This window comes from Citrobacter sp. Cpo109 (genome assembly GCF_030332565.1).
GTDB classification, from domain to species: domain Bacteria; phylum Pseudomonadota; class Gammaproteobacteria; order Enterobacterales; family Enterobacteriaceae; genus Citrobacter; species Citrobacter portucalensis.
Window position 1 is genome coordinate 340995 of record NZ_JAOWHQ010000057.1, and the last position, 57671, is coordinate 398665.

Sequence of the window (57671 nt, forward strand, 5' to 3'; positions counted from 1 at the left end):
GCCCGCTTTCAGGGAAACGTCGTTACCGCCTTCCAGTTTGATGGTACGGATTTCCGGACCTTTGGTGTCGAGCAGGATTGCGGCTTTCTTGCCGGTTTTGCTCATGACGTTGCGCAAGTTCTTGATGCGCTGACCGTGTTCTGCGTAGTCGCCGTGGGAGAAGTTCAGACGCATGACGTTCATGCCCGCGTCCAGCATTTTGGTTAACATCTCTTCGGATTCGGTTTTCGGACCGATGGTGCAAACAATTTTCGTCTTTTTCATGACAGTCTTAGTCTTTAAGTTGAGAAGGATATGGAAATCTGGCTCCCGCCGCGCACGGACGGGAAGCTAAACCTGAGTTACGAAAGTTGTGATGCCTCGCTCTAAGGATAGGTGACATCGAAAGAGCGTGCAGAGGAATGTGTGCTTGTGTTTCAGCCCAACGGGATGGTGAGTTTTGTAGTCGTTGAGTTTTACAGGTCAATGTGCTGAAACCATTCAAGAGACAATTGGCGCGCATTATACGCTGAAAATTATCAAAAAGGAAAATGGAAACAGCGTTTCAAAACACTTCTGTGCAGTTTTACAATAAATATTCATTAATTTGTTCATCGGTATGGATAAAGAGGTTATCGGGCGTTGCGTTCTGTTGCGCAACAAACTGCATTTAACATCCTGATGACTATGTTTTATACGGTTGACGTTGATCTTGTACTATATTTCTAAAAGTTATATCAAATTCGTTTTAATTCATTCTAAAAGCCAATTCCACTGATTACACTCGTTTGGACATCCATACTGCTAAACAGCTAAAAGCGATAGCAGAAGAACAATAAGCAGCGGATACCCAAACGACATGATTGTCCTGAAAAATATTTCGAAAGTGTTTACGCCAGGCAGGCTTGCTATCACCGCAGTCGATAACGTCAATCTGACGGTTGAACAGGGGCAGATTTATGGAATTATTGGTTACAGCGGGGCAGGTAAAAGCACCTTAATTCGTTTGCTCAATGGTCTCGAAAAACCGACCTCCGGCAGCGTGACGATTAACGGCCACGATATCTCTGCCGCCAGTGGGGAATCGTTACGCCAGGCGCGACTGAAAATCAGCATGGTGTTTCAACACTTCAATTTGCTGTGGTCGCGGACCGTTAGCGAAAATATTGCTTTCTCTATGCAAATCGCCGGTGCGTCCAAAGCGTCCATCAAAGCGCGGGTTGCTGAACTGATTACGCTGGTTGGGCTGAACGGTCGTGAAAATGCGTATCCTTCCCAGCTCAGCGGTGGGCAAAAGCAGCGTGTAGGAATTGCCCGCGCGCTGGCGAACAATCCGGATGTCCTGCTGTGTGACGAAGCCACCTCGGCGCTGGATCCGCAAACTACCGATCAGATCCTCGATTTACTCCTCGATATTAACCGTCGATTCAAATTGACCATTGTGCTGATCACTCATGAAATGCACGTAGTACGCAAAATCTGCGACCGCGTCGCGGTAATGGAAAACGGCAAGGTCGTTGAGGAAGGTGATGTGCTCAACGTCTTTACCCATCCTCAGCAGCCTATTACCCGACAGTTTGTTCGTCAGGTGAGCCAGTACACCGAAGAAGACGAGTTTAATCCGCAACTGGCAAGCGAGTTGGGTGGGGTGGTTATCAAATTAACCTTTACCGGGCAACGTACACATCGGCCTGTGGTTGGGGAATTGACCCTGCGCTATGGCCTGCCGTTCAACATCTTGCACGGCAAGATGACGCAAACCGCACACGGCGTGTTTGGTCAACTTTGGGTGCACGTGGTGGCCTCTGAGGAACAATTGAACAATATTTTGGCCGACCTGCGCCAGAGCGACATTGAAGGCGAGGTGATTCAACATGGCTGAAGAACTGTTTCCCCATCTGAAGTGGGATCAACTGTTAGCGGCAACCCAGGAAACGCTGTATATGACAGCTCTTTCGGGGGCGGCGACCTTTATCCTGGGCATCGCGCTTGGCCTGGCGTTGTTCCTGACAGCGCGCGGCGGATTATTCCCTAATCGCGCGGTATATAGCGCTATTTCACTGGTGGTGAATATCTTTCGTTCGATCCCATTCATCATTTTGATCGTGCTGCTTATCCCGTTTACCAAAGCGATGGTAGGCACCATTCTCGGCGCCAATGCCGCGTTGCCTGCGCTGATCGTGGGGGCCGCGCCGTTTTATGCACGTCTGGTCGAAATCGCTCTGCGTGAAGTGGATAAAGGCGTTATTGAAGCGACGCGTTCGATGGGCGCACGTCTGAGCACGCTTATTTTTCGAGTTTTACTGCCGGAATCCTCTCCTGCTCTGGTGTCCGGGATCACCGTGACGCTAATTGCGCTGGTGAGCTACAGCGCGATGGCAGGGGTAATTGGTGCCGGTGGTTTAGGGAATTTGGCCTATCTGGAAGGATTCCAGCGCAACCACAGCGACGTCACGCTGGTGGCGACGGTGACGATTTTGCTCATTGTCTTCATCATCCAGCTTTGCGGCGATGTGATCACCTCTCTGTTAGATAAACGCTAATAAAATACGGAAACCATTATCATGAAAAAATCACTGACGTTACTCGCTGCAGCAACCTTAAGCGCCCTGAGCTTTGCCTCCTGGGCTGATACTCTGACCGTTGGCGCGTCTAACGTGCCGCATGCGGAGATCCTTGAACAGGCCAAACCGATTTTGGCGAAGCAGGGGATCGATCTGGAGATTAAACCGTTCCAGGATTACATTCTGCCGAACACTGCGCTGGCTGGCCGTGAGATTGACGCCAACTACTTCCAGCATATTCCGTACCTGAACAGCGTGATTAAAGACCATGCAGGCGATAAAACGTATGACTTCGTCAGCGCCGGAGCGATTCACATTGAGCCGATTGGTATCTATTCGAAAAAAGTGAAATCACTTAAAGATCTGCCGGAAGGCGGCAAAGTCATCATGCGTGACGCGGTATCTGAGGAAGGCCGTATTCTGTCGATTTTCGAAAAAGAGGGGGTGATCAAGCTGAAGCCGGGCGTGGATAAAGTAACTGCGCGCATTAGCGATATCGTCGAAAACCCGAAAAAGCTGAAGTTCCTGCCAAACGTGGAAGCCGCGCTGTTACCGCAGATGTATAACAACGACGAAGGTGATGCGGTGGTGATTAACGCCAACTACGCAATCGACGCAGGGCTGGATCCAGTGAAAGATCCTATTGCCGTTGAAAGTGGTGAAAACAACCCGTATGCCAACATCATTACCGTGCATCGTGGCGACGAGAAGAAAAAGGATATCGTAGCGCTGGTTGATGTCCTGCATTCAAAAGAGATCCAGGACTGGATCCGTACTAAATATAAAGGTGCGGTGATCCCGGTAAACAACTAATCCGCTTTTTGCCGGGTGGCGGCAGTGCTTTACCCGGCCTACGATGTCCTGTAGGCCGGGTAAAACGCGTTCGCAATGCCATGCGGCACCAGAGCTACACTCGCTCAATTCTCGCGGGCAACCCCTGACGCACCGACGCACCCGACACCCAGTCAAGCCAGGTATTGGCTACCTGTCGGGTTGGGTCCGCAAAACCCAACTCGTTGAGATTAATCCCCGACTTAATCTGCTCATCAAACGCCATCGGCTCACCGTCGAGGGTATGCCGTGCCGCGCCCATTTCTTTATGTCCGTAACCATGTTCAATGGCGATGACACCCGGCATGACGCCATGCAGCAGGCTTATCTGCGCTTGCGCCTGACCGCCTGGGGTAGTGATACGCACGATATCGCCGTGTGCTAAACCATACCGCTGACCATCCTGTGGATTGAGCGCCACCAGATTAACCGGCTTCAGATGATGAAGGCGTGGGATCACCGCTGTGGCGCTGGACATGGTATTGGATTTGAAGGAAATCAGTTTCAACGGCCACTCTTGTTCCGGGAACAACTCCTCGACCGCACGTCCATCTGACAGACGTGATGGATACCAGGCCGGGCAGCCGCTGTAGCGCTCGCCGGTAATCGCATGGCGGTGCGCTGCGACGTTCGCATTCCAGATTTGGAGCGGTTTTTCCCAGGCATTGCCGACGCGGTTATCAACTCGCCCGCTGTTGTCCGGCGCAAAGCGCCCGCCGCGGGAGTAGATAAACGCCACTCGGCTGATTTCATCGGCTTTCAGCGTTTGGGTCATCACAGGCATGATCCGTTGGACTCCGGTCAGCGCAATGTCTTCCGGCTGTGCCTCTGCAACCGGGGCTTTGCCCATAAACGCAATATTGGCGGCGAGGCGCAGGTAGTAATCTTCCGCACGATTCAACGGATAGTGATTACCTTGCGGGTCGGTAATCGCATTGTCGCCGAAACCGGGTAGCCCGATGCGTTTTGCCACTGCGATACAGAAAGACTCCATTGAGGCCGGTTGACCGTCAGCCGTGAGGCTGGTCGCCGATCTGACAACTGGCCAACGCGCGGTGGTGGCTTTGCTGGCCACGCCCGCCCACGGAGCGCTGAATCCCCAGCTTTCGAAGTTGTGGGTATCCGGCACGATGTAATCTGCCAGCGCCGTGGTTTCGTTCATAAAGGCGTCAATGGCAATAAACAGCGGCAAGCGAGCAGGATCCTTGAGCTTTTCTTCCGCCACGCCGCGTAATCCCGCAATGCCGTAAAACGGGTTGGTCATGTTGGAGATCCAGGCTTTCAGCGGATAAGGGTAACCTTCAAGCGCCGAGACGAGGAGTTCGGTAAGCTGACCGGCGACAAACGGATACCAGGGGGCTTTAGCCGGGAAGGGGGATTGTCCGGCTGCGACCTTATTGCGGTACTCTTCGGAAGACTCATAAGCGGTTTTACTGCGCGCGATGCTTAATCCTTTCGGTTTTACCTTCCCGGCGAAGCTGTCCATGTTGTAGCGCGGACCGTCGGTGGCACCATTGAATTTTCCGCCACCAACAAACACGCCGCCTTCAAGGCTGAGGTTGCCAATCAACGCATTGAGCATCATCACCGACCAGGCGTTATAAAATCCATTACCTGCCATCATACCGCCGTGCGTGATCACCGCCGCTTTACGCCCGTGGCGGGTGAATGCGTCGGCCAGAGCGCCAATGTCTGCTTCTGACACCCCACACTGCTGGCTGTACTGCGTTAGCGACAGTTTCTCTGCGGACTCACGCAGACACTGGAAGCTGCTTTTTACCGTTACCGTCTGCCCGTCAGCCAGCTTCACCTTGCGGGTAACAAACAGCTGCGCACGCGGGCAACTGCTGGCGGCGGCAATCTCACCTGCCTCGTTGACGACCACCGGCTCCTGGGCGGCGTTTGCACTCAGATGGGCGAGGGTCAGGTGCTGTCCGGCAAGCGTTGGAATTTCATCGGTAATCACCAGATGTGTGGCGTTAGTCCAGCTTTTTTCTCCCGCCTGCTGCATGGCCTGCACGCCGGGAATAGCGAGATAATCAGCGTTATAGCGTTGTTTATCGATAATCCAGCTTATCATCCCCATAGCCAGCGCGGAATCGCTTCCCGGTCGTACGGGCTGCCAGTGGCCGCGATCGTCAGCCAGCACCGTGGTTAATGGCAGGGCTGGCGCCACCACAACATAGCGGAAGTCGTCACGTAAACGGGCGCTGGCCAGCTGACGGGCCTGGCGCTTAAACGGGTTGCCGGATTGCGCCGGAGAGGTACCCATAAACAGCGCGAATTCGACGTTATCCCAGTCGGGTTTCACGTGGGTATTTTTATCCAGATCGCCCATTAACGCGCCGGAACCGGCCCGATAGGCCAGGCCGCAGTAAGCGCCATGAGCACCGAAATTTTTACTGCCGAAACTGTTCAGCGCGAAGCGACGTAAAAAGGTATCACGTCCTTCATCGCTGGTATTGGTGACCAGCAGTTGATTGGATTTTGGGCCAAAGCCGGGATGTTTCGCATCAAGCGGTGTAGTGGGATCGTGGATGGCTCTCAGACCATCAACGTGGCCTTCACCAAACAAATCGCCACCTTCCACCACCTCTTTGATCAGCTGTTCGAAGCTGATGCGCTGCCATTTTCCTTCACCGCGTTTACCGACGCGCTTCATGGGCTCCAGTATACGTAGCGGGCTGTACAGACCTTCGAGTAAGGTTGCGCCACGGGCGCAGGCGGTAGAACGTGCGTCAAGACCTGACTCCCCGGCCAGCTGTTCCAATGCAGTGGCAAAGGGGACAGAGGCGTCTATATGGTGCTCGTGCGACAACGGATGATAAGGGTTGCCCGCAATGCGCAGCACTTTGCCTTGCTCAGTGTCAACGCGAACCCGTACACCACACTGCGTCCAGCAACCAAAGCACTGCGTCATCGAGATCACCTGCTGCGGGTTTTGCTGCCAGTGAGGCCGGGCGTTGGCTTCGGGGATGAGCGCGTTGGCAAAAATGCGGTCACGGGTAATTTTGCCCGAGGTTCCGTCCAACAAACCGTCTATTGCGCGCTTTGCCACATCCCGATAACTCAGGCCAAAAGTCACCATGCCACCTACGGCAAGGCCCACTTTAAGCCACTGACGACGGGTTAAATTAGCCATGTTGCATTCTCCTTGCGATCGCGTTCAGGGCTTCACGAACAATAATAATCAGTGCTATCCACAGGCCGAAGGTACCCACAATAGCCAGCCAGCCATCGGTGCCGCCGGGCAGGGTATAGGGATTAAACTGCGCGTTAAATTTCGGTACGGTCTGCACCTGGATGAGTAACGTCCAGCGCATTAGCCAGCACAGCGCCATAGCGCTAAAAGCGAGTAATATGCGCAGCGGTAGCGACAAGGGGTAACGTACAACCAACCCGCAAAGAGCAAGCGAAACAAGCCATAGCGCAACCCAACCGATAGCGTAGTGTTGTGCTGAAGAGGCAACATCCAGCCACTGACGGATAGCCGAACCGGAAAGCGTATTACCACTCGCCCAGATCACCACCACGATAGCCAGCGCGATCAACGTGACCATTTGCCCCCACGCTAGCTTACGCGGTAGTGCGTCCTTGCTATTTGTCGTGGCAATAAGCAGGGCAAGAAATGTTTGCAGCGCGCTGAGGAACATCGCAACCGGAAAGGCGTAACTGAACCAAATGGGACGCGCCTGTACCACCGACACTTCACGGCCGGTGTAAACCAGCAATCCGATGGCGGACAGCGCGCTACCAAGTGCTAACCATTTTGTGACGCTGTAACTTTTTAGCGTTAGCCGTTTCACATGCTGCGCCAGAAACCACAGACCTAAAAAACCGGTAAACAGCGGTAAAAACAGCGCGCCCCACGGCATCCAGGACCATGGCGTCGGATACGCATAGAAGTGCCAGACGCGGGCGGTTTGGTGTAGATCAGCGGTCAGCGCCAGCGGCGCGGTAATCGCACAGGTCAGGGCGATTAACAGCGTCAGATTCTCCAGGTTTGCCGTTTCTTTTTTGCGCCAGTGGAGAACGCAGGCGAACAGCGCGGCGCAGGCGGCAATGCCGATGAAAAAGAAATATTGTACGGCCCAGGGTAACCAGCTTACGTCCTGGGGATGGGCCAGAACCTCGTCGATAATCAGTGAATGGCTCATTTAAACCTCCTGCCAGAGAGCGGGTTGAGCTCGTCCCATCAATGGGGTGACAAACGCCTCATCCAGTCCCAGATAGAACACGTGAGGAGACGTACCGCTTTCCGGCTTCAGGACTTTGATGGCGTCATGGTGTTCATGCAGCATTTGTGAAATGCGGCTGTGCGGATCTTTAATATCGCCAATGATGCGCGCGCCGCCGACGCAGGATTCCACACAGGCCGGGAGCAGCCCTGCTTCTAGGCGGTGAACGCAAAAGGTACATTTATCGGCGGTTTGCGTTTCATGATTGATGAATCGCGCATCATAAGGGCAGGCCTGCACGCAATAGGCGCAGCCCACGCAGCGTGTGTTGTCGACCACCACAATGCCGTCTTCGCGTTGGAAAGTGGCCTGCACCGGGCAAACGGGCACGCAAGGGGGATTATCACAATGGTTGCACAGTCGCGGCAGCAGGACGTTGGTGACGCTTTGCTGACCTTCAATCTGTACTTGATACTGGTTGACGAGGGTACGAAATTCGCCCTGTGGCGTTTGGTTTTCAATGGCGCAACTGACGGTACAGGCCTGGCAGCCGATACAGCGTCGCAGGTCAACCAGCATGGCGTAGCGATGCTGTTGTGAGCCTTCCCGGCGTTCAGGCGAATAGGGAAATTGCGCCTGAGCCAGCGGAACCAGTGATGCCCCAGCGGTCAGGACGCCCAGTTGCTGGAGAAACTGCCGTTTACTGCTGTCCATATTTTCTCCCGTCACGATGCAACAACGAAACATTGGTCACGCCGTTGATTTGCGTGTGATGAATAAAGAATCTCAATGATTTACAGTGTAAAAATCGTGACGGGGTATACTCTATTGTGGTTAACCACATACCCGGCTTGTTGTTGATCTAAAACAACATAATTGACAGGGATAATTGAGTGGGACGTAACGTAGTAAGATGTCTGACGGTGCTGGTGTCGCTGTGGGTGCTAAGCGGCGCGGTCAGGGCGCAGACATGGAACATTGGCGTTTTGGCGATGCGCGGGGAGGTTTCAACACGCAATCACTGGCAGCCGCTGGAAACCTTGTTGAATCAGCAAATCCCCGGTGAGCAGTTTCATATTCAACCGCTGGACCTGCACCAGATGCAGGAGGCGGTGAATCGTGGCACGGTACACTTTGTGGTCACCAATCCGGCGCAGTTTGTCCAGCTTAACAGCCGCTCAGCGCTACGCTGGCTGGCGTCGTTACGCTCCACCCGTGGTGGGAAAGCCACCAGTAACGTGATTGGCAGCGCCATTCTCGTCAGGCGCGACAGCGGTATAACCTCCGCACACGATCTGATCGGCAAAACGGTTGGTGCCATTGATGCACAGGCGTTTGGCGGCTATTTGCTGGGATATAAAGCGCTCAGTGATGCCGGTCTGCGCCCTGAACGTGATTTACGTCTGACGTTTACCGGATTTCCCGCCGATGCCTTACTCTATTTATTACGTGAAAAAGCCGTGCACGCGGTGATTGTGCCGGTGTGCCTGCTGGAAAAAATGGATGAAGAAGGCCTCATCCGTAAAACCGATTTTATGACCGTGTTGAACCATCCGACCTCGATTCCCTGCCTGACCAGTACACCGCTCTATCCTGACTGGTCATTTGCCGCATTACCTGCAGTGAGTGACGAGCTGGCCGATCGCGTCACGCGGGTACTGTTCAATGCACCGCAAAACGCGACATTTCGCTGGGGCGCGCCCGCCTCGACCCGCGAAGTAGAAGCGTTGCTGCGCGACGTCCGTCAGCATCCGCAGCAGCGTCAGCTGTGGCTGGATGTCAAAAGCTGGTTTATTCAACACCGACTGGCAATGGGGGGCGTGGTCATCGTATTGCTGTTGCTTACGCTCAATTACATCTGGGTAATGCTGCTGGTTCGCCGACGCGGCAGGCAGCTAGAACGAAACAACGTACTGTTGCACAAACAGGAACAGGCGCTGGAGACTGCCCGCCAAATGAGCGTGCTGGGGGAGATGACCTCCGGTTTTGCCCATGAGCTCAATCAACCGTTGTCGGCTATCCGCCATTATGCCCAAGGCTGTCTGATTCGCCTGCGTGGTCAGGATGAGCAGCATCCGTTGTTGCCCGCGCTTGAGCACATAGACACCCAGGCACAACGGGGAGCCGATACGCTGCGCAATCTCCGGCAGTGGGTCAGCCAGGCACAGGGCAATCCGGTACTCACCGATGACTGGCAAGCCATCAACGTTCACGATGCTATCCATCACGTCTGGCAATTACTGCGCATGCCCCAGCAATTGCCGGCGATAACGCTGCACACGCAGGTTAGTAAGGCGTTAACGTTGATGCTGCCAAGCGTTCTTCTTGAGCAGGTGCTGGCTAATCTGGTACTCAATGCCGCCCAGGCAGGCGCTACGACAGTATGGTATAGCGCCCTGCACAAGGATGGTGGCGTGCGTATTCAGGTGCAGGATAATGCCGGAGGCATTGACGAAGCTCAGTTGTATCAGGCGTTTCAGCCGTTTATGACCACCCGCAAAGAAGGTATGGGACTAGGGCTGGCCATTTGTCAGCGATTGGTGCGCTACGCAAACGGAGATATTGAGATCAAAAATCAGCAGGCTCCGGACGGCAAAGCGGGGGCGAGAGTGACATTGTATTTTAAACCAAATCAGGAAGGAGGCCGTAGTGGCGATAATTCATCTGCTGGATGACGACATTGCCGTCACCCAGGCCTGTGCGTTTTTATTGGAAAGTCTGGGATATGAGGTGTCTTGCTGGGAGCAAGGCGAGAAATTCCTCGCCGAGGCAAATCTGCACCAAGTGGGCGTACTACTGCTGGATATGCGTATGCCGGTACTGGATGGGCACGCTGTGCATGAAATCATGCGTCAGAAAGCAAGCACGCTGGCGGTGGTCTTTCTCACCGGGCACGGCGACGTGCCGATGGCGGTTGAGCAAATGAAACGTGGCGCGGTCGATTTTTTGCAAAAACCCGTGTCAGCCGTGCCGCTGCAGGCGGCATTAGAACATGCATTGCTGGTCTCGGCAGCGGCGTTCTCGCGACAAGAGATCATCTGCTGCTATCAACAACTTACGCCAAAAGAACGGGAACTGGCGCATCTGGTAGCAAAAGGGTTAATGAATCGGGAAATTGCTGATGCCATGAATATTGCCGTGCGTACGGTTGAAGTGCACCGGGCGCGGGTGATGGAAAAAATGCAGGCAGGAAGTCTTGCTGAGCTCGTTAATCGACTTCAGAGAATTCAGTAGAATGATGACATTTATTTGATTTTCATTGAATTTTGTCTAAATCGTCAGAGTGATATATGCTGTTGGTTTGGGTTAATGACGAGCGGGCAAAAATGGGAAATCAGACGAAAGACGACGAGTTGTACCGTGAAATGTGCAGAGTAGTCGGTAAAGTAGTGCTGGAAATGCGCGATCTGGGACAAGAACCTAAGCATATCGTCATTGCGGGAGTACTGAGAACCACCCTTGCTAACCAGCGCGTGAAGCGCAGTGAGTTAGAAAAACAGGCTATTGAGACCGTAATTAAAGCATTGGCCGGTTAATTCATAAAAAGAGGACCGCAGAAATTTTTTGCCGTCCTCTTATTCTCGATACGTTAATCTATCAATCTATATAATTTATCTTCGTTAATAAATTCTTGTAGAGAATTATAAATCGATATATATTTACTTATATACCGATGATCGTGCAGTATTATATTTGTGAGAGGCTTCACAAATATTTGTAATTTAAATGGGCTGCTATTACACTCCATTTCTTAATGATAATAAATCTCACTCCGCATTAATTATATCCCTTCCGTTTTTTAATTGATGACGATCAAGACTATGCATGCTGAATAACCACATTATTTCTGCGCCTAACCCTAAAGGATTAGATTCATTCAGTTTAACCACCGTCATTTACGCGATCAGGTTAGGGCAAAAATTTACGTGTTGTTGGCAACATTAACCGCCCGATATGGCTTGAGCTGCGCTGGTTTAAATTAGCCTGGATGTGTTGCTACCACAGCATTTGCGAAGAGGATGCGAAATAAATGAACCAGGTTGATCGTCCATTTTTAGATTGTGGTTTAACGCGACTAGAATTCCTGCGGATATCAGGGAAAGGACTGGCGGGATTAACGATTGCCCCCGCGCTGTTATCCCTATTTGGTTGTAAGCAGGAAGATGTCGATAGTGGGACCGTGGGGCTTATCAATACGCCGAAAGGGGTTCTGGTGACCCAGCGAGCCCGCTGTACGGGCTGTCACCGCTGTGAAATATCCTGTACCAATTATAACGATGGTGCCGTAGGGACCTTCTTTTCCCGGATAAAAATCCATCGCAATTTCTTCTTTGGCGATGATGGCGTCGGGTCCGGTGGTGGGCTGTATGGCGATTTAAACTATACCGCTGATACCTGCCGGCAATGCAAAGATCCGCAGTGCATGAAGGTCTGCCCAATTGGTGCAATTACCTGGAAACAGGAAGACGGTTGTATTGCGGTGGACCACAAACGCTGTATTGGCTGTAGCGCGTGTACCACAGCCTGCCCGTGGATGATGGCGACCGTAAATACCGAAACGAAAAAGTCCTCAAAATGTGTGTTATGCGGGGAATGCGCCAATGCTTGTCCGACTGGAGCATTAAAAATTATCGAGTGGAAAGATATTACTGTTTGATAGATAACAGGCATGCCTGATTCGCGCCATTAATTGCCAAAAATACCGCAGCTTTGGATAAGAAAGCTGCCTGAAGAATGGCGGGTATATCTATTAAACCTTCTTGCAAAGGAAAACATGATGGCTAATGGTTGGACAGGTAATATTTTACGGGTCAATCTCACTACGGGTAATATCACCCTTGAAGATTCCAGTAAATTTAAAAAATTTGTCGGTGGGATGGGCTTTGGTTATAAAATTATGTACGACGAAGTCCCGCCAGGCACCATGCCTTTTGATGAAGGGAATAAACTGGTTTTTGCCACCGGACCATTGACGGGGTCTGGCGCTCCCTGTAGCTCCCGCGTCAATATCACCTCCTTATCGACGTTTACCAAAGGTAACTTAGTCGTAGATGCCCATATGGGCGGTTTCTTTGCTGCACAAATGAAATTCGCCGGTTACGACGCCATTATTATTGAAGGCAAGTCCGCATCACCGGTCTGGATCAACATCAAAGACGATAAAGTCAGTATCGAAAAAGCCGATTTCTTGTGGGGCAAGGGGACTCGCGCCACAACCGAAGAGATTTGCCGGATTACCAGCCCGGAAACCTGCGTTGCCGCTATTGGGCAGGCGGGTGAGAATCTGGTTCCACTGTCCTGCATGATCAACAGCCGCAACCACAGCGGCGGCGCCGGTACGGGTGCGGTGATGGGTTCGAAAAACCTGAAGGCCATTGCGGTAGAAGGGACTAAAGGCGTCAACATAGCCGATCGTAAAGAGATGAAGCGTCTCAATGACTACATGATGACCGAGCTTATCGGCGCCAACAACAACCACGTTGTGCCAAGCACCCCGCAGGCCTGGGCAGAATACTCTTCGCCAAACTCGCGCTGGACAGCCCGTAAGGGACTTTTCTGGGGTGCGGCAGAAGGGGGGCCAATCGAAACCGGTGAAATCCCGCCGGGCAACCAAAATACGGTGGGTTTCCGTACCTATAAATCGGTATTCGATCTGGGTCCAGCCGCAGAAAAATACACGGTCAAAATGAGCGGCTGCCATTCATGCCCTATTCGTTGTATGTCGCAGCTCAATGTCCCGCGGGTGAAGGATTTTGGCGTGCCGAGTACCGGCGGCAACACCTGCGTGGCGAACTTTGTTCACACCACCATTTTCCCCAATGGCCCGAAAGATTTTGACGATAAAGACGATGGGCGAGTCGTAGGGAACCTGATCGGACTGAACCTGTTTGACGATTACGGTATCTGGTGTAACTACGGCCAGCTGCACCGTGACTTTACCTACTGCTATTCGAAAGGTGTCTTTAAACGCGTGCTGCCAACCGAAGAGTACGCGGAGATCCGTTGGGATCAACTGGAGGCGGGCGATCCTAACTTTATCAAAGATTTTTACTATCGACTGGCGCATCGCGTGGGGGAACTCAGTCATCTTGCAGACGGTTCGTATGCCATTGCTGAACGCTGGGATTTGGGCGAAGAGTACTGGGGTTATGCCAAAAATAAACTGTGGTCGCCGTTTGGTTTTCCGGTCCACCATGCAAACGAAGCCTCGGCGCAGGTGGGGGCGATCACCAACTGTATGTTTAACCGTGACTGTATGGCGCACACCCATATCAACTTCATCGGTTCCGGTTTGCCACTGAAATTACAGCGCGAAGTGGCGGGCGAGTTATTTGGGTCGCAGGACGCCTACGACGAGACCAAAAACTATACCCCAATCAATGCCGCCAAGATCAAATATGCCAAATGGACGCTGCTGAAAGTCTGCCTGCATAACGCGGTTACGCTGTGTAACTGGGTTTGGCCGATGACGGTTTCACCACTTAAGAGCCGCAACTATCGCGGAGATTTGGATCTGGAAGCGAAATTCTTCCAGGCAGTCACCGGTGATGAAACCACGCAGGCGAGTCTGGACCTGGCCGCTGAACGCATCTTTACCCTGCATCGTGCCTATACGGTCAAACTGATGCAAACCAAAGATATGCGTAATGAACACGATCTCATCTGCTCCTGGGTGTTTGATAAAGACCCAAAAATTCCGGTCTTCACCGAAGGCACCGACAAGATGGACAGGGAGGATATGCGTCAGTCACTGACGATGTTCTATCAGGAAATGGGCTGGGATCCCGAGTTGGGTTGCCCAACGCGCGAAACCCTGAACCGACTCGGACTTGAAGATGTGGCAGCCGATTTGGCTGCGCAGGATCTGTTGCCAGCGTAAGGAACGCGAGATGACTAACGTGAGCAACGTTCAGGCACCCGTTGAGGCGATTCCTGACGAGGTTGATAGCCAAAAAAGACACTGGCTACAGGCGTTTCACCCGCCGGTCGAGCAGGTGACTGCGCCGCAGGTTCAGGAAGCCGCCAGCCCGGAGTCGATTGTGGCAGATTTTATCCGCCAGCATTCGGCATCGGGGCACCTGGTAGCGCGCAGCGTGTTTCTGCAGCCACCTTATTCGGTCCCTGAAGCCGATCTCTCCGCGCTGCTGGATGTGCTGTGTCAGGACGCGAATAACGCGGATATCAACCGTGTGCACGGGGCGGAAGATGTCTATTTCTACTCAACGCAAACCATGACGGCAAACTACGCCGACATGTGCGTGCAGGTGGTGGAAAACGACATCTGCCGTGCGATTGCCGAGGCGGTACGCTTCGACTGTCGAACGTATCCTCGCCCCTATAAGGTCGCCATGTTGACGCAACCGCCGTACAGCTTTGAGTCTCAACAGATTACAGCGGCGCTCACGGCCATGGAAACGCATCCCGATTACGCGGATATACGTACTGTGGAATCGTCAAATGCGGAGCCTTATCTGTTTAGCGAACGTTTTATGAGTTATGGCAAAGCGTACGGCCTGTGTGAATGGCTTGAGGTTGAGCAGTATCAGAACCCCTGAATTATTCAGGTTGATGTCATGGAACGTGTGGACGACCACTGTCACAGTATTAGAGGATAACCCGATGTCCTTCACCCGACGAAAATTTGTCATTGGCATGGGGACGGTGATTTTTTTCACCGGTCCAGGTCAAAATCTGTTAGCGAGTACCAGGAGCCCTAAAGCCGTTCGTTACGTCATGATTCACGATGAATCACTGTGTAACGGATGTAATATCTGCGCCCGGGCTTGCAGGAAAACCAACCATGTTCCTGCCCAGGGCAGCCGTTTGTCGATAGCGCATATTCCAGTCTCGGACAACGACAACGAAACGCTGTATCACTACTTCCGTCAGTCCTGCCAGCATTGTGATGATGCGCCTTGCATTGAGGTGTGTCCGACCGGTGCCTCCTGGCGAGATGAGAACGGTATTGTGCGAGTAGATACGTCTTCCTGTATTGGCTGCAGTTACTGTATTGGCGCGTGTCCTTATCAGGTGCGCTATCTCAACCCGCAAACCAAAGTGGCTGATAAATGCGACTTCTGCGCAGAATCTCGGCTGGCGAAAGGTTTCCCTCCGATCTGTGTTAACGCTTGCCCGGAACATGCGCTGATTTTCGGTCGTGAAGATAGCCCGGAAATTCAGACCTGGTTGCGAGAAAACAAGTATTACGAATATCAACTTGCAGGCGCCGGTAAACCCCATCTGTATCGTCGGTTCGGTCAACATTTGATTAAAAAGGAAAATGTATGAACGCGTCGCAGAATGCCGAACAGTTTCACGCCCAGCTTGCACAGTATGTTCCCCTGTTTTCACCGGACTACTGGCCTGTGTGGTTAGTCGTTGCCGGGTTAATGCTGGTGGGAATGTGGCTGGTGCTGGCGCTTCACGCCATGCTGCGCTTTCGGGCGGCACATAAAGCGTCGGCAGGGCACGGTGAGAAGGTCTATTTATATTCGAAGGCTGTTCGTTTGTGGCACTGGTCGAATGCGCTGCTGTTTCTGCTACTTTTGGTCAGTGGCCTGGTCAATCACTTCTCTGCCGTCAGCGCACCGGTAATGAAAAGCCTGCTTACCGTTCATGAGGTTTGTGGCTTTTTGCTACTTGCCTGCTGGATTGGTTTTGTGCTAATTAACCTGATTGGCGGCAACGGACATCACTATATTATTCAACGTCAGGGCTGGATCGCACGCGCGCAAAGACAAACTCGTTTTTACCTGTTTGGCATTATGCAGGGCGAGTCACACCCATTTCCGGCCTCACCTCGCTCTAAGTTTAATCCGTTACAGCAGGCGGCCTATGTTGGCGTGATGTATGGTTTGTTGCCACTGCTACTGATCACTGGATTGTTATCGCTTTACCCGACGGCCGTCGGCGATCTGTTCCCCGGGGTGCGTTACTGGCTACTTCAGGCGCACTTTGCGCTGGCAATAGTCAGTCTGTTTTTCATTTTTGGGCATCTTTATCTCTGCACTACGGGTCGCACACCGGGCGAAACCTTTAAGTGTATGGTGGATGGCTACCACCGGCATTAAGCGATGATGATTACGCGAAGTGACTTACGGGCCTGGCGTGTTGGGCCCGTCATGTACCGCTGGTTTCTACGCGCGTTTCCCGCAGGAGGAAGCTATGCCGATGTTCATCGCGCGCTCCAGCGGGAAGGGTATACCGATTGGGCAAATAGCCTGGTGGAATACGGCTGGTCAAAATGGCGGGAAGAGGCGAGTTTTGCTCAGCAGGATATTGACGCAATGGGGAATATTTCCTGTGAGCAAGCCGCGGGGGAAACCAGCCGTCCGTTGGCGAGTGCGGAAGATTATGCCCGGTTTAGCAGTGCGGGTGACAACGTTAAAATTGCCAGCGCCGGGTATGCTGCGCAGATCGCCTGTGCCGGTTACAGCGCACGGATTGGCAGTGTAGGCTATAACACGCATATCGGCAGTTCAGGCGATCGCGGACGAATAGCGATTGCGGGAAACTCGGCGCGTATCAGCAGCGTGGGCGACGGAACGCGTATTGCCAGTACCGGCATGCGCGTACGTATCAGTTCGCTCGGCGACCGAAACCGGATTGCCAGTAGCGGTGATTTAACCCAGCTGGCCTGTTTTGGCGCAGAGGCGAAAATCGCTAACTGCGCGGACAATATCCACATTATTGCCAGCGGAGAGAACGCCGTTGTTGCCAGTACCGGTGCTGTCGACTCGATAATTCTTGGTCCCGGCGGATGTGCGGCGCTGGCTTATCACGATGGCGAAAGAATGCGTTTTGCGCTTGCCGTTGAAGGGGAAAATAACATTCGGGCGGGCGTGAAATATCGGCTCAACGAAGACCATCAGTTCGTGGAATGTTGAGCCGAGAGGTCATTTTAGTGCGAATCGGCGCTGGGTGATTTTTTCAAGGCTAAAGCACAGCAGGTAATAGACCAGCCCGGTAAAGATAAAAATGGCAGCAGGGTAGATCTGCACCCGGCTGTTAACCTGACCGGCAACCGTCGTGAGTTCCGGCACGTTAACAATAAACGCCAGTGACGTGTCCTTCAGTAGCCCAATAAAAATCCCTGTCAGCGACGGCAGTACGTTACGCAGCACCTGCGGCAGCAAGATAAGCCATAGGGCCTGATCCGGGCGAAAACCCTGAACAACTGCCGCTTCATATTGCCCGCCAGGCAGTGCGCTAATTCCAGCATACACCGAGTGCATCACCGAGGCGGCGGTGAACCATGCCAGCGCCAGTGTCACGGTAACGGCACCGGGCAGATCGCTTCCGGTCAGCATGGGTAGCAAATACCACATCCAGAAAATCACAAAGATGAGCGGAATGCCGCGAATAAATTCCGCCCAGATAAACAATCCGTTGCGAACCGCGCCCGGAAATCGCTAGGCACAACAGGCAAGAACGATCCCGCCAGGCAGCGCCAGCAAAGCCGCACCGATAGCCATCAGCAAAGTGAGCAGGACGCCGCCGGGTTGCCCCTCAGCTACACGTCCCCACAGGAGATAGTCAAGATTGTCGGTAATGACCGAAACATTAGCGATCATGCAGTATGCTCCTGACGCTGAAGATGCGCATTCTTATCTTTGACGATTTACCCGACGCAGACTGAGGGCCAAGACGGGTAAGCAGCATACCCAGAACGATGCCGGTAAACAGATAGAGTGCGGTGCCAACGGCAAAGGCTTCCAGCGCGTGCGCGTTGTAGCTCTCAATTTGCCGTACCTGGTAGGTGAGCTCAGCAAATCCAATACCGCTGGCAAGCGAGGAAAGCTTCAACAGGTTGAGATATTGCCCAACAATCGGTTGCCAGGCGTTTGCCAGCCCCTGAGGCAGCAGAATATGACGAAATATCGCCCAGGATGAAAACCCCTGCGCCACGGCAGCCTCGCGTTGTCCGGCAGAAACAGCTTGTAAACCAGAGGCGATCTCTTCAACCAAAAATGCTGAGGTAAATACGCCAAGCCCCCATGCTGAACAGATAAACTCCGGTGTTAACCACCAGACATCACCCGGCAAAATTGACCATGGATGATCGGCATTGATAAAGCTAATGACGTCACGGGGTAGCCAGTTCCAGGCGGCAAAATACCAGAACATCAGTTGCACCAGTAAAGGTGTATTACGAAACACCGAGACCCACACCCCGACCATCGCTTTAGCGAGACGATTGCCCGTCAGGCGCAGGCCGAGCAGTGAGATGGCAATGAGCGTGGCGAGCACGATACCTGCCAGCGTCACCCAGAGCGTGGTGAGAAAACCGGAAATTATCCATTGCAGGGGTTGCCCGCTCAGCACTCCCTGCCAGTCCATTGCATGCATTATGATGATGACTCCTGGTGTAACGGGTCGAGCACTTTTTTCAGGAAACGCTGGGTTCTTGGGTGCTGTGGTCGGACGAAAAAATCCTCCGGCGGGGCCACTTCAAGAATATCGCCACCATCGATGAAAACCACCCGATCGGCAATCTCGCGGGCAAAATGCATTTCGTGGGTCACGACGATCATGGTGATACCGCTGTGGGCCAAATTTTTCATCACCTGCAGTACCTCGCCGATCATTTCCGGATCCAGCGCGGAAGTGGGCTCATCAAACAGAATAATTTGCGGTGATGAAGCCAGTGCGCGGGCGATGGCCACGCGCTGCTGCTGCCCTCCGGACAACTGCGCGGCATAGGCGTTGGCTTTTTCCGCCAGTCCTACCTTTTCCAGTAACTCGAGTGCCCGACGTTCCGCTTCCGTCTTGTTCCAGCCGTGAACATATTCCAGCGCCAGCGCGATGTTCTGCAGCGCAGTCAGGTGCGAATAAAGATTGAATTGCTGAAATACGAAACCGATACGGCTACGTAGCTGGCGTAACGCCGCCCCACGCAACTGGCTAATCGGTTTACCATCAATGAAGATTTCGCCACCGCTGAGCGACTCAAGCTGGTTGATAAGACGTATAAGAGTGGACTTTCCTGAGCCGGAAGGCCCCAGAATGGTCACCACTTCACCGGGTTCAACCGCCAAACTAACGCCGTTAAGGACAGAATGAGCGTCATACTGTTTAATCACATTGCGCAGTTCGACGCTCGCCTGGCGCAAATGGGTAAAATCCGCAGCCGAAGCTGCGGAGCGATGAAAAAGGGCTGAGAGCATATTACTTGGCTTCTATTTTAAAGGCGCGGGGTTGCGGATTTTTGGTTTCAGGACCAAACCAGACATCATAAATTTTGGCCGCCTGCCCGGTAGATTCCAGCTTCAAAAGTTCATCGTTGACGGCTTTTAACAACGCTGGCTCACCTTTTTTCACCCCCACGCCGATCTCTTCTTTGCTCAGCAGGTCCGGCAGAATTTTGAAATCGGCTTTATCCGGCGCACCGCCTAATAAACCGGCCAGAATTGTACTGTCCTGGGTAATGGCCTGAACATTGCCGTTGCGTAGCGCGGTTAACGCCAGCGGGATGTCGTCGTAGGCCACCACGCGCGACTGCGGGAAGCGCTGATGCAGTGCCTGTTCACCAGTAGTGCCTTTTACCGCGCCGATGCGTGCCTTGCTGTATTCATCGAGCTTATCCGGAGATTTTGCTGGCACAAGGAACTGCTGGCCGGTAACAAAATAAGGGACGGAGAAATTTATTACCTGCGCCCGTTCAGGTGTAATCGTGATATCCGCGACGATTAAATCAGCTTTACCGGATTGTAATAACGGAATGCGGTTTGCCGGATTGGTCGCCACCAGTTCCAGTTTTACACCAAGGGATTTGGCCAGCGCTTCGGCAAAATCAACGTCGTAGCCGACAATCTTATGGGTTTTGGCATCGACGGAGCCAAACGGAGGATTCGCGTCAAATGTCGCGACTTTTACGACGCCTGCGGCTTTGATATCGGCCAGTTGGTCAGCCTGAACCTGCGAGACGGTAAGTCCTGAGACCAGCAGCACGCCCAATGCCAGCAGTGTTTTTTTAGCGCGGTACGTTTTCGTTGCCATCATTGTATGAAATCCCTGTAGTTTTTGGTTTGTGCTTTTTACGCTCCCATAACTTACGGTTGGGACAAAATAAGAAAAAATTCTTATCTATATACAAAATGTTATTAGTGAAGGATGTGTTAATAGCGGGTGAAAATAATGCATGAGTGAAAGGTAAAATCGTGCATAAGCCTGGTAATAATTCGCATTTTGTTTTTGTGAGAGAGCACGCTTGAATAAGATTGAGTTGTGCTAATGTCCAGAAATGCTACTGGAATACCCTCCGGACCTGTACCATATGTCACAACAGGTCTGGAGTGGGGATAAGCATGCTGCGTGATAATTTTAACGATCTCTATTATCTCATTATCGTTGCCCGCGAGCGTAGTTTTACCCGGGCAGCGGCAAAACTTGGGGTTTCGCAATCCGCGCTAAGCCATGCGATTCGTGGGCTTGAAGAGAGGCTGGATGTACGGCTTCTGACCCGCACCACGCGCAGCGTTGCGCCGACCGAAGCCGGAGAACGGCTTATCAACAGTATCAGCCCGCGTTTTGATGACATTGAAACAGAGCTGCTGGCATTAACCGATGTCCGTCAGCGCGTGGCCGGTAACATTCGCCTGACGCTGGGCGAACATGCATTGCAATCTACCGTCTGGCCCGCGCTGGAGCCGTTTTTGCAGGCTTACCCTGATGTGAATGTGGAAATGACCATCGACAATAGTCTGACGGATATTGTGACTGGCCGCTATGACGCGGGTATTCGGCTCGGTGAGCAGGTGGCAAAAGACATGGTCGCCATAAGAATTGGCCCGGACTGGCGCATGGTAGTGGTGGGGTCACCGGCGTATTTTGCTCGTCATGGCAAACCGCAAACCCCTCACGACCTGCAAAATCACAGCTGTATTAACATGCGCATGCCGACGTTGGGCGGATTATACGCCTGGGAGTTTGCTAAAGACGGGCAAGATTTGCGCGTACGGGTGGAAGGGCAGCTTATTTTTAACAATCTACCTCCGCGAATTAGCGCAGCGATGGCGGGAATGGGGCTGGCTTTTGTGCCGGAAGACACCGTCGAACAGGCTGTTGCTGAGGGGGCATTGGAAAAAGTGTTAGAGGACTGGTGTGAACCTTTTCCTGGCTATTATATGTACTATCCCAGCCGAAAACAGCATACCGCCGCTTTTGCGCAACTGATTGAGGCGTTGCGGTATACGGGCTGAAGCGGGTGGCTTAAACAGGCAATAAAAACCGGCATTACGCCGGTTTGGAAATCAGATTTTGCAGGCGTCGCCGCAGTCATTATCAGCAATAATTTCCTGCGCTTTCTTGTCTGCATCTTCCAGACGTTCAGCGTTACGCTCTTGCGCTTCTTCCAGTCCATCAAAGACCAGATTATCGAGATCAATTTCCATCATTCACCTGCTCAGGTTCAGCGTTTAACATCACGTTATTATATTGCAAAAATGTTGCTTAACAGCAGCGATTCTTGCTACTTAGCATCGAACGCAATCCGCTGTGCGTATTTATCCGCCAAAATAGCCTATGGTTCGCAATTGCTAAAGAATCGTTGGTTGTAAATACCGCAAAATTCTCGCTCTCTCTACCGTTTTATCTCCACTTTTTCATTAACGTGATGCGCGATCATTTTTAACAAATCTGCGACAAAATCACTATACATATAACTTAATATCTTTTATACATTAATCGTTCAACCTTGCGACTATTCCACAAAAGAGAAAGCTATATGGAACAGACACCTGATAAGAAAAACGATAATTTTCAAAAAGATGGCAAAGAACAGTTCAATAGATCGATAGGTCTTATTTCAAACTTTGCGTTGGGTTTTACCTACCTGTCGCCGCTTACTGCCGTCTATTCGCTGTTTGCGCTGGCCGTAACGCTGGCGGGGCCGCCCGCAGTATGGTGGATTTTAATCGTCGCATGTGGGCAACTTTTGGTGGCATTGGTGTTTGGTGAGGTTGCTTCCCAGTATCCGATAACCGGCGGGCTTTACCCCTGGGCCAGAAGGTTGTGGGGCAAGAAGTATGCGTGGATCGCCGCCTGGATCTACCTGTGGGCGCTGGTGGTCACCATTACGTCGATCGCGGAATATACATCAACGTTTGTTGAATCACTCTTCCACTATGGTCAGACGCCGGCCACGATGTTGGTGACTTCTGTCCTGCTGCTGCTGTTGATGATGGCCGTTAATATGTCCGGGACTAAAAATCTGGCCCGGGTGGCAAAAATTGGTTTCTGGTGTGAAATTGTCAGCGTGATCGCGCTGGGGATTTATCTGCTGATTTTCCACCGTTCGCAGCCGTTCTCTGTGATTTTTGACTCGATGGGCGTGCTGGCGCATGACGGCAGCTACTCCACTGCATTTATGTCCGCTGCGCTGATGGGGCTGTTTATGTTCTTTGGCTTTGAGGCCTGCGGTAACGTTGCGGAAGAGGTGCAGAATCCAAGTAAAAAGATCCCGGTGGCGATGATTTTAAGCATCGTATTCGGCGCGATTTCCGCCATTATTTCTGTTATGGGTTATTTGCTGGCTTCACCGAATCTGGTCAGCATCGTGAATGGCAAAACGTCCGATCCTATCCCTGCAATCCTTAATGAAGCTCTGGGCGAAACTGGCGCAACTGTCTTTATCGTCGTCGCAATTATCGCCATGTTGTCGTGCATTTTGTCTCTGCAGGCTGCGTTAAGCCGTCTTATCTTTTCTTTCTCCCGCGACAGAATGCTGCCGGGAAGTGAATGGATGGCCAAAATCTCTAAAAATGGTGTTCCGGATAATGCCATGGTCGTCAGTTGCCTGCTGCCAGTGATTATCTGCGTTTGGGTTTATTTCCAGCCAGATAACCTGTCGCGTATCACCGCGTTTGCTGTAATCGGGATATACATCTCGTTCCAGATGGTTGTGCTGGCCGCGCTGCGTCAGCGTCTGAAAGGCTGGAAACCGGCGGGGGAGTGGACTATTGGCGGTTGGGGCGTAATCGTGAATGTGCTGGCGTTAGCTTACGGATTGTGCGGGATCTGGTTACTGGCGCAACCGGCAGACAGCAGCGACTTCATCGACCGTTGGACGGTCCTGTTTGGCCTGGCGATTGTTGTTGGCTCGGGGCTTATTTATATGTTCCTGACCCGTCCGTTTGGTCGTTCAGCGGCGCCGGAAAACGACGCCATTGCCTACGCCAATAAGCTCAATATGGGGCAGGATAACTAAAAACTCAGGGCCTTCGGGCCCTTAGTTTTGATAGTGATAAAGGATAAAGTAGTCGCTCTGATACACCACTGTACTGTTTGCAGGTGACAGCAATTCACCCACGCGAAAACGTGGCCAACTGGAGAAAATGATCCTGTTTTCCAGATTAGTCAGAATCACATAGTCAGGATGGGCACAGGAAAGCAGTTCGGCTTCTATCTGACTGACCAGCAGATCGACCGCGGCAACACCGAGAAACTGATCGTTGTAGTAGACCGGGACGGCTGACGTCAGGGTATAGGAGATATTGCAAATATAGTCGACGTAGGGACCGTGGATATAGGCTTTGCCAGCCGGAGGAGAATGCTTAAACCACTCAAAGGTTCTGAAGTCCAGTCGTTGTTGCGTGGCCTGATCCAAATCCAGATGCGCCTGGCTCAAACCATTATCTTTCTTATACCACCACTCCAGCAACCAATACTCTTTTGTGGTTGCGGTGCTCTCAATATGGCTGGCGAATCCCGCCCCTGAGCAGTAATGGTTGTTATTGAGCGTGCGCTTGATGTGCTGTTGAACGGTGGATCTGACTGAGGGGTCGAGAACGACCTCGGCTGAGGCCTTTTGTACCCCTGAAATCGCCTCATGGATGCTCCTCGCCAGCGCAACGGTAGAATCTACGGTAGAAACAGTAATGTCATCAATTTTACGAATTAATGCGCTTAGGGATGTCGAAGAGCTCATTGTCTGTCCTGCCTTCACTGATTGTCAGTTCGAGTTATATTTCAGCTTTTTTTCAATAAGGTAGTAGGTAAACGTGTCGATGATCCGCGTGGCAAACTGTACTGACTCTGCCTCGTTGTGAGCAGCCAGCGCATCGGCCAGCGCCGAATAAAGCGCGGTAATTTCTGCATGAATACTGTCTGTGCGATAAAGTATCGCCACCAGCGATGCCCATTCAGCCTGAACCTGCAGCTCCTGATTGGCCAGTCGCGCTGAATGCGAACTTGCGGCAATCGCCAGCAGACAACGCATATCGGCCTGGGTCATCAACTCAGGTGAGTTTGCCTTTCTGAGCACCTCGACAAACTCGCGAAATTTGGCGATATCCGCACCGGTCATCCGTCGGGAAGCCAGCCGCGCGCTATGGCTAATAATGGCGCAATGCATTTCACCCAGATCAGACAGATAATCCGTACTGATCGCCTTGAACGGATGCAGGGCGCTATTTTTGCCATCAATATTTTCGCAAACGAAACTCCCGCCATTACGACCACGAACCGTATGGATAAGATTATTAGCCCGAAGCGTGTTTAGCGCTTCTCTGATAGTGATATGTGAGACACCCATCATCTTTGCCAAATCAGTTTCGTTGGGGAGCTGTTCTTTTGGCTCCAGCAACCCCGTGATAATGGCATTTGAAAGGCGTTGGACTATCTGGTCTGAACGACTGACCTGCCCGATAGGCGCAAATATGACCGCGTGAGTAATCATAATCTTTTCTGTACTCAATTCCCTGAAACAACGACCATTTTTAACACATGCCCGTCGGGCAAGGAAGGTAAGAATGGCCGAGTTATTTTACATGCCTGGGCGCAACGTCACTGCACAAGCGGATGTGTGTCCCGATAACCTTATGATGAGCTGGGCGTAACGCGTCAGCTGGCAATAAAAAGCCTCATCCTGAAAATGTAAAAATTAAGTTAAAAATGCGAGGCTTATCATAGTGTCAATGTTGCGCATTTGAAAAAATTTTACAATATATATATTACATAAGATTCTTTATGTATTAATTGGCAGGAGACAAACATGAAAACCCTGAAGCATTTTATTAATGGGCACTATGTAGCAGGCAGTAGCGAAGATAGCTTCGAACTGGTGAGTCCGGTTGACGGTGAAACGTACGCAATATCTCCCAACGCTAACGAGGCGGAGGTAGAGCAGGCTTACTCAGCAGCGGAGGCGGCGTTTAGCATCTGGAGAAAATCGACGCCGGCACAGCGGCAAAAAGCATTGTTGCGGCTGGCCGATGAGATTGAACGTAACGTTGAGCGACTGGTAACCGCGCAGAGCCAGGAAACCGGTCAGCTTCGCCATTTTATTGAGAAAGAGGAGATCGCGGCATCTTGCGATGCCATCCGCTTTTTTGCTGGTGCGGCGCGCTGTCTTGAAGGAAAGGCGGCTGGAGAATATTCCGCAGGATTTACTTCAACCATTCGTCGTGAACCGCTGGGTATTGTTGGGCAAGTGACGCCGTGGAACTACCCGTTCATGATGGCGGTGTGGAAGATTGCACCAGCGCTGGCGGCAGGCAACACTGTGGTGTTAAAACCAAGCGACACCACGCCAGTTAGTACGCTGCTGTTGGCTGAACTGGCCGCACCGTTGTTCCCGAGAGGGGCATTTAACGTTGTGTTGGGCAAAGCCAGCACTGGTTCGCTGGTGGTTTCAAACCCGAAGGCTTCATTGGTTTCTATTACCGGTTCGGTCCGTGCGGGTTTGCAGGTTGCGGCTTCGGCGGCGGCAAACCTGACCCGAGCACACCTGGAATTGGGCGGGAAAGCGCCCGCAATCGTGTTCGCCGATGCGGATATAGACAAGGCGATTGCGACGATCACCACGGCAGGCTTTTTCAATGCCGGGCAGGATTGCACAGCGGCTACGCGGATTCTGGTAGAACAATCTATCTACGCTGAGTTTCTGGAAAAACTGATCCAGAAAACAAAAAGAATCAAATTTGGGCCGCCAGAAGATCAAAATGCACTGTACGGTGCATTGAATAGCCGGAATCAGCTGGAGCAGGTGAAAGGCTTTATTGAGCGTTTACCGGCACATGCGAAAATTGAAACCGGTGGGCGCGTCGGGCCTGGTCCAGGCTTCTATTTTGAGCCGACGATCGTCTCCGGAGTGCATCAAAATGATGAAGCTATTCAACATGAAGTATTTGGCCCAGTGATGACTATTCAGTCGTTTACTACTGACGAAGAGGTACTACACAAAGCGAATGATGTGGAGTATGGTCTTGCCGCCAGCGTCTGGACCAGTAATCATGGTCGCGCCCAACGCTTCAGCATTGACCTCGATTTTGGCACGGTGTGGATTAACAATCACATTCCTCTGTGCGCCGAAATGCCGCACGGCGGGTTCAAAAAATCGGGTTATGGCAAAGATCTCTCATCTTATTCGCTCGAGGAATACACTCGGGTGAAACATATCATGTGCGACATTTCTGAATAGAGAGGATTACGATGAAAACATTAAAACTCGCGGTGCTTTCATTAGTGATGTTCTCGGGCTATAGCCTGGCAGAAAGTACATCGCTGAATACCGTAAAAGAGTATATGGCGGCGTGGAATGCGCATGATGCTTCGCGAGCCGCTCAATTTCTTGCTGATGATGCGGTCTATTATGATGCCGCCGCGGGAGAACCGGTAAACGGCAGGGAAAAAGCAGAAAAAGAGGTTATCGGCGCTTTTATTAAGGCGGTTCCAGATCTTAGCTGGAAAATGGTCGGCAAGCCCGTCTACGACGAAGACACCGTGGCCTTTCGTTGGGAATTTTCAGGTAAAAATAGTGGTGAATGGGCAGGGAGTCCGCCGACAAATAATCCGATCAAATTTGAAGGCGTCAGCTATATTCATGTTAAAGCAGGAAAAATCACCTGGCAGGGTGATTATTATGATTCTAAAAAACTGGATGAAGAGTTAAAGCCAGTGAAGTAGTCGGTTGTACCCCTTTATAAATAAGAAGGGGTATCTCTCTTATTTGTGTCGTATTAAAGGCAGTGTGTAGCAATAAGGAAAAAAGTTAATGGCAATTACCAGACGTGATTTTCTCAACGGCGTCGCGGTGACTATTGCGGCGGGACTTACCCCGCTGGAGTGGGTCAGGGCGGCAGGAAAGGGAAACGCATTTATAGATGGAAATTATTATCCTCCTGCGCTGACGGGGCTGCGGGGCAATCATCCTGGATCGTTTGAAATGGCGCATGCGCTAGGTCGCGAGCATAAACATTTTGATTTAAACGCTCTGCCCGTTGAGGAAGAGTACGATCTGGTGATTGTGGGTGGCGGTATTAGCGGGTTAGCTGCCGGTTGTTTTTGGCGTCAAGTTGCCGGGCAAAATAGCCGGATCCTGATCCTCGATAACCATGACGACTTTGGTGGACACGCCAAACGCAATGAATTTACCAGCTCGGGTAAGAAATTACTCGGTTATGGTGGCAGCGAAGCATTCCAGTCCCCTGCGCATAATTTCAGCCCTGAAGTACAAAAGTTGATGGAAACCGTGGGCGTCAGCGTCACGCGGTTGAAAGAGAGTTTTGACGTAAACTTCTACCCCGACTGGCAGCTCAGTCGTGGCGTTTTCTTCGATAAGAAGAATTTTGGCGAAACAAAAATCGTCAGCGGCGATCCGGGCCGCGCGGTATCTGATGATATTCCGCCGGACAGGCTCAATGGGCGTAAAATTGAAGACTTTATCAATGATTTTCCGCTAAGTGAGAATGACAGAAAAGCGCTGATCGACCTGCACGTCCGGCCCGGTGATTACCTGCCGGGAATGACGGTCGATGAGAAAATGGAATGGCTGGATACCCACAGCTACAGTGAATTTTTGGCAACAAAAGTCGGTTTGAGCAAAATGGCGCTGCTCTATTTCCAGCAGCGTTCCAACGACTTCTTTGCTATTGGTATTGAAGGTATTTCCTGTAGTGATGCCAGGGCGTGCGCCTTACCCGGCATGGAAGGGATGGGGTTACCGCCGCTGGACGGAGAGTCGCTGGCCGACCTCGAAGAGCCGTATGTTTACCACTTCCCGGACGGTAACGCCGGGTTAGCCCGCCTGTTAGTCAGATATATGCTGCCGGATGCGCTACCGGGCAACACGATGGAAGACTCTGTCCTCGCCAGACTACATTACGAAAAGCTGGATCTGCCGGAAAACACTACGCGCCTGCGCCTGAACAGCACGGTGATTAATGCGGCCAACGTGCAGGATGGCGTGGCGGTGACCTATCTGCGTGACGGTAAAATGCACCGTGTGCGCGGTAAGAACACCATCATGGCAGGCTATAACATGATGATCCCGTATCTGGTGCCTGAGATGCCGGAACAGCAGCAGGCGGATCTTAAACTGAACGTGAAGGCACCGCTGGTGTACACCAACGTGGTGGTCAAAAACTGGCAGGCGTTCAAACAGCTTGGCGTGCATGAGTTTTATTCTCCGGCGGCACCTTATAGCAGGGTCAAGCTCGACTATCCGGTCAGTATTGGTGGGTATCAACATCCGGCCTCCCCGGACGACCCGATGGTCATTCATATGGTCTATGTGCCGACCTATCCGGGTAGTAACCTGTCGGCCAGAGAGCAGTTCCGTCTGGGACGAGCCTATTTGCTGGGGACCACCTTTGCGGCGCATGAGGAGATGATTCGCTCCCAGTTGCAGGAGATGTTTGGCTCAACAGGCTTTGATAATCAACGCGATATTTCCGCCATTACGGTTAACCGCTGGGCGCATGGCTATGCGTACTACGCCAACTCGCTGTTCGATGATATGGATAAGATGCCAGAAATTATCGAGCGGGCGCGTCAGCCAGTCGGTCGCATTGCCATCGCTAACTCCGATTCTGACTGGAGTGCTTATGCCCATACGGCAATCGATCAGGCATGGCGTGCGGTTAATGAACTCAAGGATATGGGGTGATCTATGCGTAACGTAACCATTCTCGCCGCCTGTTTATTTACCGCTTCGGTAAGCGCTGCTGAATCTAACGGTGAATACATCGCGCGAATTTCAGACTGTGTCGCCTGTCATACCGCTGAAGGTGGTGCAGCGATGGCGGGGGGCAAAAAGTTTCCTACTCCGGTAGGGGATATTTATTCGACCAACATTACCCCGGACAAGACGCAGGGTATTGGTAACTATTCTTACGAGGATTTTGAGAAGGCCGTACGGCAGGGGATTGCCAAAGATGGTCATCCGCTCTATCCGGCGATGCCTTATCCCTCGTATGCAAAACTTTCTGACGAGGATGTTAAGGCGCTGTATAGCTATTTTATGCATGACGTCACGCCGTCAGCACAGCCCAATAAAGAGAATGCCATTCCGTGGCTACTCTCCGCCCGCTGGCCGCTGCATATCTGGAACTGGCTGTTTACCGACGCGCCAGTGACGGCTGTAGAGGGCGCGAAAACGGATGATAATGCTGCCCTGGTAAAACGAGGCGCTTATCTGGTGGAAGGCCCCGGACACTGCGGTTCATGCCATACCCCGAGAGGCATGGCGATGAACGAAAAAGCGTATACTAATGCTGATGCCGAATACCTGAGCGGCGCGATGATTGACGGCTGGTATGCACCGTCGCTGCGCGGCACCGGTATGTCTGAGCAGGAGTTAAAATCGCTGTTGCTGACTGGTAAAAGCAAGCATGCCGCGGTTTCAGGTTCGATGGCTGAAGTCGTCACGCAGAGTACACAGTATCTGACCGACGAAGATGCCACGGCGATCGCCCAATATCTGTTGAGCCTGAAAAGTGGGAAGCCTGAAACGGTACGTGCTGCGGCGACTACAGCATCCTGGTCGAATTCACCTGAGGCGGGCAAAGTGACCTATAACCGCTACTGTTCAACTTGTCACGGTCTGGAAGGGAAAGGTACGGATGATAACGCGCCTTCTTTAGTTAACAATCCACTGGTGATGGTTGATGACCCGACACCGCTGTTCAGAGTGATTGCCCACGGCGCAGAAACACCGACAACGCGTGGCAGCGTCTCCTTTAAGATGCCTGCCTACGGTGGCTTGTTAAGCGACAACGAAATGCGCGACGTGATTAACTACGTACGTAAAAGTTGGGGTGAAGGGAATCGCGAAGTAAGCCAGGAAGACCTGGCTGGCGTTAAAAAAGCGTCACATTAAATCGTATGCCGGGTAAGGTGCTTGCACCGCCATCCGGCAGTGCTTACACGGTGTTTACTCTGATAATATCCGCGAGTCGGGTAAACGCCGCCGTCATTTCATGCTCTTCAATGCTGGCAAACCCCAGCAACAGGCCGCTGCGTTTCTCTTCATTCACGTAGTAGCGTGACAGTGGGCGCACCAGCAACCCTTGCGCATTCGCCTGTTGGGCAATGACCGCATCATCACTCCCGGCGGGTAACTGTAAGATCATATGCAGCCCGGCGTTGCTGCTGAAAGAACCAAGAAAATGTTCACCAAGTTGGCGGCTGATAAGCTCTACCAGCATCTGGCGACGACGACTGTATAGCTGACGCATTTTCCGAATGTGTGCCGCGTAATAACCCTCGCGAATAAACTCCGCCAGTGCGGCCTGAATCAACAGATGTCCACCACGATAAAGGTCGTTATGAACCTTTTTCAGCGGAGCGGCTAGCGATTTAGGTAGCACGACATACCCGAGTCGCAGTGCGGGATAGAGGGTCTTACTGAATGTCCCGATGTAAATGACCGGTGTCTCTTCTTCCAGCCCCTGCAAAGAGGGAATCGGCTGGCCGGAAAAGCGGAACTCACTGTCGTAATCATCTTCCACTATCCAACTTCGCGTTTCACGTGCGCGAAAGAGAAGTTGCCGGCGGCGACTCAGACTCATTACAGAACCGAGTGGGTATTGATGTGACGGTGTCACAAAAATAAGTTTTGGCGGTGTTTCACCTGCATCCGGCGGGACCATGCCTTGTTCATCAACCGGAATAGCAGAAAAATTAACGGCATTGATGCGCAGAATATTTTTGATTCCCCAGTAACCCGGCTCCTCAATCCAGGCGTGATCGCCGGGGTTGCATAAAGTCCGGGTCACCAGATCCAAGGCCTGGTGAATACCTTCAGTAATCAGAATTTGCTCCGGTGAACACCGTACGCCGCGAGCGGTGCGCAGATAGTCTGCCAGTGCTTCTTTTAGCTCATTCACGCCGCCTGCTGCATCGTAAGTGAGAAACTCCGGGCGCAGTCGTCTTGCCAGCCGGTCCTGAATTTTCTTGAGTACCCGGTGTGGGAAATGCTCTACGTCAGGTACGCCTGGAATAAACGCGCCCCACTGACGGGGACTGGCGCTGGCATTACCTAACAGCTCAAGGCAGCGGGCGGATAAGCGGGTGTGATCTTCCAGAGCGGCAGCAACAGGCTCTTTGTCAGGACGCAGGTCGAGATTGTCCAGCACGCTGTCGGTCACAAATGTGCCGCTGCTGGTGCGCGCGGAAATATACCCTTCAGCTTGCAACTGTTCGTACACCCGCAGGACGGTATTGCGCGATAGCGTCAGCTCTCCTGCCAGGTCACGCGACGGAGGCATTCGGGTAGCCGGTTTCAGGCTACCTTCGAGGATGCAACTACAAATGGCGGCATACAGGCGGCGATGTAGTTTTTCGTCAGTCTGCTGATTAAATGCATGCTTGATCACATCTCCGGCAAGTGAACGCATTTGGATCCTTAAAATAAAACGATTTGGCTCTCGATTAAAGTACCAGACGGCGTCTAAATTTAAAGGGTAATTCAACCGAAATGTATTAATGGACAAGGTGTAGAGAATGAACAATAAAAACCTGCAACAACGTCGTCTGGATGCCACCCCGCGTGGCGTGGGTGTGATGTGTGATTTTTATGCCCAGTCGGCAGAAAACAGCACAATTACCGATATCGAAGGCAATCAGTACATCGATTTTGCCGCCGGGATCGCCGTGCTGAACACCGGACACCGCCATCCTCGCCTGGTGCAGGCAGTCGAAGCGCAACTTCAGGCTTTTACCCATACGGCTTATCAGATTGTCCCGTACGAAAGCTATGTGTCTTTGGCTGAGAAAATCAACGCCGTTGCGCCAATCGACGGCAAGCGTAAAACCACATTCTTCACTACCGGGGCTGAAGCAGTAGAAAACGCGGTGAAAATTGCGCGCGCGCATACCGGCCGTCCTGGCGTTATCGCATTTGGCGGTGGTTTTCATGGGCGAACTTACATGACGATGGCGTTAACCGGCAAGGTGGCACCCTATAAAAAAGGGTTCGGCCCGTTCCCAGGCTCTGTTTACCATGCGCCGTATCCTTCTGAATTGCAGGGCATTTCCACGGCGGATTCCCTAAAAGCGATTGAGCGTCTGTTTAAAGCCGATATCGATCCAACCCAGGTTGCGGCGATTATCTTCGAACCCGTCCAGGGTGAAGGGGGCTTCGTGGTGGCACCGCCAGAGTTTGTGGCTGCCATCCGCCGTATTTGCGACGAGCATGGCATCGTGATGATTGCTGATGAAGTACAAAGCGGGTTTGCCCGTACGGGTCAGCTGTTTGCGATGGATCATTACGCCGATAAAGCGGACCTGATGACCATGGCGAAAAGCCTTGCGGGCGGCATGCCGCTGTCAGGCGTCGTGGGCAAAGCCGAAATTATGGATGCGCCTGCGCCGGGTGGTCTGGGGGGAACCTACGCCGGAAACCCGCTGTCGATTGCAGCGGCCCATGCGGTGCTGGATATCATTCGTGATGAGCAGCTATGCCAGCGTGCGGCGGCTCTCGGCGAACAGCTGCGCGCCGCTCTGACAGACGCGCAAGCAGGGTGTCCTGAACTGGCCGAAGTGCGAGGTTTAGGCTCTATGATTGCTGCTGAATTCTGTGATGCAGCGACAGGAGAACCCAACGCCGCAGCCGCGCAACGCGTGCAGAAGAAAGCCCTTGAGCAAGGATTACTGCTGCTGACCTGCGGTCAGTATGGCAACGTTATTCGTTTCCTTTACCCGCTGACAATTCCGCAGGATCAGTTCGCCAAAGCGCTCGATATTATCAAAGCAGCAACCAAGTAATTCGTTAATTGTCATTTACCCAAAGCCGACGGTCGTCATCACCGTCGGCTTTTTTGTTGTCGTGGATTTATCAACAACACGTCGTTATATATTTACATATATATCGATTGGGTCTATCCTATTCATCATACAAATATAATAACTGTACTCTTCAAGAGAAGGCGCTTGCGTTAGCGGCCTCCAGTCTTTCTATCTAACGAATTGAATTAACGAATGTTAAATAACAAATTTACCCCAGTGGCCTCTGGGTTGTTAACCTTTGCCTGTTTTTCTACTGCCGTCACGGCTCATGCTGAAGATACCGTCATCGTTTCGGCGCCAGCCACGTCACAATCCTCGTTATCGGAACATGAACCTCCGGCGAGCGAAAAAAAAGCAACGTTAGGTAGCCTCGGCGAGCGAGAGTTGATAGACGTTCCCTGGTCGGTGCAGACGTTGTCGAAAAAAGTGCTGGATCAGCAACAAATCAAAGATGTGAAAGACGCCTATCGCTACCTACCGTCCGTTCAGGGTGACGGCGTCCGCCCACAAACCCGCGGCATGCAGGGGAGCGTGGTACAAAACCATATGATTGATGGCCTGAACGCCGTCTCCACGACGGAATATTCGACCGAACAGTTCCAGAACATTGAGGTGTTGAGCGGCATCGCTGGATCGCTGTATGGCCCTGCTAATCCAGCAGGGATGTTTAATTTGGTGTCTAAACGACCTGTCGATACACCGTTGCATCGCGTCACAGTAGGGCAAGGTACAGGGTCGGGAACGTTGGCATCGATGGATTTCAGCGGCCCAATCGATGCGGGAGACCGGGTGAAATATCGCCTCAACTTGCTGAACGATGAGGGCCATAGCTACACCACCGATAGCCATGTCCGTCGACAGTACGCTGGCATGGGGCTGGACTTTCAACTGACAGATCAAACGGTGCTGGAGAGTAATTTCAGCTATTACCATTATTACGAAAAAGGCATGCCGGGTAGCTTTGCCCTGGCGAAAGGCGTTCACTTTCCCGCGGCATTTGATCCTACGGACAGTAAATATGGTCAATCTTATGCGGGTCATGATGACGAAACGACTACCGTCGATATGCATATTAAGCATGATTTTGACGGCAACTGGATGCTGGACCTGGGGGCGCTGCACCAGGTTGCAGACCGCGAGTCGACTGCCGTGACCAACACCCTGACGGATAACCGGGGCGATTACACCACCACAACCTCTAATTCGGCGGCCAGTCGCTTTACCATCAACAGTTATTTAGCGAACCTGACCGGTAGCGTTGATACCGGCTGGCTGACGCAGGATATTGCTACCGGAATGCGTGGATTTGTGTGGAAAAACTATAATCCAAGAAACGGCGGCACTTTCACTCTGGGGCATTCTTCTCTCGATCAACATCCCGACTATCCACGACCACCGTATCCAGATTTTAACGATCGCTATCATTCAGCGACCACCACTCAGCATGCATTTTTGCTCAGCGATACGCTGCATTTTTCCCCGCAGTGGAGTTTGCTGCTTTCCGGCAGTGAGAACCTCTTTACCGTCAGTAACTACAACAAAGCTGGACATGAAAGCAGCCGTCAGCAGGACAATGGCATGAGCGGTTCTACCAGCCTTATGTATAAACCGGTGGAGAACGTCACGCTGTATACCACCTGGGCGGACAGTTTGCAGCAGGGCGATACCGCGCCCGCCGGAGCGCGCAATGCCGGGCAGGTGTTAGATCCCTACCGTAGCCATCAACTGGAGGTGGGCGCAAAATATGCGCCAGTAAAAGATCTGCTGCTTACCGCTGCGCTTTTTGAAGCCAAACGCCCCTTTGCCTATACCAACGACAATGGCGATTTTGCTCAGGATGGTACGCAGAAGAACCGTGGGCTGGAACTGATGGCTGATGGGCATATCACCCGTAATTTGCGCGTGTTAGGCGGGGGAGCCTGGCTTGATCCAACACTTCATAATACCGCGGCCAGCAATGCGGATGGTAAGCAAGTAGTTGGTTTGCCGCGCTTCGCCTCGAATATCCTCGCAATCTACACCATCGAACGGGTTCCGGGACTGGATGTCGACACGAACGTGCATTACGTCGGACGTCGGGCTACCGATAATGCCAACGACAGCTGGGTCGGGAGTTACACCACGGTGGACATCGGTACGCGTTATGCCACCAGACTGTGGAACACGCCAAGCACTTTCCGGTTTGATATCACCAATCTCACCGACCGTCACTATTGGACCAATATTGTTCCGGGCGCATTGACTGGTTACACGGGTGCAGGGGCTGCCAGCGCTCAACTTGGCGCACCGCGCCAGGCTCAGTTTTCTGTTCAGGTTGATTTTTAGAGGTTGCTTATGAAAACGTGCCACACATGGCTGCTTTGTGTGTGGCTGGCGTTTCCTGCCCTGGCAACACGCCAGGTTGTGGATGATGCTGGTCACACAGTTACCGTTCCCACGCATGTTGAACGTATTGCGGATGGCTGGTTTGCACATCATTCGGTGCTGATGACGCTGGGCGCAGGTCGTAACATTGTTGCGACGGTCAACCATGAGGAAAACCAGCCATGGATGTTTAAAATCAATCCTTCTCTGAGGCAAGCCTTACAGATACGGGGAACATCATTTAATAGTGAGGATTTGCTGGCCCGGCACGTCGACGTGGTGTTTGTGGCAAAAGGAAAAGGGGATGCTCAAAGCTACAGTCAGGCGGGTATTCCGGTCCTTGAAATGGCATTTACTGACTATGCTTCGATGGAAAAATCGGTCACTACGACCGCAGAGGTTCTGGGTACCGAGCAGGCTCGCGTCCGGGCAACGGCTTACAATCAGTATCTCAACCGTGTGCTCGCGGATGTGCAGGCTAAAACTGCGGAGCTGACGGAAAATCAGCGCCCTCGGGTACTTCATATTCAATCGCTAAATCCGCTTAAAGTCGACGGCAGGAACACGTTGATCGATACCTGGATTACGCTGGCGGGTGGACGGAATGCGGCAGGTGAAGTTGACGGCAACATGAAAGAGGTGTCGCCCGAGAGGGTGCTTTACTGGCAACCACAGGTCATTATTCTCGGTGCGGGGTGCGGTGATATCGCCAGTTCGCCATATGCGGCATTGTTCAAAGAACTTAACGCAGTGAAACAGGGTAACGTCTGGCGCAATCCGGCGGGCGTGTTCCCCTGGGACCGTTACGGCACTGAAAGCGCGTTGCAGCTGCAGTGGGCCGCATCAAAACTGCATCCTGCGCTGTTTAGCGGCCTGGATATGGTCAGCGTAACGCGAGATTTTTATCGCCAGTTCTTCGATTATTCGCTCACTCAGGAGCAGGCGATGCGAGTTTTAAACGCGTTACCCCCACAGGAGTAGCGCTCACGTATAAAGACAGGCGTGATAAGGATTGCACGCCATTTTTTCCCCTCTGAAATGTGGGGTTTGGTGCGCTCATGATGAAAATGGTTTGCCAGGCCTCTCGTTATATAATTTAATGCATATCGTTTTTACTCCTCTATTCAGATGGTATCCCATGTTAACTTTCCGCTCTTTTGTGCTGGTTTGCGCCAGCATGTTGTTTGCGTTTTCTGCTCAGGCCGACCGCACGATCACCGATCAGCTTGGTCGACAGGTCACGATTCCTGACCACGTGGACAAAGTGGTCGTGCTGCAACACCAGACGTTGAATATTCTGGTTCAGCTCAATGCCCAGCAGGACATTGTTGGTGTGATGTCGAGCTGGAAAAAGCAGCTCGGGCCTGAATTTGCGCGCTTTATGCCGACGATTACTACATTGCCGACGCCAGGCGATCTCACCAGCGTGAACATCGAAAGCCTGTTGGCGATTCATCCGCAGGTGGTTTTTGTCGCCAACTATGCGCCCGCGGAGATGATCCAGCAGATTCAGAACGCCGGTATTCCGGTCGTGGCTATCTCGTTACGTAAGGATGCCACCGGGCAACAGAATAAAATGAACCCGACCATGGCCGATGAAGAGCAGGTCTACAACGAAGGGTTGAAGCAGGGTATTCGCCTGATCGCTGACGTGGTTGGGCGCAAACCGCAGGCCGAAACGTTAATTGACTACATTTTTGCCGCGCGGGCTAAATTCAATGCGCCGGTTGCAACAATCCCGGATGCGCAAAAAGTCCGTATTTATATGGCTAACCCCGACCTGATGACCTACGGCTCCGGGAAGTACACGGGACTGATGATGCAGCACGCGGGGGGATTAAACGTGGCGGCTGCCAGTGTGAAAGGTGCCCATCAGGTTGCGCTGGAGCAGGTATTAGCGTGGAACCCGCAGGTGATTTTTGTCCAGGATCGCTATCCGCAGGTGGTAACTCAGATCCAAAACGATCCAAACTGGCAGGGGATTGATGCGGTGAAAAATCATCGCGTCTGGTTGATGCCTGAATATGCCAAAGCCTGGGGCTATCCGATGCCGGAAGCGTTGGCGATCGGTGAACTTTGGATGGCCAAAAAACTGTATCCGGATGCCTATAAAAACGTGGACGTTGATGCGCAGGCCCAGGACTACTATCAACGTTTTTATCGTGTGAACTGGCAGCCTGATGCAGCTAAATAACCGTATTTTGCCCCAGCAACCGCTCTTAATCGTTGTGGTCCTGTTGCTGGGCGTCAGTTCGCTATGCCTCGGACAGTATCCGCTGTCGTTAAGCGAGGTGTTTTACCACCTGACGCACTATAGCGACGCTGAGGGAATAGGCAGCCAGGTTATCTGGACAGTCAGGCTACCGCGTATTCTGATGGCACTGCTGGCGGGGGGCGCGCTTGGGTTATGCGGCGCGACGCTGCAAGGGGTATTTCATAACCCTCTGGTCGACCCGCATATTATCGGCGTGACGTCGGGGGCGGCCTTTGGTGGAACACTGGCCATCCTGCTCGGTCTTTCGCCCTGGCTGATGATGGGATCAACGTTTTTCTTTGGTCTGACAGCGTTGATCCTGGTGTATGCCATTGCTGCGTTACAGGGGCTGGAGAATACGCTGGTATTGATCCTGTCGGGTATCATTTTGAGCGGTTTTTTTGCCGCGCTGGTGAGCCTGATCCAGTATCAGGCTGATACCGAAGAGACGTTACCTAATATTGTGTTCTGGTTGCTTGGCAGCTTTGCGACGGCCAACTGGCATAAAGTGCTGCTGTTGGCGGTTCCGGTCGGTATCGCCGCGACGGTTTTGTACCAGCTACGCTGGCGGATAAACCTGTTATCGCTCAATGACAAAGATGCCAGAGCACTGGGCGTGGCGGTGGTTCCTCTGCGACGCAGCGTTTTAGTGTGCTGCGCATTTTTGGTCGCCGCTCAGGTGGCGGTCAGCGGCAGTATTGCCTGGGTTGGATTAGTGATTCCTCATCTGGCGCGTTTGCTGGTGGGGGTTGATCATCGTCGTTTACTACCGTGCGCCTTCTGGTTGGGGGGCGGTTTTATGATTGTGGTGGATGATATTGCCCGTACCCTGATGCACGCGGAGATACCGTTGGGGATCATTACCGCATTGTTCGGCGCGCCGTTGTTTGCTTTCTTACTCATTCGTACCAGACGTCGGGAGAAATCATGATACCTGCCGCACTGCGTGTACATCAGCTTACTTATGGGTATCGCGCGCCGTTATTTGAGCCGCTAACGTTCTGTTGCCAGAAAGGTGAGATCTGGGCCGTGCTGGGACGCAACGGCCTGGGTAAAAGTACACTGCTCGATACGTTAACCGGCACGCTGCCTGCTATAGGCGGGAGTATTGAAAATAACGGTGGGATAGGGATTGTGGCACAGCATAGCCATCTGCCGTTTCCGTACGCGGTCAGCGACGTGGTGTTGATGGGGCGAGCACAGCACGTGAAGCTGTTTGCGCAACCCAGTCCGCAGGATCAAAAAAGATCAATGCAGGCGTTAGAGCAGTTGAATATCGCGCATCTCGCCTCCAGCTCTTTTGGCTCACTTTCCGGCGGGCAGCAACAGTTGGTGATGATTGCCCGGGCTCTGGTGACGGAGTGTCAAACGTTGTTACTTGATGAACCGTGTTCCGCGCTGGATCTCGCCAATCAGCAGGTGGTGCTGCAGTTAATCAGCGATCTGGCCCATCAACAGGGATGCAGTATTGTCTTTTCGACCCACGATCCGCTGCATGCGTTACAGGTTGCTTCCCATACTTTGCTGCTACTCCCTGAAGGGAAATGGCGGGCTGGGCCCACGAACAGCATTGTGACGGAGGAGAATTTATTCCTGGCTTATGGCTTAACGCTGCGAAAACTCAGCGTGGAGAACTATCAGACGCCGTTTATCGCACCGTTGTTTTCTATTCGTCGTTAAGCGGTAAGAATCCTGCGGCGCTAAGAAATTCCTGTCCGGCGCGGGAGAGTATGAATTCAACCAGCGCCATGACTTCATTGGAAGCATCAAGCACCGCCAGTTGGTATTCGCAGCGAATATTGTGCTCATCGGGAATAGCCACGTAATGTACGTCGGGCATCGCGCGCAGCGCGTGTGCGTAATGCGCGTAACCGATAAACAGATCGGCCAGTCCCTGGCGCAGGATCCAGGTACTCGCCAGTTCTCCTTGCGGGATTTTTACCGTATCACGACCACCCACCAGTGGGATTGCGCGCGTCCGAAGCTGTTGCCCGAGCCCTGGTTCCAGTACATCCATATTGTCGAAAAATGCCCAGGTATAGTCTCCGGAAGGGTCGCAGCCGGGCGTTGATGTACCTGGTCGCAGAGTTGGGTCGCGGAGTAAATCCAGCCAGACACCGGTTCGGTTGCTGACAAGGCTCAGTTTGTTCCAGCAAAAGGTGTGCGTAGAGACGGCTTTATTACGTGCTAACAGGTTTTGCGGATGTTCCCTGTTGGCCGAGGCAAAGAGCGCACACGGTTCTCCCGCTTCAATACGCTCACGCAATAAACCGGCCGGACCATATTCAACCTTGACGTCTATTCCACTCATGTGCGTGAACTGGTTTATCAGCGGGGTAAATGCCGGGCGTAAACTGCCCGCGGCGAACAGGAGGATGGAAGAGGGCATAGTATCCTGGCTCTGACGAAAGACATTATACGAAGAAGATGAATGATACGCGTTGAGCATGGAATTTAGAATGATTTAGCGCAGTGCTATTGAATCATCATGGGAAATGACAAAACTGACGGATACAAACTGAAGATAAAAAGATAGTTTTGAAGTGAAATAGCACCAAATCAAAGGGATATGATTTGGTGCGTCCGAGTGGACTCGAACCACCGACCCCCACCATGTCAAGGTGGTGCTCTAACCAACTGAGCTACGGACGCAAAATGGTGCGTTCAATTGGACTCGAACCAACGACCCCCACCATGTCAAGGTGGTGCTCTAACCAACTGAGCTATGAACGCAACGTTGTAGGTGACAACGGGGACGAATATTAGCGGCACAGACCGAATGAGGCAAGAGGGAAATAGCATTTTTCTTCCCGATCTCACGCGATTGCAGAGTAATTAAGCAAGTTGATTATATTTTGTTGATTTTGCAGCGTGTTTTTTATTCAGACAGCGAACTGGATCATACCAGGGTCGGTTTGAATTACAGAGGCGCTCAGACTTTAAGCACTGTAAGGATGGTGGTTTCTATTTTCTCTGGGGTAGTGAAGGGTGCAAATCGCTTAAGCGGCTTGCCGTCACGCCCGATCAGGAACTTAGTAAAATTCCACTTGATCCGCCCACCCAGCACGCCGGGTAATTCGTCTTTCAGGTAACGAAATACCGGGTGCGTAGCAGCACCGTTGACTTCCACTTTCTCAAACATCGGGAAGCTCACACCGTAGTTGATGTGGCAGGTTTGCGCGATTTCGTCGGCTCCACCGGGCTCCTGGTTACCGAACTGGTTGCAGGGAAAACCAAGCACCACCAGACCCTGCGCGGCGTACTTCTTGTAGAGCGCTTCGAGGCCTGCATATTGTGGAGTGAAACCACAATGGCTGGCGGTATTAACCACCAGAACCAGTTTGCCTGCGTAGTCGGCCATATAGATGGGCTGGCCATGCAAACTGGTGGCAGTCAGTTGATGAAAGGGGGCCATGCCAGAATCCTCAAATAAGATAGCATTACTCATGTTGCCCGCGAGTGACAGGCTTCGCTGCGTATCTATTTATTATGATCGCAACTTCAGGATTAATAAACTTGCCATTGGTGCAGGGCAAAATGAATGAAGCACATTTGCGCTGGTGTATTCTCGATGATGGCTGTCGCGGCAGTGGATTGGATTGGGCAGAAAACTGATTCAAGAGGTGATGAACTTTCGCGAAGAACAGAAATTCTCTGCGGTTCGATTATGGACATTCCATAATTTATTTTAACCAACCTGACGAGCGTTCCATTCGTCGCGCGTGATTTCCCAAAGTTCAGAATCCAGCAAACCGCTGACATACTCTTTCTTTTCCGTTTTGATAAGCCGCATGCCGCTACTGTCTGAAATACGTATGGAACGGATATTGAGAGAGGCTTTCGGCGCACGCAATACCGTCCTATTTAACGTATTAAACCAGTAATCCGTAGCGACATTACTGGCTTCACGCATAAAACCCTGCCCCTGATATTCCGGAGCTAACCAAAATCCACGGTTATTATCCTCAACGTCATAAAGGCAAATTAAACCTATGAGAGCGTCAGGGGCCTCACGGAGTCTGATAGTCCAGATCCACGCAATCCCTTTTTCCATATCAGGCAGGGCAACGTTGTTGACGTAATTCTCCGCACCGTTATCAGGATAGGGCCAGGGTACTGAGGAGACCATATAGCGAACTATCTCCCAGCGGGGATAAAGCACCTGAATCTGCGAGGCATCTTCGGCTTCTAATGGTTTTAACAGCAAGCGTTCCGTATGGAGTTTTGGTATTTTCATATGCACTTTCCTACTCGGGCAAGATAAGAGAATCAATGTGGGGAGGATTTTGAAAAAATATTAATAACCAGAACCCCAGCACAAATAAGAAGCATACCTGCGATCGCCGGAAAATCTAGCTTTTGCCCGCTTATTAACCAGCCCAAAAGGCTGATTAATACGATTCCAGCACCTGACCAAATTGCGTATGCGATACCCGTTGGAATGGTCGACAGAGTTTGGGAGAGAAGATAAAAGGCTGTGCAGTAGCACACAATAGTTGCTACAGATGGCCATAGGCGTGTGAATCCGTCAGAGAACTTCATCAGGGTTGTACCTATGACTTCAGCTACGATGGCCCCGGCAAGGAAAATGTATGAATTCAAAATCTGACCCCATGTGACAATCTAAAGCAAATATCGTATCACAAAGGGGTGGGTGAGTTTGAACACAGCCCAAACTACTACTGAAATGCCCGTTTCATGGCATCTAGTGAAGCGCCGCAAGGTCCGCTGTGAGCGAACAGCAGACGTTTGCACTTCCCCCCCCACAACGGCGTTAGCATAAACAGTCAGACATGGGGGTTATGTGGACTGGCAGCACAGTCTTACCCTAAATTTCATAAATCTGAAGATCAGCTTCCTGGAATACTTCAGCATATTTTTTGCTCACCCCCCCCTCAATGACGAGCACATCTATCTGGCTGCTACTTGCAACGACATAGCGAGCGGCCGCAGGGATCTTGTCGGATGTTAATCCCACAATCACTTCGCTGCACTGTCTGATAACCGCTTTCTTGAACTCACAATCAGCATAATCGAAACCAGTCAGACCTGATTCTAACGACATTGCACAACCTCCGATGAAACCCTGATCGAAGATAATTGCTTTAATTTGTTCAAGGGCAGGACTGCCAACACACCCTCCAGATGAGCGTTGAACCGCTCCACCCAACATGATGACTTCGCATAACGGTTTTCTTAATAGAATGGCAGCTATTTCTGGCGAGTTTGTCACCACAGTTAAAGCCACTGACTCCGGAAGAGCTATGGCCATAGCAAGATTCGTCGTGCCTGAATCGATAAAGATACAGCTATTTGCTTTGATAAGTTGCGCGCACTTTTGCGCGATCATGCTCTTTTCATCTGTTTTTGTAGTTGTGCGATCAGCATAATTCCCTACTTCAGGCAGTGTGGCCACAGCCCCACCGTATACCTTTTTGCAAACGCCATCCTTACTAAGCTCATGTAAATCACGGCGAATTGTGTGTTCTGACACACCTAGTTGAGCAGAAAGCTCGACACAAACAACCCGTCCTTTTTCTTGTAAGAGCTCACGAATTAGGGCTTGTCGTTGATCCGGAAAAGCTGCATAATCGAGCACGTTAACTCCTAAGTTCATTTAAACGAGCAAGAGGGTGCATGATCGTGCATTCATATTATCTGTGTCAACTCCGTTGATTTACATTACTCCCCGGCGCATAGGGGATTCATAAATCAACATAAATTTCAGCTGGTTAAAGCATGTTTCGACCGTGCCCCTTTATCTCATTATCAGAGCAACATTTGTGTATCCATGAGTCAGGCTGGTGCAGTGCGAAAATGCGAAAGACCGCTCTCGTAACGAACGCAAAGCGAGCACAAGAATGAACGAAAAAGTTGCAACACGATGCATATTCTTCATCGCAGGATTGGCAACGTCAGCCTGGGCTGTGATGGTCCCTTTTGCAAAAATTAATACTGGAGCTAACGAGGCAGTTTTGGGTGTTTTACTCCTGTGCCTAGGAGGGGGCGCTATTATTTCTATGCCCCTTGCAGGGCCTCTCACAGCTCGCTTCGGCTGTCGTAAAATTATCGGCTGTGCAGTATTGATTATTCTGTTATCCATGCCGTTTTTAACATTAGCCAATGACCCCGTTTCACTTGGCCTTCTTCTACTCACGTTCGGCACTGGGATTGGCCTTGCCAACTGCGCCATGAATATTCAGGCAATACTGGTAGAGAAAAACGAAAGCATCCCACTTATGTCCGGTTTCCATGGGATGTATAGCGTAGGAGGTATTGCGGGAGCTGGCGTAATGACCGGCCTGCTCACTGTTGGTCTGAACATTCACACAGCATCATTGTCAGTCTGTCTCATTATCTTCTTGTTGTTAATAGCCAGTTACAGACAACTTCTTACCTATGCCAGCCCAGCAGAAGGCCCATCATTTTCCTTTCCTAAAGGAGATGTCCTGCTCTTAGGTGTCATCTGCTTTATCGTTTTTCTGGCTGAAGGAACCGTACTTGACTGGAGTGCTGTTTATCTGTCGGAAGTAAGGCAAGTTGCGGATTCTCAGGCAGGTCTCGGTTTCACTTGCTTTGCTGTCGCTATGACGGTGGGAAGACTTAGCGGTGATGCGGTCATTAGTCGCCTTGGCGCTTTGCCTGTCGTCATTTACGGTGCAATTCTGGCCTTTTTCGGTTTTTGCCTCATTATCCTGGTTAGCTCAATTCCCGCACTCCTTGCCGGCTATTTCTTTATAGGCGCAGGCTGCGCAAACATTGTACCTGTTATGTTCAGCCAGATTGGCAAAGAGCAGAGCATGCCGCAGGCAGCTGCAGTTCCAGCTGTGACTACGATGGGGTATATCGGCGTACTTGCAGGACCAGCCATGATTGGTTTTATTGCCCACCGAAGTTCTTTGCCTGCTGCCTTTATCTTTGTAGCGGCACTCATGATTCTCGTATTAATGCTAAGTCTGGCATTAAGTAAAACACTAAAATTGCACCAGGAGATTTAAAGTGAAGCGTATTGTTTTGTTTTCTGGTGGCAGTGCATGCCGTTCTCTGAATATTGCGCTTTGCCACCATCCAGTTTCTTTGACTCGTATTGTTCCTGCGTGGGATAGCGGTGGAAGCTCACGATCAATTAGAGAAAATATCGATGTATTATCTGTAGGTGATATCCGCCAGGCGCTAATGACCATGGCCTATGGTGAAAACTGTTCGGGTGATATCGTTCGCATCTGCAATACCCGTTTATCATCCGAGGGGGAAACTCAGGAAGCTTTGAGAGAATTTCAGGCTTATGCGGAGGACAGACATCCTTTGCTTGAGCGCCTCGATACTGGATTGAGAGGCGCAATTGTTAATTATCTCCAGATTTTTTCTACCACGGTGGGTGTCGCATTTGACTACCGTAATGGCAGTATCGGGAATTTCATCTTAACCGGCGCCTATTTGGCACATAATCGGGATATGAATACCGCGATTTTTGTTTTCAGAAAACTCTGCGGCATTACAGGAGAAGTCTGGCCTTCTTCACTCAATAATGATCTTGTGCTTTCCGCTAATCTTAATGATGGGCAGCATGTTTCACCTCAGGACAGAATTACCCATCTTTCTAGGCAACAGGCGGAGATTGGCATCAATTCTGTCACATTGCAAACGTCCAACGGAAGCAATGCTCAGGTAAATACTGCCGTGCTGGAAGCCATAAAGAACGCGGATCTTGTCGCTTTCGGTCCTGGCAGTTTTTATACCAGTATCATGCCACATCTTCAGGTTAAGGGCGTAATCGCAGCCATAGCAAAAGCAGGATGCCCCGTAGCACTGATCGCTAATATTTTAGAATGCCGTGAGAGTCATGGACTGGGTTTGCAGGATGTTGCTAATCGTTTTATCCAGCAATGGCACAATGCAGACGCATCCATTGCCTTGCCTGAGTTGATGGTTCTGGGAAATCAGAGATTTCTTTCAATTGAAAAATATGTGGGTGAATTTGCCTATCTCTCGGATGAAATCAATGAATCAACCCGCTACACCTGTGTGCTGGATGAGTTTGAAGATGTCTGGGTGCGTGGTAAACACGATGGTGAAATACTTGCAAACAGGCTATTGTCTCTGGTTGAAAATTAATCGGAAAGAAGTCTTTTTGATTGATAAGTTGAATGCTTAGTTCGTTATTACAACATACGTGGAGTTCGAACGATGAATCATCATATTGGTGAAGTTATTCTTGATGAAGAAAGTATTGCTGTCGGTGTCAGTCGTGTGGCTGAGCAGTTGAACAATGACTACACCGATGCTGTTGTTATAACTGTTGTTCCAGGCGGTATTCTCTATACAGCAGACTTAACAAGAAAGCTGAAGTTTGATGTAAGCATGGATTACATATCCTGCCCTCACACACCTGGGGAACGAAATAACAACTCCACTATTGTTTACCATCAAAATATTGAGATTGAAAATCGTCATGTCATTCTTATTGATGATGCAATAGAATCAGGTGGTACAATGAAGCGCCTTATTAAATATATCTTAGATAATTTCAATCCAGCATCCCTGTCTGTTGCCGTCCTCTTCGTCAAACCTGGAAGAGTGAATATTCCTGTAAAACAGTATTTTGCCTATGAAATGGAGAGTGATGATCTACTCATTGGCTATGGTATGCCATGGGATAATAAATATCGCAATCGGCCCAATATTACTAAATTAATGAAATAACCAGTCGTGCACTTATGTTAAGTGGGGCTCGGTTACGGATAAATTGCCTTTAATGGTTAATTTTCTGGATCACTTTTCTGTGTGCTCGCAGATTCAATTCCCGCCAGCCCCACAAAAACAGTCAGTTAAGAAAAGTTACAACACTGACAGTAGACCGAAACAATGTCCGCTGTTGGCACTAAGCTGTCGTAAGAGAGGGCACTGTTTATCACGTAAGATTTGATTAGTTGAAGGTCATAAGTACGGATGATCAAATCGGTGATGAGAATGAGATGTGCAAAAGGCAGGCATACAACAACTCAAAGACTGAACAATGTGCGATGGCTCGAAATGAGCTATGGAAATATGTTAATGAGAGGAATGAATGATCTGTGTGGTTATGGAGTAGTTTTACCATATTCGAAGGCGTGATTTTGGAGGTAGATTGGGGCATAAACAGGGACACATTAATAGCTGCTATACCCTGACCCTTAAGTTTAATATCTTACTGATCTATATGTATTTAACTTTGTGGCTGATTGATTTTTTCCTGCGTAATTGCAGCGTGTTTTTCGTGCAAATAGCGTAACAGGGCGTCATTGCAAAAAACACCCAGCGCATTGGCTCACTGACCGAAAAATCTGTGAGTTAATAAGTTAACGTAATCACTACAGTGTCAGTATAACCCCCTGGTGATGGCCATTTCTGTGCTGGGACGGAACCGTAAACCACCAGGCTCTGCGCTTGCCCATCAGCGGAATACTGTTTTTCCGGATTGCCCTGCGTCCATTCCATGGAGTGTGCTGCATCCTGATACAGCGCATAGTTTACGCACTCACCGTTATGACACATTGAACGCTGGTTCCCCTTGGGGTGCAGACCATGACCGATGCTGATGGAATAATCCGTCCCGGTTGGGCACTGGACAGTAATATTCGCCGTGGATGTCGCCTGTAGCAAATCGCTCTGAGCGGGGCTCTTGCTGCCGAATGCCATATCATCCACGTTGACAACTTCACAGCCGTTTTTCACCGTAGCAGAGGCGCTAATCTGGTCAGTAATTGTTGTACCATTCAGGGCGCCACAGGCCGGGAGCGCTTGTAATGAACTGGCTGAGGTGTATGCAATTTGGATTGCTGTGGCGTAATCATAGTATATCCCGGCGCTGACATTAGTCTGACCAGGGTTTATCTTGCCGATAAGCGGTATGTCATGTTCAGCGGTTCCGCCTGTAGACAAAGCAAAATCGATTTGAGCATACACGTTGTTGTTTTGACTCAGCGGTGAATGTTGATTGTAAATCGAGTAGACCGAAAAATAGAGCGGGGTACTTGAAGGTTCGTTCTGGCTCATCGCCAGCGGATTGTTCGCCATAACCTTTAGACAGGCGCGGACATACTCGACCTGACCGTCGTAATTATTACAGGTAAACGAAAGTCGGGTTGCGGTTGTCTCAGTTTGTCCGGGGGTGACGGTACCAAAATCCAGTCCAGAAGGGCTACCATTCCAGCAGTTAGCGGCCTCGGCTACTGGGCTGAATTTAAACATCATCACCACAAAAAGGGCGATAAACCAAAGGGAACGAGTTACTGACATAGTGCGTTAATTTTCTCCACCGAATGAGAAGCGTAAAATTGTGATGGCAGTTTTAGCGAACAAGAGTTAGATGCCCACTGAACGTTCAGCGTTCCGCCTGTCGGGGGATCTTCCAGATAAATTTTACCTTCATAACCAACAATGGTTTGTGGGGTACCCTGACTGGGCGTCTGTCCATGAGTATCCTGCACGCTAACTTTTGCGGAGAAGGGCACATTTTTACCATCACGCGTAGTGACGGTTAGCAGAACGGCATGTGTGCGATAAATGTTAAAATTGGCGACGGCACCGCGCCCGGTTTGCGGGATCAGGATTTCATTAGTGTAGGGGGCGCGATAATCTTCATCGAGACTCAGAGGGTCGATGTCGATATGGTTTGCCTGGTACGGATTAAGGTTGTTCAGAAACAGCATGCCATTACTATCCGTATGGCCAACCGGGCGATGTTCGAGATAAACCGGCACATTCGGTACCTTAGCCGTATCTACGAGGGCGAAAGCGCTACCTAATTCGCGGGTGGCGTAAAAGTGCCCCATAAACAAACCTATGGCACCGGTCATTGAACCGTAGTAGTTATTTTCTTGTTCATCACGATTATAGCCTAACGCCAGATCGCTCCAGGTGTTGCGGCGCTGGAGGCTAGCATGGATGCTTCTATTTTTACCTTGTTGTGCAGAGAGATTCCAACCCCAGCCCGGTTTATTAGATTCCAGTGAGCGCGTTAGGTTAGCTTGTACGGAATTTCCGTCTTTATCATGGTTATCCTGGATTGAGAGGTAATCCTGATGACGGAACAGTGGAATACTGAACGTGACGTACACGGTAGTGTTGTGATCGTCGCTAAGTGCTTGTGTGACGCTGGATGAAATGTTGATCTGGTTATCAAAACTTTTTGACCAGGATAATCCCAGATAGCGTTCTGCATACTGAGGGAATGTCTGGCTGACCCAACTCGCACCGAAAGTGCCCGTCATATCAAACGACACGCTGGCAAATGCAGAATCTTCACGGGTGGCAATATCATTATCTGCTATAGATGAAATATCGCGAAACCCCCTGGTGGCCCGTGAGTGTGAGAGCGAGAAATTAAAAATCTGATTGTTCCACTGCCAGCCGGAACCCCATTGGTTGCCACTATTGGCCTGATAACGGCTGGTGGCTGCGTTGGCATGTAGCGTCCCCAGTGACGGAGAGAGCAAATAGTCCCAACCGATCCCCTGATTATGCAGACTGCCACTCTGTTCGGTATGCATGCCGATGGTGGTACTGTCGTTCAGTCCGTGACGCCAGTCGCCCACACCTATCAGTTGCGGGTCATAGGCAAAAGAACGATAGGTATAGTCTTCACGCACCCAGCCCAGGCTCATACCCCAGGTTGTAAGACCATCAGAAAGGAGTTGGTTGGTGCCGTACAGATTCAAATCCACCACGCGTTGTTTACCATTCACATCGGTGATGACCACCTGCGCACCTTCGCTGCCGGTAAAAATCGGCGCTGTGTTAAGCGTAAATTGTCCGGGCTGAACTTTCTGCGAGGAGGTTCTGATTCCTCTGACGTACAGATCAACCGTGGATGGGAGCGTAACACTATCGGTCAGGATATCCTGCGATGACGTATTGAAGGTGGGTTGGGTACTGTAGTTATGCGCAAGGCTAACGCCGCCAAAACGAACGCTATTCGTCCATGATTGCGAGGATGTAAAACCATCGCCAATCCTGAGTGTGAGCAGTTTATCCACGTTTTCGTAGTTCCAACTGCTCATCAGGCGATGAGTACCAGTTTGTGTCTCGTTGCTGCTCGACTCCTGCGTGTTAAAAGAGGTCGAGAAAAAGCCTGGGCCAACGCCAAAGGTGCGAAATTCGCTATAGGCTGAAGTCTCTTGTATGCCGTCTTCATTGCTGGCAAATAAATCGTAGTTAAGTGCCAAACCCCGCACTTCAGGTGATAACTCGGACATACGGATAAGGCGCGAGCTATTGCTATTGGAAAGATGGCTTTCTCTGTCGAGCCAGTTTTTACTGGCAGTAATAATCAAGCTTTGATTCAGGTTGTCGAAGGTAACACTGAGGCCATCTTGTGAACTGATATCAAAATACCCCTTTTGTTTCGGCAGGGATGACACTTTCAGGTTAAGCTTATCCATATCTTGAGCAGCAATATAAATCTTATTGTTGCTATTTTTGGCTTTGATAAACCCCTTAACTGGTTGATCATTTATCGTTGCAGTCAGATACAGTGTCTCATTTTCTGCTGACTGGACAGAGGGACATACCAATAAAAAAACAACAATGGATTTAAGGTGTAATGTTAATGATCTGCGTTTTAGCATTGTCATTCAAATTAAGTGATAAAGATGACGCAGTAGTTATTCCATTCGGTAACGGCCATTCCTTTTCACTATGTGGTAATACATACCCGAGTAATCCATTGCTCATGGCAACACTTCTCTTGCCAGAAAAAATAAAAACATCGCTTAATTTAACATGCTGTGTGCCATTGTTTTTTATTTTTAACATTAATGGATGAACTGAACGATCGATTGATACATCTAGTTGACTACTGATGGGTTGGGTATCTTTACAATTAACAAATACCGGGATGGAATAACGCAGCAAGAAACGAACCCCATCTTTATCAGCCATATTATTTTCACCAGGGAGTTCATCAACGATAATACGGTAGGCCTGCTCGTTATCACCACTACCTGGCGTTGTTAAGATAACCCGGATCAATTGCTGGCGGGAGACCGGGATTGTGGTCATAGGAGGGCTAACCATTACGTCCTGGGTCTCGGTCAAGTTGTCTTTATTATTTTGCTGTTTCCACGCATAGACACGGATCTGTGCCCCGATAGTGGCGCTACCTGTGTTACGTACATAGATAGCCTGGGCGGATTCTTTACCACAGAATCCCAGAGTGACCGGGTACACCTGCAAGGTGGCAGCGTATGAGTTTATTGTGCAGGCCAGGCTCAAGACGCTAACACCAACCCATAAAATAAATCGCTTCATATGCTGCACCTTTAATATTAAATCAATATGTAACTGTTAATGTAACGGTATCGGTATAGTCCCCAGCAGAGGCCTGTTTCAGGGCATTTGCCGTTACTTTCCCGAAGATGGGCAATGCTTGCTGTTCACCGGTACCGATAGCTGAAATACCATTATCAGCCAGAGAAGTGCCGCCAGGATGGTCGGTAGAAAGGGTATAGGCTACTTTTTTTGCATCGGCGGTGTCGTTAGAACTCATTTCGAAATCGTGAGTTTTATCCGTTCCGAGCATATACCCTGTGCCGTTTGTACAGGTTACATAAGCTTTGGCAGAGGCTGTAACAGCCCCATCATTACTACCGTGTGAGCCAAAATCCATATCATCAACGCTGACCTTGCATGATTTTTCGACGGTCAGTTTTACCGTCATTTGGTCGCTAACGCTGCCTGAATCATCTGCAAAGACAGCGGATGAAAATAAAATGCTAATCGCAGTCAGAGATAATGCAGTGGCTTTACGGTTAATCATTTTAAAACTCGCTAAGGTTATATAATCGATTTTATAAGGGTGGGGAAAGGCGAGGAAGGATAGAGATTACTGGTTAATTTTGATTATGTAATTGTGCTATGTGTAAATCATGTAAATGGCTGGAAAGGGTATTTACATTCAGTAGGGAATCGTTGAATCACAACCTCGGGTGTCACGTGATATGAGTTGAATTAGCGCCATAAAGAGTCATCCCTCCCGATGCTTATTTCCCACCGGGAGAGACATCAATCCAGATTAGAACACCGGCAAACCCAGCCCTTGCTTCACTTCTCTTAATGTCTGCTGCGTAATCTCGTGCGCCTGCTCGCTTCCTTTTTTGAGCATCGCCATCAGCATGCCTTTATCCTGAATGTAGGTTGCACGCCGCTCGCGCATTGGCGCGATGAGTTCTTGCAAGCACACTTCCAGCTCGTTTTTGCATGTCCGGTCACCCAGTCCACCCCGTTGGTAATGCGCTTTCATTTCCGCCACTTTTGCTTTATCCGGATGAAAAGCATCGAGGTAAGTGAATACCATATTGCCGTCTATTTGCCCTGGGTCGGACACTTTCAGATGATTAGGGTCGGTGTACATTGCGCTGACTGCGCGGTGAATGGTTTCTTCGCTGGCTGACAGTAGCAATGTGTTACCAAGCGATTTTGACATTTTAGCGTTTCCGTCGATCCCTGGAAGGCGGCTGGTTTCACTCAGCAGCGCTTTGCAGTGCGATAGGACGGGGGCCGGTAACAGGCTATTCATCTTGTGCACGATTTCGTTAGTCTGTTCAATCATTGGCAACTGATCGTCGCCGACGGGAACCACTTCCGCTTTGAAGGCCGTAATATCTGCCGCCTGACTGATGGGATATACCAGAAAGCCAACCGGTAACGAGCGGGCGAACCCTTTCTGTGCAATTTCGTTTTTAACAGTAGGATTACGCTCTACGCGAGCCACGGTGACGATGTTCATATAAAGTGCGGTTAACTCAGTGAGAGCAGGCAGTGCTGATTGCAGACAGATGGTGGTGAGTGACGAGTCTATTCCTGCGGCAAGATAGTCGGCAAGTACCTCGGGAATATTGTCGCGGATCTTTTGCGGTGTGCTGCCGTTATCGGTCAGCCCTTGCAGGTCAGCCACCAATATAAACTGCTGATAATCGTGTTGCAGCGTGGCGCGCTGGCGCAATGAACCCACATAATGGCCAAGATGCAGCGGGCCGGTGGGACGATCGCCAGTGAGGATGATGGTTTTATTGTTCATGTAAGACTCCTTAGTCATAAAACCGAAAGGGGTCTCTAAATGCAAATAACCGCCTTTCGGCGGTTATTTAAAATGAGGAAAACACATTCTGACCGCCTTTAAGAAGGCAGCCACCACAGGTTGTGATTAAAACCGTTGATATCGTGTTTTGTGTTCATCCAATTAACATACCACCTGGCGTAGAGGTAAAGCAATGCCCGAAGTGATGGGACATATCAGCTTGCTTCCAGCATGCCAAAGCTCACAATGCGCGAACGTCCCAACTCTTTCGCGCGGTACAGTGCGACATCTGCGGCGCGTAACAGGTTGTCGCTCTGGGCGTGCTGCGGGTAACTGGCGACGCCAATAGAGACATCCACGTGTCCAATATCGGAAACGCCAAAGCGCAGCGACAGTTCGCGTACACCGTTGTAGATTTCCGTCGCAAAGCGGTTAGCGGCCTGTTCATCCGTATTGGCCAGCAGCACCAGAAACTCTTCACCGCCATAGCGGAAGGCCATGCCGTTGTCGTGGACCACGCGCTGAATAGTCGCGGCGATACTTTTAATCACGCTGTCGCCTGCCTCATGGCCAAAGCGGTCGTTAATACTTTTAAAATGATCGATATCGATCATCAGGCAACTGATCGGTTCTTTGTTACGCACTGCCTGGCTCATCTGAGTACGTAGTGTATCTTCAAGATGATGACGGTTGCGCAGTCCGGTTAGCGGGTCGTAGAGCGCTTTCTCCAGCAGGGCGTCACGCAGACGCTGGTTGGCTAATGCGAGGCCGAGTGCTTCTGCCATTAGCTCCAGATACGCACGAGAGGGGGCGGAATCATCGCTAAGGTTCTGGAATGAGAGCAGGCCGATGGCTTCGCCCTGGGCAATCAGCGGGACGCACAGGGTATGCTGCTGGCATGACTCTGGCAGATGGTAGCAGGCGATATCGGGTTCGCCTTGTACCGGAGGATGGCTCTGGCCGCGGCGCACAGCCCAGCATTCATCCGGGTGGAACGCATCCGCTTTGCCCTGCGGTGAAAGCCATTGTGCAACGCAGCGCATTTGCCAGGGTTCCTGGTCCAGTATATAAAGCCGCCCGGCAATCCCTGGGGCAATATTCGGTGCAAACAGCTCCGCCACATTGATGACATCGGCAAAATTCTCGCAGCCCTGCAGACGCTGCGTCATACGTGCCAGCAGATCGCGGATTGCCCAGTCGGCATCTCGCTCTTTCTCCAGTCTCTGACGAGCCAGACCGTTCTCGCGAAATATCCGGATCGCCTGCGCCATGTCGCCTATTTCATCTATCTGGTTAAAGCTGGGCGTCTCAACGGCATAATCCTGCGATGCGAGACGGTTTACGACATCGCTCAAACGCACGACGGGGCGCAGGACGCGACGCTTTAGAATGAAACCGAGAACGAATAAAAACAGCAGCGCCGTCAGGCCGACCATCACTTCAGAGGCTGTCCGCAGCATGCGGGATGACTGGGTTGCATCTTCAATTGTATTGCGTACGCGGTTATCGAGCAGTTGGCGGAAATGATCTATCCGGTCCTGGGCGCGTTCCAGTTCCTGTTCATAGCTTTTCCCATAGAGCAGGGCAATAGCCTGCGACTCTTCTGCGCGCGCGACGCTGGCAAGCGCCGCAGCTTGCTCGTCCTGCAGGGCATCAACAATCTGTAGCCCTTCGTGCAATAGCGCCAGCTCTTCATCCGTTGCCCCAAGGTCTTTGAGCTTTGACAGCCGATGCTCAACAGCTTTCAGCGTCGCTTCTTTCTGACGGTAGGCGTTAAGCACCTCAGGATCTTTTGCAATAACATAGTCGCGCGCCAGGTCGGACAGCGACCAGGCATCGAGTTCGACTTCTTCGGTAAGTTGATCGAACTGATAACGCTGTTCTACCACCTGGCGTTCTGTGTTATCGGCGCTGGATGCCATCAGCATGACAACGCCTGAAGCGATGGTCAGGCATACCGTCGCGCTATAGGCCCAGTTGGTGATTGTGGCAATTCGCACTGATTAGTTCCTTCTGCGACGATTAATGAATACGCATGATTGCAATTATAGGAAACACATGATTTTGCGTGAAAATAAAAAAGGCGGTCCCGAAACCGCCTTCTGTTATCGTCCTGCAATCATAAATCTGGAGGATTTTTTCCTTCTTCCATAAAGGCTTCGTCGATTCCTTCCACGTTACCTTCATGGTCACGCCCGGAAAACAGGTTCCAGCAGGTTATGAATAGTGCAGCAATCAGGGGGCCAATCACAAAGCCGTTAATGCCGTAGATCTCCATGCCGCCGAGAGTGGTAATCAAAATCAGATAGTCCGGCATTTTGGTGTCTTTACCTACCAGCAGCGGGCGCAGGATATTGTCCACCAGCCCAACGATAATCACGAAGAAGCCAACGATAAACAGCCCTTGCCATAGCTGGTGGGTGGCGAACAGGAATATTGCTGCAGGTACCCAGACGATCGCTGAGCCAACGGCAGGGACGAGGGAGAGAAACGCCATCAATGCACCCCACAGAACGCTGCCGTCGATATCCACAATTGCAAACGCGATGCCGCCAAGAATACCCTGAACCAAAGCGACGACCGCCGTGCCCTTGACGGTTGCCCGCGTCACGCCGACGAATTTGGCAAACAGGTGCTGTTTGGCAAAATCAGAAAGGGGTAATGAGTCCAGAATCTGGCGCACCAGATACGGTCCATCCTTCAGTAAGAAGAACAGCAGATACAGCATGATGCCAAAGCTGATAGCAAAGCCGAATGTCCCTTTCCCAATCAGGAATGCACTGCCAGCAAGGTACTGCCCGCCTTGCAGCACGACATCGGACAGTTTTTTCTGGATCTGCGCGACATCATCCAGATTGTGTTCTGCCAGAAACCCTCTGGCCCAGTCAGGAAGGTACGAAAGAACAGAAGTGACGACTTCCGGGAACTGCGTGTCATTCTGTTGCAGTTTGGTGTATACCACGTTCAGTTCAATGGCCAGCGATGACAGGATTACCATCAGCGGGATAAAGACAATCAGACAGATAATGGCGATGGTAATCAACGATGCCAGCCCGTTGCGTTCGCCGAGCGCGCTACGCAGTCGGTTTTTTACCGGGTTAAAGATAGTCGTTAATATCGCGGCCCACAAAATGGCGGAAAAGTAGGGGGACAATACATCGAAGAACGCCCAGGTCACGAGGGCAAGTATGAAAATGAAGAAACCTTTAGTCAGTCCGTTAAATCGCATTAGTGAACCCTGTAATGAGAAGCAGTCCCGACTATAGAACCGTTCAGGGGATTTACCAACTTTAGCTGCAGATATTTAGAATAAAGATGTTGCACTAAGGCTACATTCTTATTGTCCTTGCTTCACTGGCGGGAGAGCTATCCTTGATCTCCTCCCTGAAAACAGTACCAGTCTAAACTGAAGTCTCCGGTCTTTCTTCCATCTCACAGCAGATAACGTACGCTATGATTTAATAGTGAAACCGTCATTTTTTCCCGAAAAGGGTCATCAATTAACGAGGGGGTCGTTATGAACAATCAGCCTGTCATCGGGATTAGTGGATGTTTAACTGGTTCAGCCGTGCGATTCGACGGTGGGCATAAACGGATGGGGTTTGTGATGGACGAGCTGGCTCAGTGGGTGACTTTCAAACCTGTCTGCCCTGAGATGTCTATCGGTTTGCCTGTACCACGTCCCGCGTTGCGTCTGGTTCAAACCGCCCAAGGGAATGTCCGCATCTGTTTTAGCCATGCGCCTGGTGAGGATGTAACCGATAAAATGTCCGATTTCGCCAACTCATATCTTCAGGGACTTGGTGGCCTCTCGGGTTTTATCGTCTGTGCTAAATCACCGAGTTGCGGTATGGAAAGAGTGAGACTGTATGACGAGAAGGGAAATCGTGGGCGAAAAGAAGGGACTGGTCTGTTTACTGGCGCATTAATGGAAACCTACCCGTGGTTGCCAGTCGAAGAAGATGGCCGCTTGCACGATCCGGTGCTGAGGGAGAACTTTGTCGAACGCGTGTTCGCATTGCATGAGCTTAATAGGCTGCGGGCCAATGGTCTTACTCGCCATGGCTTACTCAACTTTCACAGTCGCTATAAGCTCCAGCTTCTGGCTCATCACCAGGCCGGTTACCGGGAAATCGGCCCATTCGTAGCCTCGCTTCACCAGTGGGATGATTTGGACGCTTTTTTCGTTGTCTATCGTGAAAAGCTCATGACAATCCTCAAAAAGCCCGCCTCACGGAAAAATCACACCAACGTACTGATGCATATCCAGGGCTACTTCCGCGAACGGTTGAACACCCGCCAGCGCGGAGAGTTACGTGACGTTATCCTCAACTATAGCGGTGGGCTGCTGCCAATATTGGCGCCTCTGACGCTACTCAAGCACTATCTGGCTGAATACCCAGACAGCTATCTGCTTACCCAGAACTATTTTGATC

At 51.1% G+C, this 57671-nt stretch carries 52 protein-coding genes, 2 tRNA genes and 1 pseudogene (2 of these 55 cut by a window edge); 28 read left to right on the forward strand and 27 right to left on the reverse strand.

Features of this window, described 5'->3' with window-relative positions; all coding sequences use genetic code 11:
• Together pykF and ynhH are read right to left on the reverse strand one after the other, a co-directional pair.
• Positions 1 to 264, reverse strand: partial view of a pyruvate kinase PykF gene (pykF, locus tag OGY71_RS12480; protein WP_003029366.1) — the 5' portion only. It extends 1149 nt beyond the left edge of the window; 264 of the gene's 1413 nt are visible here — the first part of the coding sequence; it begins with the start codon at positions 262 to 264; the stop codon falls past the left edge of the window.
• 7 nt (positions 265 to 271) lie between these two features.
• Complete coding sequence (gene ynhH / locus OGY71_RS12485) at positions 272 to 466, reverse strand: protein YnhH (protein WP_242637968.1); 195 nt, start codon at positions 464 to 466, stop codon at positions 272 to 274.
• Positions 467 to 838: 372 nt separating this feature from the next.
• Here ynhH and OGY71_RS12490 point away from each other — a divergent pair, with 372 nt between their 5' ends.
• Genes OGY71_RS12490 through OGY71_RS12500 form a run of 3 tightly spaced genes read left to right on the forward strand, consistent with a single transcriptional unit; the run spans position 839 to position 3356 of the window.
• The gene (locus OGY71_RS12490; protein WP_240389283.1) at positions 839 to 1861 is read left to right on the forward strand and encodes a methionine ABC transporter ATP-binding protein; all 1023 of its coding nucleotides are present in this window, start codon (positions 839 to 841) and stop codon (positions 1859 to 1861) included.
• The gene (locus OGY71_RS12495; RefSeq protein ID WP_048214308.1) at positions 1854 to 2522 is read left to right on the forward strand and encodes a methionine ABC transporter permease; all 669 of its coding nucleotides are present in this window, start codon (positions 1854 to 1856) and stop codon (positions 2520 to 2522) included. Before OGY71_RS12490 ends, OGY71_RS12495 begins: the two co-directional genes overlap by 8 nt.
• Before the next feature lie 21 nt (positions 2523 to 2543).
• The gene (locus OGY71_RS12500) at positions 2544 to 3356 is read left to right on the forward strand and encodes a MetQ/NlpA family ABC transporter substrate-binding protein (RefSeq protein WP_003029358.1); all 813 of its coding nucleotides are present in this window, start codon (positions 2544 to 2546) and stop codon (positions 3354 to 3356) included.
• Positions 3357 to 3450: 94 nt separating this feature from the next.
• Here the strand turns inward: OGY71_RS12500 and ttrA are convergent, their stop codons facing one another.
• The 3 genes from ttrA to ttrB are packed head-to-tail and all read right to left on the reverse strand — an operon-like array spanning position 3451 to position 8266.
• Positions 3451 to 6516 (reverse strand): tetrathionate reductase subunit TtrA, encoded by a 3066-nt coding sequence (gene ttrA, locus OGY71_RS12505; protein WP_286613377.1) that lies wholly within the window; start codon positions 6514 to 6516, stop codon positions 3451 to 3453.
• Positions 6509 to 7531 (reverse strand): tetrathionate reductase subunit TtrC, encoded by a 1023-nt coding sequence (ttrC, locus tag OGY71_RS12510; protein WP_003832669.1) that lies wholly within the window; start codon positions 7529 to 7531, stop codon positions 6509 to 6511. The genes ttrA and ttrC overlap by 8 nt, the downstream gene beginning before the upstream one ends.
• Complete coding sequence (gene ttrB / locus OGY71_RS12515; protein WP_226804182.1) at positions 7532 to 8266, reverse strand: tetrathionate reductase subunit TtrB; 735 nt, start codon at positions 8264 to 8266, stop codon at positions 7532 to 7534.
• Between the two features lie 179 nt (positions 8267 to 8445).
• Between ttrB and ttrS the strand changes: the two genes are divergently transcribed.
• The 9 genes from ttrS (at position 8446) to ydhT (ending at position 17439) form a co-directional block, all read left to right on the forward strand.
• Positions 8446 to 10227, forward strand: coding sequence for a tetrathionate respiration histidine kinase TtrS (gene ttrS / locus OGY71_RS12520; protein WP_267441029.1), 1782 nt, complete (start codon positions 8446 to 8448; stop codon positions 10225 to 10227).
• On the forward strand, positions 10202 to 10786 hold the full coding sequence (gene ttrR / locus OGY71_RS12525) for a tetrathionate respiration response regulator TtrR (protein WP_218667467.1): 585 nt from the start codon (positions 10202 to 10204) through the stop codon (positions 10784 to 10786). The genes ttrS and ttrR overlap by 26 nt, the downstream gene beginning before the upstream one ends.
• Before the next feature lie 92 nt (positions 10787 to 10878).
• Entirely contained in the window at positions 10879 to 11088 is a 210-nt protein-coding gene (gene fumD, locus OGY71_RS12530; protein WP_003029345.1) for a fumarate hydratase FumD, read from the forward strand.
• Between the two features lie 494 nt (positions 11089 to 11582).
• On the forward strand, positions 11583 to 12209 hold the full coding sequence (locus OGY71_RS12535) for a ferredoxin-like protein (RefSeq protein ID WP_003029338.1): 627 nt from the start codon (positions 11583 to 11585) through the stop codon (positions 12207 to 12209).
• 120 nt (positions 12210 to 12329) lie between these two features.
• Positions 12330 to 14432 carry an aldehyde ferredoxin oxidoreductase gene (locus tag OGY71_RS12540; protein ID WP_063941520.1) on the forward strand — a complete coding sequence of 701 codons (2103 nt, stop codon included), beginning with the start codon at positions 12330 to 12332 and terminating at the stop codon, positions 14430 to 14432.
• A gap of 10 nt (positions 14433 to 14442) precedes the next feature.
• The gene (locus OGY71_RS12545) at positions 14443 to 15108 is read left to right on the forward strand and encodes a YdhW family putative oxidoreductase system protein (protein ID WP_267441221.1); all 666 of its coding nucleotides are present in this window, start codon (positions 14443 to 14445) and stop codon (positions 15106 to 15108) included.
• Positions 15109 to 15172: 64 nt separating this feature from the next.
• Positions 15173 to 15841 carry a 4Fe-4S dicluster domain-containing protein gene (locus OGY71_RS12550; RefSeq protein WP_063941522.1) on the forward strand — a complete coding sequence of 223 codons (669 nt, stop codon included), beginning with the start codon at positions 15173 to 15175 and terminating at the stop codon, positions 15839 to 15841.
• The gene (gene phsC / locus OGY71_RS12555) at positions 15838 to 16623 is read left to right on the forward strand and encodes a thiosulfate reductase cytochrome B subunit (RefSeq protein WP_003832682.1); all 786 of its coding nucleotides are present in this window, start codon (positions 15838 to 15840) and stop codon (positions 16621 to 16623) included. Before OGY71_RS12550 ends, phsC begins: the two co-directional genes overlap by 4 nt.
• A 51-nt stretch (positions 16624 to 16674) precedes the next feature.
• On the forward strand, positions 16675 to 17439 hold the full coding sequence (gene ydhT, locus OGY71_RS12560; protein ID WP_373371600.1) for a protein YdhT: 765 nt from the start codon (positions 16675 to 16677) through the stop codon (positions 17437 to 17439).
• Positions 17440 to 17448: 9 nt separating this feature from the next.
• On the opposite strand, the pseudogene OGY71_RS12565 reads toward ydhT, so the two are convergent.
• The 4 genes and pseudogenes from OGY71_RS12565 to OGY71_RS12580 all read right to left on the reverse strand — a co-directional run bounded on the left by OGY71_RS12565 (position 17449) and on the right by OGY71_RS12580 (position 20554).
• Positions 17449 to 18126: pseudogene (locus OGY71_RS12565) on the reverse strand (amino acid ABC transporter permease).
• Positions 18116 to 18901, reverse strand: a complete 786-nt coding sequence (locus tag OGY71_RS12570) for an amino acid ABC transporter permease (protein ID WP_003832688.1) — start codon at positions 18899 to 18901, stop codon at positions 18116 to 18118. Before OGY71_RS12570 ends, OGY71_RS12565 begins: the two are co-directional and overlap by 11 nt.
• Entirely contained in the window at positions 18901 to 19719 is an 819-nt protein-coding gene (locus OGY71_RS12575) for an amino acid ABC transporter ATP-binding protein (RefSeq protein WP_003832690.1), read from the reverse strand. The genes OGY71_RS12570 and OGY71_RS12575 overlap by 1 nt, the downstream gene beginning before the upstream one ends.
• A gap of 1 nt (position 19720) precedes the next feature.
• A complete protein-coding gene (locus tag OGY71_RS12580) occupies positions 19721 to 20554 on the reverse strand; it encodes an ABC transporter substrate-binding protein (protein WP_003832692.1) in 834 nt (277 codons plus the stop codon).
• 305 nt (positions 20555 to 20859) lie between these two features.
• Between OGY71_RS12580 and OGY71_RS12585 the strand changes: the two genes are divergently transcribed.
• Entirely contained in the window at positions 20860 to 21753 is an 894-nt protein-coding gene (locus OGY71_RS12585; RefSeq protein ID WP_003832693.1) for a LysR family transcriptional regulator, read from the forward strand.
• A gap of 51 nt (positions 21754 to 21804) precedes the next feature.
• Here the strand turns inward: OGY71_RS12585 and OGY71_RS12590 are convergent, their stop codons facing one another.
• Positions 21805 to 21945 (reverse strand): hypothetical protein, encoded by a 141-nt coding sequence (locus tag OGY71_RS12590; RefSeq protein ID WP_003832695.1) that lies wholly within the window; start codon positions 21943 to 21945, stop codon positions 21805 to 21807.
• A 332-nt stretch (positions 21946 to 22277) separates the two neighbouring features.
• Between OGY71_RS12590 and OGY71_RS12595 the strand changes: the two genes are divergently transcribed.
• A complete protein-coding gene (locus tag OGY71_RS12595) occupies positions 22278 to 23759 on the forward strand; it encodes an APC family permease (RefSeq protein WP_003832697.1) in 1482 nt (493 codons plus the stop codon).
• A 21-nt stretch (positions 23760 to 23780) separates the two neighbouring features.
• On the opposite strand, the gene OGY71_RS12600 is transcribed toward OGY71_RS12595, so the two are convergent.
• On the reverse strand, positions 23781 to 24479 hold the full coding sequence (locus tag OGY71_RS12600) for a cache domain-containing protein (RefSeq protein WP_003832700.1): 699 nt from the start codon (positions 24477 to 24479) through the stop codon (positions 23781 to 23783).
• 24 nt (positions 24480 to 24503) lie between these two features.
• On the reverse strand, positions 24504 to 25229 hold the full coding sequence (locus tag OGY71_RS12605; protein ID WP_003832701.1) for a FadR/GntR family transcriptional regulator: 726 nt from the start codon (positions 25227 to 25229) through the stop codon (positions 24504 to 24506).
• Between the two features lie 315 nt (positions 25230 to 25544).
• On the opposite strand from OGY71_RS12605, the gene OGY71_RS12610 reads away from it, so the two are divergent.
• The 4 genes from OGY71_RS12610 to OGY71_RS12625 all read left to right on the forward strand — a co-directional run bounded on the left by OGY71_RS12610 (position 25545) and on the right by OGY71_RS12625 (position 30650).
• Entirely contained in the window at positions 25545 to 26972 is a 1428-nt protein-coding gene (locus OGY71_RS12610) for a gamma-aminobutyraldehyde dehydrogenase (RefSeq protein WP_003832703.1), read from the forward strand.
• 11 nt (positions 26973 to 26983) lie between these two features.
• The gene (locus OGY71_RS12615) at positions 26984 to 27457 is read left to right on the forward strand and encodes an ester cyclase (protein WP_063941524.1); all 474 of its coding nucleotides are present in this window, start codon (positions 26984 to 26986) and stop codon (positions 27455 to 27457) included.
• A gap of 88 nt (positions 27458 to 27545) precedes the next feature.
• Complete coding sequence (locus tag OGY71_RS12620; RefSeq protein ID WP_063941525.1) at positions 27546 to 29438, forward strand: NAD(P)-binding protein; 1893 nt, start codon at positions 27546 to 27548, stop codon at positions 29436 to 29438.
• Between the two features lie 3 nt (positions 29439 to 29441).
• Positions 29442 to 30650, forward strand: a complete 1209-nt coding sequence (locus tag OGY71_RS12625) for a c-type cytochrome (protein ID WP_126956259.1) — start codon at positions 29442 to 29444, stop codon at positions 30648 to 30650.
• 43 nt (positions 30651 to 30693) lie between these two features.
• Here the strand turns inward: OGY71_RS12625 and pdxR are convergent, their stop codons facing one another.
• Positions 30694 to 32169 carry a MocR-like pyridoxine biosynthesis transcription factor PdxR gene (pdxR, locus tag OGY71_RS12630; RefSeq protein WP_197385024.1) on the reverse strand — a complete coding sequence of 492 codons (1476 nt, stop codon included), beginning with the start codon at positions 32167 to 32169 and terminating at the stop codon, positions 30694 to 30696.
• Positions 32170 to 32275: 106 nt separating this feature from the next.
• Here pdxR and puuE point away from each other — a divergent pair, with 106 nt between their 5' ends.
• The 6 genes from puuE to OGY71_RS12660 all read left to right on the forward strand — a co-directional run bounded on the left by puuE (position 32276) and on the right by OGY71_RS12660 (position 39857).
• Complete coding sequence (puuE, locus tag OGY71_RS12635) at positions 32276 to 33538, forward strand: 4-aminobutyrate transaminase (RefSeq protein WP_003832711.1); 1263 nt, start codon at positions 32276 to 32278, stop codon at positions 33536 to 33538.
• Between the two features lie 213 nt (positions 33539 to 33751).
• On the forward strand, positions 33752 to 35884 hold the full coding sequence (locus OGY71_RS12640) for a TonB-dependent receptor (RefSeq protein ID WP_286613378.1): 2133 nt from the start codon (positions 33752 to 33754) through the stop codon (positions 35882 to 35884).
• Between the two features lie 9 nt (positions 35885 to 35893).
• Entirely contained in the window at positions 35894 to 36904 is a 1011-nt protein-coding gene (locus OGY71_RS12645; RefSeq protein WP_003832713.1) for an ABC transporter substrate-binding protein, read from the forward strand.
• Positions 36905 to 37061: 157 nt separating this feature from the next.
• Positions 37062 to 38117 (forward strand): ABC transporter substrate-binding protein, encoded by a 1056-nt coding sequence (locus tag OGY71_RS12650; protein ID WP_286613379.1) that lies wholly within the window; start codon positions 37062 to 37064, stop codon positions 38115 to 38117.
• On the forward strand, positions 38104 to 39108 hold the full coding sequence (locus OGY71_RS12655) for a FecCD family ABC transporter permease (protein WP_286613380.1): 1005 nt from the start codon (positions 38104 to 38106) through the stop codon (positions 39106 to 39108). Before OGY71_RS12650 ends, OGY71_RS12655 begins: the two co-directional genes overlap by 14 nt.
• Entirely contained in the window at positions 39105 to 39857 is a 753-nt protein-coding gene (locus OGY71_RS12660; protein WP_126956269.1) for an ABC transporter ATP-binding protein, read from the forward strand. The genes OGY71_RS12655 and OGY71_RS12660 overlap by 4 nt, the downstream gene beginning before the upstream one ends.
• Here the strand turns inward: OGY71_RS12660 and OGY71_RS12665 are convergent.
• The 7 genes from OGY71_RS12665 to OGY71_RS12700 all read right to left on the reverse strand — a co-directional run bounded on the left by OGY71_RS12665 (position 39844) and on the right by OGY71_RS12700 (position 43776).
• Positions 39844 to 40566 (reverse strand): substrate-binding domain-containing protein, encoded by a 723-nt coding sequence (locus tag OGY71_RS12665; RefSeq protein ID WP_003832717.1) that lies wholly within the window; start codon positions 40564 to 40566, stop codon positions 39844 to 39846. The genes OGY71_RS12660 and OGY71_RS12665 overlap by 14 nt on opposite strands.
• Positions 40567 to 40752: 186 nt before the next feature.
• Positions 40753 to 40829: transfer RNA gene (locus tag OGY71_RS12670), tRNA-Val, on the reverse strand.
• Positions 40830 to 40833: 4 nt separating this feature from the next.
• Positions 40834 to 40910 (reverse strand) — tRNA-Val (locus OGY71_RS12675).
• Positions 40911 to 41109: 199 nt separating this feature from the next.
• Complete coding sequence (locus tag OGY71_RS12680) at positions 41110 to 41592, reverse strand: glutathione peroxidase (protein WP_286613381.1); 483 nt, start codon at positions 41590 to 41592, stop codon at positions 41110 to 41112.
• A 273-nt stretch (positions 41593 to 41865) separates the two neighbouring features.
• Positions 41866 to 42414, reverse strand: coding sequence for a GNAT family N-acetyltransferase (locus tag OGY71_RS12690; protein WP_003832720.1), 549 nt, complete (start codon positions 42412 to 42414; stop codon positions 41866 to 41868).
• 32 nt (positions 42415 to 42446) lie between these two features.
• A complete protein-coding gene (locus tag OGY71_RS12695) occupies positions 42447 to 42779 on the reverse strand; it encodes an EmrE family multidrug efflux SMR transporter (RefSeq protein ID WP_284969241.1) in 333 nt (110 codons plus the stop codon).
• Between the two features lie 226 nt (positions 42780 to 43005).
• Positions 43006 to 43776, reverse strand: coding sequence for a DeoR/GlpR family DNA-binding transcription regulator (locus tag OGY71_RS12700; protein ID WP_003832721.1), 771 nt, complete (start codon positions 43774 to 43776; stop codon positions 43006 to 43008).
• A 262-nt stretch (positions 43777 to 44038) separates the two neighbouring features.
• Here OGY71_RS12700 and OGY71_RS12705 point away from each other — a divergent pair, with 262 nt between their 5' ends.
• The 3 genes from OGY71_RS12705 to OGY71_RS12715 all read left to right on the forward strand — a co-directional run bounded on the left by OGY71_RS12705 (position 44039) and on the right by OGY71_RS12715 (position 46880).
• Positions 44039 to 45175 carry an MFS transporter gene (locus OGY71_RS12705; protein WP_286613382.1) on the forward strand — a complete coding sequence of 379 codons (1137 nt, stop codon included), beginning with the start codon at positions 44039 to 44041 and terminating at the stop codon, positions 45173 to 45175.
• 1 nt (position 45176) lies between these two features.
• Positions 45177 to 46292: a gluconeogenesis factor YvcK family protein gene (locus OGY71_RS12710; RefSeq protein WP_003832723.1), complete on the forward strand. Its 1116-nt coding sequence runs from the start codon at positions 45177 to 45179 to the stop codon at positions 46290 to 46292.
• 72 nt (positions 46293 to 46364) lie between these two features.
• Entirely contained in the window at positions 46365 to 46880 is a 516-nt protein-coding gene (locus OGY71_RS12715) for a phosphoribosyltransferase (RefSeq protein WP_003832724.1), read from the forward strand.
• Between the two features lie 627 nt (positions 46881 to 47507).
• Here the strand turns inward: OGY71_RS12715 and OGY71_RS12720 are convergent.
• The 7 genes from OGY71_RS12720 to OGY71_RS12750 all read right to left on the reverse strand — a co-directional run bounded on the left by OGY71_RS12720 (position 47508) and on the right by OGY71_RS12750 (position 56464).
• Positions 47508 to 48455, reverse strand: a complete 948-nt coding sequence (locus tag OGY71_RS12720) for a Csu type fimbrial protein (RefSeq protein WP_063941535.1) — start codon at positions 48453 to 48455, stop codon at positions 47508 to 47510.
• Positions 48446 to 50599: a fimbria/pilus outer membrane usher protein gene (locus OGY71_RS12725; protein ID WP_231133691.1), complete on the reverse strand. Its 2154-nt coding sequence runs from the start codon at positions 50597 to 50599 to the stop codon at positions 48446 to 48448. The genes OGY71_RS12720 and OGY71_RS12725 overlap by 10 nt, the downstream gene beginning before the upstream one ends.
• Before the next feature lie 151 nt (positions 50600 to 50750).
• A complete protein-coding gene (locus OGY71_RS12730; RefSeq protein WP_003832727.1) occupies positions 50751 to 51467 on the reverse strand; it encodes a fimbrial biogenesis chaperone in 717 nt (238 codons plus the stop codon).
• Positions 51468 to 51489: 22 nt separating this feature from the next.
• Positions 51490 to 51975: a Csu type fimbrial protein gene (locus OGY71_RS12735; RefSeq protein WP_003832728.1), complete on the reverse strand. Its 486-nt coding sequence runs from the start codon at positions 51973 to 51975 to the stop codon at positions 51490 to 51492.
• A gap of 255 nt (positions 51976 to 52230) precedes the next feature.
• Positions 52231 to 53235 carry a tryptophan--tRNA ligase gene (gene trpS / locus OGY71_RS12740; RefSeq protein WP_286613383.1) on the reverse strand — a complete coding sequence of 335 codons (1005 nt, stop codon included), beginning with the start codon at positions 53233 to 53235 and terminating at the stop codon, positions 52231 to 52233.
• Positions 53236 to 53450: 215 nt separating this feature from the next.
• Positions 53451 to 55235 carry a diguanylate cyclase gene (locus OGY71_RS12745; protein WP_286613384.1) on the reverse strand — a complete coding sequence of 595 codons (1785 nt, stop codon included), beginning with the start codon at positions 55233 to 55235 and terminating at the stop codon, positions 53451 to 53453.
• A 119-nt stretch (positions 55236 to 55354) separates the two neighbouring features.
• Positions 55355 to 56464 (reverse strand): AI-2E family transporter, encoded by a 1110-nt coding sequence (locus OGY71_RS12750; RefSeq protein WP_126318234.1) that lies wholly within the window; start codon positions 56462 to 56464, stop codon positions 55355 to 55357.
• 288 nt (positions 56465 to 56752) lie between these two features.
• Here OGY71_RS12750 and OGY71_RS12755 point away from each other — a divergent pair, with 288 nt between their 5' ends.
• Positions 56753 to 57671, forward strand: the 5' portion of a protein-coding gene (locus OGY71_RS12755) for a YbgA family protein (RefSeq protein WP_003832735.1). Its footprint extends 41 nt past the window's final position; only the first 919 of its 960 coding nucleotides appear in the window; it begins with the start codon at positions 56753 to 56755; its stop codon lies beyond the right edge, outside the window.

Coding starts and splice junctions, on each gene's coding strand:
- OGY71_RS12490 (WP_240389283.1), top strand. CDS start 839: ATGATTGTCCTGAAAAATATTTCGAAAGTGTTTACGCCAGGCAGGCTT.
- OGY71_RS12495 (WP_048214308.1), top strand. CDS start 1,854: ATGGCTGAAGAACTGTTTCCCCATCTGAAGTGGGATCAACTGTTAGCG.
- OGY71_RS12500 (WP_003029358.1), top strand. CDS start 2,544: ATGAAAAAATCACTGACGTTACTCGCTGCAGCAACCTTAAGCGCCCTG.
- ttrA (WP_286613377.1), bottom strand. CDS start 6,516: ATGGCTAATTTAACCCGTCGTCAGTGGCTTAAAGTGGGCCTTGCCGTA.
- ttrC (WP_003832669.1), bottom strand. CDS start 7,531: ATGAGCCATTCACTGATTATCGACGAGGTTCTGGCCCATCCCCAGGAC.
- ttrB (WP_226804182.1), bottom strand. CDS start 8,266: ATGGACAGCAGTAAACGGCAGTTTCTCCAGCAACTGGGCGTCCTGACC.
- fumD (WP_003029345.1), top strand. CDS start 10,879: ATGGGAAATCAGACGAAAGACGACGAGTTGTACCGTGAAATGTGCAGA.
- OGY71_RS12535 (WP_003029338.1), top strand. CDS start 11,583: ATGAACCAGGTTGATCGTCCATTTTTAGATTGTGGTTTAACGCGACTA.
- OGY71_RS12540 (WP_063941520.1), top strand. CDS start 12,330: ATGGCTAATGGTTGGACAGGTAATATTTTACGGGTCAATCTCACTACG.
- OGY71_RS12545 (WP_267441221.1), top strand. CDS start 14,443: ATGACTAACGTGAGCAACGTTCAGGCACCCGTTGAGGCGATTCCTGAC.
- OGY71_RS12550 (WP_063941522.1), top strand. CDS start 15,173: ATGTCCTTCACCCGACGAAAATTTGTCATTGGCATGGGGACGGTGATT.
- phsC (WP_003832682.1), top strand. CDS start 15,838: ATGAACGCGTCGCAGAATGCCGAACAGTTTCACGCCCAGCTTGCACAG.
- ydhT (WP_373371600.1), top strand. CDS start 16,675: ATGTACCGCTGGTTTCTACGCGCGTTTCCCGCAGGAGGAAGCTATGCC.
- OGY71_RS12570 (WP_003832688.1), bottom strand. CDS start 18,901: ATGCATGCAATGGACTGGCAGGGAGTGCTGAGCGGGCAACCCCTGCAA.
- OGY71_RS12575 (WP_003832690.1), bottom strand. CDS start 19,719: ATGCTCTCAGCCCTTTTTCATCGCTCCGCAGCTTCGGCTGCGGATTTT.
- OGY71_RS12580 (WP_003832692.1), bottom strand. CDS start 20,554: ATGATGGCAACGAAAACGTACCGCGCTAAAAAAACACTGCTGGCATTG.
- OGY71_RS12585 (WP_003832693.1), top strand. CDS start 20,860: ATGCTGCGTGATAATTTTAACGATCTCTATTATCTCATTATCGTTGCC.
- OGY71_RS12590 (WP_003832695.1), bottom strand. CDS start 21,945: ATGGAAATTGATCTCGATAATCTGGTCTTTGATGGACTGGAAGAAGCG.
- OGY71_RS12595 (WP_003832697.1), top strand. CDS start 22,278: ATGGAACAGACACCTGATAAGAAAAACGATAATTTTCAAAAAGATGGC.
- OGY71_RS12600 (WP_003832700.1), bottom strand. CDS start 24,479: ATGAGCTCTTCGACATCCCTAAGCGCATTAATTCGTAAAATTGATGAC.
- OGY71_RS12605 (WP_003832701.1), bottom strand. CDS start 25,229: ATGATTACTCACGCGGTCATATTTGCGCCTATCGGGCAGGTCAGTCGT.
- OGY71_RS12610 (WP_003832703.1), top strand. CDS start 25,545: ATGAAAACCCTGAAGCATTTTATTAATGGGCACTATGTAGCAGGCAGT.
- OGY71_RS12615 (WP_063941524.1), top strand. CDS start 26,984: ATGAAAACATTAAAACTCGCGGTGCTTTCATTAGTGATGTTCTCGGGC.
- OGY71_RS12620 (WP_063941525.1), top strand. CDS start 27,546: ATGGCAATTACCAGACGTGATTTTCTCAACGGCGTCGCGGTGACTATT.
- OGY71_RS12625 (WP_126956259.1), top strand. CDS start 29,442: ATGCGTAACGTAACCATTCTCGCCGCCTGTTTATTTACCGCTTCGGTA.
- pdxR (WP_197385024.1), bottom strand. CDS start 32,169: ATGCGTTCACTTGCCGGAGATGTGATCAAGCATGCATTTAATCAGCAG.
- puuE (WP_003832711.1), top strand. CDS start 32,276: ATGAACAATAAAAACCTGCAACAACGTCGTCTGGATGCCACCCCGCGT.
- OGY71_RS12640 (WP_286613378.1), top strand. CDS start 33,752: ATGTTAAATAACAAATTTACCCCAGTGGCCTCTGGGTTGTTAACCTTT.
- OGY71_RS12645 (WP_003832713.1), top strand. CDS start 35,894: ATGAAAACGTGCCACACATGGCTGCTTTGTGTGTGGCTGGCGTTTCCT.
- OGY71_RS12650 (WP_286613379.1), top strand. CDS start 37,062: ATGTTAACTTTCCGCTCTTTTGTGCTGGTTTGCGCCAGCATGTTGTTT.
- OGY71_RS12655 (WP_286613380.1), top strand. CDS start 38,104: ATGCAGCTAAATAACCGTATTTTGCCCCAGCAACCGCTCTTAATCGTT.
- OGY71_RS12660 (WP_126956269.1), top strand. CDS start 39,105: ATGATACCTGCCGCACTGCGTGTACATCAGCTTACTTATGGGTATCGC.
- OGY71_RS12665 (WP_003832717.1), bottom strand. CDS start 40,566: ATGCCCTCTTCCATCCTCCTGTTCGCCGCGGGCAGTTTACGCCCGGCA.
- OGY71_RS12680 (WP_286613381.1), bottom strand. CDS start 41,592: ATGGCCCCCTTTCATCAACTGACTGCCACCAGTTTGCATGGCCAGCCC.
- OGY71_RS12690 (WP_003832720.1), bottom strand. CDS start 42,414: ATGAAAATACCAAAACTCCATACGGAACGCTTGCTGTTAAAACCATTA.
- OGY71_RS12705 (WP_286613382.1), top strand. CDS start 44,039: ATGAACGAAAAAGTTGCAACACGATGCATATTCTTCATCGCAGGATTG.
- OGY71_RS12715 (WP_003832724.1), top strand. CDS start 46,365: ATGAATCATCATATTGGTGAAGTTATTCTTGATGAAGAAAGTATTGCT.
- OGY71_RS12720 (WP_063941535.1), bottom strand. CDS start 48,455: ATGTCAGTAACTCGTTCCCTTTGGTTTATCGCCCTTTTTGTGGTGATG.
- OGY71_RS12725 (WP_231133691.1), bottom strand. CDS start 50,599: ATGGATAAGCTTAACCTGAAAGTGTCATCCCTGCCGAAACAAAAGGGG.
- OGY71_RS12730 (WP_003832727.1), bottom strand. CDS start 51,467: ATGAAGCGATTTATTTTATGGGTTGGTGTTAGCGTCTTGAGCCTGGCC.
- OGY71_RS12735 (WP_003832728.1), bottom strand. CDS start 51,975: ATGATTAACCGTAAAGCCACTGCATTATCTCTGACTGCGATTAGCATT.
- trpS (WP_286613383.1), bottom strand. CDS start 53,235: ATGAACAATAAAACCATCATCCTCACTGGCGATCGTCCCACCGGCCCG.
- OGY71_RS12750 (WP_126318234.1), bottom strand. CDS start 56,464: ATGCGATTTAACGGACTGACTAAAGGTTTCTTCATTTTCATACTTGCC.